Origin of the sequence: Pedobacter sp. KBW06, assembly GCF_003852525.1 — a bacterium.
In the GTDB taxonomy this organism is placed as follows: Bacteria; Bacteroidota; Bacteroidia; order Sphingobacteriales; family Sphingobacteriaceae; genus Pedobacter.
Genome location: NZ_QAJL01000004.1, coordinates 115,343 through 173,013, shown reverse-complemented (window position 1 = coordinate 173,013; position 57,671 = coordinate 115,343). Strand labels below are relative to the sequence as shown.

Annotated in this window: 49 protein-coding genes and 1 tRNA gene (1 of these 50 cut by a window edge); 31 read left to right on the top strand and 19 right to left on the bottom strand. The window is 42.2% G+C overall.

Features of this window, described 5'->3' with window-relative positions; translation table 11 throughout:
- The 3 genes in view from DBR43_RS23070 to DBR43_RS23060 are tightly spaced (at most 30 nt apart) and all read right to left on the bottom strand, a layout consistent with a single transcriptional unit that may run on beyond the window.
- A protein-coding gene (locus tag DBR43_RS23070; protein WP_124586288.1) for a TolC family protein crosses the window boundary here: on the bottom strand, positions 1-839 show its 5' portion. 475 nt of this gene lie to the left of the window's left edge; only the first 839 of its 1,314 coding nucleotides appear in the window; its start codon is at positions 837-839; its stop codon lies beyond the left edge, outside the window.
- A gap of 30 nt (positions 840-869) precedes the next feature.
- Positions 870-3,989, bottom strand: coding sequence for an efflux RND transporter permease subunit (locus tag DBR43_RS23065; RefSeq protein WP_124585275.1), 3,120 nt, complete (start codon positions 3,987-3,989; stop codon positions 870-872).
- A 9-nt stretch (positions 3,990-3,998) separates the two neighbouring features.
- Entirely contained in the window at positions 3,999-5,075 is a 1,077-nt protein-coding gene (locus tag DBR43_RS23060; RefSeq protein WP_124585273.1) for an efflux RND transporter periplasmic adaptor subunit, read from the bottom strand.
- A gap of 308 nt (positions 5,076-5,383) precedes the next feature.
- On the opposite strand from DBR43_RS23060, the gene DBR43_RS23055 reads away from it, so the two are divergent.
- Positions 5,384-7,171: a M61 family metallopeptidase gene (locus DBR43_RS23055; RefSeq protein WP_233603171.1), complete on the top strand. Its 1,788-nt coding sequence runs from the start codon at positions 5,384-5,386 to the stop codon at positions 7,169-7,171.
- A 68-nt stretch (positions 7,172-7,239) separates the two neighbouring features.
- Here DBR43_RS23055 and DBR43_RS23050 read toward each other — a convergent pair whose 3' ends face one another.
- Positions 7,240-7,719 carry a hypothetical protein gene (locus tag DBR43_RS23050; RefSeq protein WP_124585271.1) on the bottom strand — a complete coding sequence of 160 codons (480 nt, stop codon included), beginning with the start codon at positions 7,717-7,719 and terminating at the stop codon, positions 7,240-7,242.
- A 190-nt stretch (positions 7,720-7,909) separates the two neighbouring features.
- On the opposite strand from DBR43_RS23050, the gene DBR43_RS23045 reads away from it, so the two are divergent.
- The 10 genes from DBR43_RS23045 to DBR43_RS23000 all read left to right on the top strand — a co-directional run bounded on the left by DBR43_RS23045 (position 7,910) and on the right by DBR43_RS23000 (position 20,630).
- Positions 7,910-8,128 (top strand): hypothetical protein, encoded by a 219-nt coding sequence (locus DBR43_RS23045; RefSeq protein ID WP_124585269.1) that lies wholly within the window; start codon positions 7,910-7,912, stop codon positions 8,126-8,128.
- A gap of 70 nt (positions 8,129-8,198) precedes the next feature.
- Positions 8,199-9,971 (top strand): AMP-dependent synthetase/ligase, encoded by a 1,773-nt coding sequence (locus DBR43_RS23040; RefSeq protein ID WP_124585267.1) that lies wholly within the window; start codon positions 8,199-8,201, stop codon positions 9,969-9,971.
- Positions 9,949-11,667, top strand: coding sequence for a gamma-glutamyltransferase (ggt, locus tag DBR43_RS23035; protein ID WP_199757119.1), 1,719 nt, complete (start codon positions 9,949-9,951; stop codon positions 11,665-11,667). The genes DBR43_RS23040 and ggt overlap by 23 nt, the downstream gene beginning before the upstream one ends.
- Positions 11,668-11,791: 124 nt before the next feature.
- Positions 11,792-13,120: a DUF6089 family protein gene (locus DBR43_RS23030; RefSeq protein ID WP_124585265.1), complete on the top strand. Its 1,329-nt coding sequence runs from the start codon at positions 11,792-11,794 to the stop codon at positions 13,118-13,120.
- Positions 13,121-13,250: 130 nt separating this feature from the next.
- On the top strand, positions 13,251-13,709 hold the full coding sequence (locus tag DBR43_RS23025; RefSeq protein WP_073238100.1) for a MarR family winged helix-turn-helix transcriptional regulator: 459 nt from the start codon (positions 13,251-13,253) through the stop codon (positions 13,707-13,709).
- Positions 13,690-16,095: a 3-hydroxyacyl-CoA dehydrogenase/enoyl-CoA hydratase family protein gene (locus tag DBR43_RS23020; RefSeq protein ID WP_199757118.1), complete on the top strand. Its 2,406-nt coding sequence runs from the start codon at positions 13,690-13,692 to the stop codon at positions 16,093-16,095. Before DBR43_RS23025 ends, DBR43_RS23020 begins: the two co-directional genes overlap by 20 nt.
- Before the next feature lie 24 nt (positions 16,096-16,119).
- Positions 16,120-17,298 carry an acetyl-CoA C-acyltransferase gene (locus tag DBR43_RS23015; protein ID WP_124585261.1) on the top strand — a complete coding sequence of 393 codons (1,179 nt, stop codon included), beginning with the start codon at positions 16,120-16,122 and terminating at the stop codon, positions 17,296-17,298.
- Between the two features lie 9 nt (positions 17,299-17,307).
- Complete coding sequence (locus tag DBR43_RS23010; RefSeq protein ID WP_124585259.1) at positions 17,308-19,098, top strand: acyl-CoA dehydrogenase family protein; 1,791 nt, start codon at positions 17,308-17,310, stop codon at positions 19,096-19,098.
- A gap of 126 nt (positions 19,099-19,224) precedes the next feature.
- On the top strand, positions 19,225-19,704 hold the full coding sequence (locus tag DBR43_RS23005) for an FKBP-type peptidyl-prolyl cis-trans isomerase (protein WP_124585257.1): 480 nt from the start codon (positions 19,225-19,227) through the stop codon (positions 19,702-19,704).
- An 11-nt stretch (positions 19,705-19,715) separates the two neighbouring features.
- Entirely contained in the window at positions 19,716-20,630 is a 915-nt protein-coding gene (locus DBR43_RS23000; RefSeq protein WP_124585255.1) for an FKBP-type peptidyl-prolyl cis-trans isomerase, read from the top strand.
- A gap of 17 nt (positions 20,631-20,647) precedes the next feature.
- Here DBR43_RS23000 and DBR43_RS22995 read toward each other — a convergent pair whose 3' ends face one another.
- Positions 20,648-21,952: a cryptochrome/photolyase family protein gene (locus DBR43_RS22995; protein WP_124585253.1), complete on the bottom strand. Its 1,305-nt coding sequence runs from the start codon at positions 21,950-21,952 to the stop codon at positions 20,648-20,650.
- 52 nt (positions 21,953-22,004) lie between these two features.
- The gene (locus DBR43_RS22990) at positions 22,005-22,940 is read right to left on the bottom strand and encodes a TIGR01777 family oxidoreductase (protein WP_124585251.1); all 936 of its coding nucleotides are present in this window, start codon (positions 22,938-22,940) and stop codon (positions 22,005-22,007) included.
- 154 nt (positions 22,941-23,094) lie between these two features.
- Between DBR43_RS22990 and DBR43_RS22985 the strand changes: the two genes are divergently transcribed.
- The 4 genes from DBR43_RS22985 to odhB all read left to right on the top strand — a co-directional run bounded on the left by DBR43_RS22985 (position 23,095) and on the right by odhB (position 29,480).
- The gene (locus DBR43_RS22985) at positions 23,095-24,381 is read left to right on the top strand and encodes a DASH family cryptochrome (RefSeq protein WP_124585249.1); all 1,287 of its coding nucleotides are present in this window, start codon (positions 23,095-23,097) and stop codon (positions 24,379-24,381) included.
- A gap of 110 nt (positions 24,382-24,491) precedes the next feature.
- Positions 24,492-25,370: a MerR family transcriptional regulator gene (locus DBR43_RS22980; protein ID WP_233603168.1), complete on the top strand. Its 879-nt coding sequence runs from the start codon at positions 24,492-24,494 to the stop codon at positions 25,368-25,370.
- Positions 25,371-25,435: 65 nt separating this feature from the next.
- A complete protein-coding gene (locus DBR43_RS22975) occupies positions 25,436-28,231 on the top strand; it encodes a 2-oxoglutarate dehydrogenase E1 component (protein ID WP_124585245.1) in 2,796 nt (931 codons plus the stop codon).
- Between the two features lie 19 nt (positions 28,232-28,250).
- Positions 28,251-29,480 carry a 2-oxoglutarate dehydrogenase complex dihydrolipoyllysine-residue succinyltransferase gene (gene odhB / locus DBR43_RS22970; RefSeq protein WP_124585243.1) on the top strand — a complete coding sequence of 410 codons (1,230 nt, stop codon included), beginning with the start codon at positions 28,251-28,253 and terminating at the stop codon, positions 29,478-29,480.
- 83 nt (positions 29,481-29,563) lie between these two features.
- Here odhB and DBR43_RS22965 read toward each other — a convergent pair whose 3' ends face one another.
- Genes DBR43_RS22965 through DBR43_RS22955 form a run of 3 tightly spaced genes read right to left on the bottom strand, consistent with a single transcriptional unit; the run spans position 29,564 to position 33,891 of the window.
- Positions 29,564-30,295 carry a head GIN domain-containing protein gene (locus tag DBR43_RS22965; protein ID WP_124585241.1) on the bottom strand — a complete coding sequence of 244 codons (732 nt, stop codon included), beginning with the start codon at positions 30,293-30,295 and terminating at the stop codon, positions 29,564-29,566.
- A 54-nt stretch (positions 30,296-30,349) separates the two neighbouring features.
- Positions 30,350-32,005: a M1 family metallopeptidase gene (locus DBR43_RS22960; protein ID WP_124585239.1), complete on the bottom strand. Its 1,656-nt coding sequence runs from the start codon at positions 32,003-32,005 to the stop codon at positions 30,350-30,352.
- Between the two features lie 8 nt (positions 32,006-32,013).
- Complete coding sequence (locus DBR43_RS22955; RefSeq protein ID WP_124585237.1) at positions 32,014-33,891, bottom strand: CocE/NonD family hydrolase; 1,878 nt, start codon at positions 33,889-33,891, stop codon at positions 32,014-32,016.
- 150 nt (positions 33,892-34,041) lie between these two features.
- Between DBR43_RS22955 and lpdA the strand changes: the two genes are divergently transcribed.
- Positions 34,042-35,448: a dihydrolipoyl dehydrogenase gene (lpdA, locus tag DBR43_RS22950; protein WP_124585235.1), complete on the top strand. Its 1,407-nt coding sequence runs from the start codon at positions 34,042-34,044 to the stop codon at positions 35,446-35,448.
- 33 nt (positions 35,449-35,481) lie between these two features.
- Here the strand turns inward: lpdA and DBR43_RS22945 are convergent, their stop codons facing one another.
- The 6 genes from DBR43_RS22945 to DBR43_RS22920 form a co-directional block, all read right to left on the bottom strand.
- A complete protein-coding gene (locus DBR43_RS22945; RefSeq protein ID WP_124585233.1) occupies positions 35,482-36,297 on the bottom strand; it encodes a hypothetical protein in 816 nt (271 codons plus the stop codon).
- A gap of 93 nt (positions 36,298-36,390) precedes the next feature.
- Positions 36,391-39,585, bottom strand: coding sequence for an efflux RND transporter permease subunit (locus DBR43_RS22940; RefSeq protein ID WP_124585231.1), 3,195 nt, complete (start codon positions 39,583-39,585; stop codon positions 36,391-36,393).
- Positions 39,586-39,622: 37 nt separating this feature from the next.
- Complete coding sequence (locus DBR43_RS22935) at positions 39,623-40,687, bottom strand: efflux RND transporter periplasmic adaptor subunit (protein ID WP_124585230.1); 1,065 nt, start codon at positions 40,685-40,687, stop codon at positions 39,623-39,625.
- Positions 40,684-42,045, bottom strand: coding sequence for a TolC family protein (locus DBR43_RS22930; RefSeq protein WP_124585229.1), 1,362 nt, complete (start codon positions 42,043-42,045; stop codon positions 40,684-40,686). The genes DBR43_RS22935 and DBR43_RS22930 overlap by 4 nt, the downstream gene beginning before the upstream one ends.
- Before the next feature lie 24 nt (positions 42,046-42,069).
- Complete coding sequence (locus DBR43_RS22925) at positions 42,070-42,675, bottom strand: TetR/AcrR family transcriptional regulator (protein WP_074608652.1); 606 nt, start codon at positions 42,673-42,675, stop codon at positions 42,070-42,072.
- A 115-nt stretch (positions 42,676-42,790) separates the two neighbouring features.
- Positions 42,791-43,399, bottom strand: a complete 609-nt coding sequence (locus tag DBR43_RS22920; protein WP_124585227.1) for a TetR/AcrR family transcriptional regulator — start codon at positions 43,397-43,399, stop codon at positions 42,791-42,793.
- A 160-nt stretch (positions 43,400-43,559) separates the two neighbouring features.
- Between DBR43_RS22920 and murB the strand changes: the two genes are divergently transcribed.
- The 4 genes from murB to DBR43_RS22900 all read left to right on the top strand — a co-directional run bounded on the left by murB (position 43,560) and on the right by DBR43_RS22900 (position 46,300).
- Positions 43,560-44,576 (top strand): UDP-N-acetylmuramate dehydrogenase, encoded by a 1,017-nt coding sequence (gene murB, locus DBR43_RS22915; RefSeq protein ID WP_124585225.1) that lies wholly within the window; start codon positions 43,560-43,562, stop codon positions 44,574-44,576.
- A 165-nt stretch (positions 44,577-44,741) separates the two neighbouring features.
- On the top strand, positions 44,742-45,272 hold the full coding sequence (locus DBR43_RS22910; protein WP_074608659.1) for an RNA polymerase sigma factor: 531 nt from the start codon (positions 44,742-44,744) through the stop codon (positions 45,270-45,272).
- Between the two features lie 120 nt (positions 45,273-45,392).
- Positions 45,393-46,064, top strand: a complete 672-nt coding sequence (locus DBR43_RS22905; RefSeq protein WP_124585223.1) for a lycopene cyclase domain-containing protein — start codon at positions 45,393-45,395, stop codon at positions 46,062-46,064.
- Entirely contained in the window at positions 46,064-46,300 is a 237-nt protein-coding gene (locus DBR43_RS22900; protein ID WP_124585221.1) for a cytochrome b5 domain-containing protein, read from the top strand. The genes DBR43_RS22905 and DBR43_RS22900 overlap by 1 nt, the downstream gene beginning before the upstream one ends.
- Positions 46,301-46,343: 43 nt before the next feature.
- Here the strand turns inward: DBR43_RS22900 and DBR43_RS22895 are convergent, their stop codons facing one another.
- Complete coding sequence (locus tag DBR43_RS22895; protein ID WP_124585219.1) at positions 46,344-47,264, bottom strand: PfkB family carbohydrate kinase; 921 nt, start codon at positions 47,262-47,264, stop codon at positions 46,344-46,346.
- A 144-nt stretch (positions 47,265-47,408) separates the two neighbouring features.
- On the opposite strand from DBR43_RS22895, the gene DBR43_RS22890 reads away from it, so the two are divergent.
- The 3 genes from DBR43_RS22890 to DBR43_RS22880 all read left to right on the top strand — a co-directional run bounded on the left by DBR43_RS22890 (position 47,409) and on the right by DBR43_RS22880 (position 48,617).
- Positions 47,409-47,482: transfer RNA gene (locus DBR43_RS22890), tRNA-Asn, on the top strand.
- A gap of 145 nt (positions 47,483-47,627) precedes the next feature.
- A complete protein-coding gene (locus DBR43_RS22885) occupies positions 47,628-48,173 on the top strand; it encodes a 3'-5' exonuclease (protein WP_124585217.1) in 546 nt (181 codons plus the stop codon).
- Positions 48,174-48,176: 3 nt separating this feature from the next.
- A complete protein-coding gene (locus DBR43_RS22880) occupies positions 48,177-48,617 on the top strand; it encodes a DUF1801 domain-containing protein (protein WP_124585215.1) in 441 nt (146 codons plus the stop codon).
- Here the strand turns inward: DBR43_RS22880 and DBR43_RS22875 are convergent.
- Positions 48,614-49,159 (bottom strand): hypothetical protein, encoded by a 546-nt coding sequence (locus DBR43_RS22875; protein ID WP_124585213.1) that lies wholly within the window; start codon positions 49,157-49,159, stop codon positions 48,614-48,616. The two genes, DBR43_RS22880 and DBR43_RS22875, sit on opposite strands and share 4 nt — an antisense overlap.
- A 267-nt stretch (positions 49,160-49,426) precedes the next feature.
- Here DBR43_RS22875 and DBR43_RS22870 point away from each other — a divergent pair, with 267 nt between their 5' ends.
- The 3 genes from DBR43_RS22870 to DBR43_RS22860 all read left to right on the top strand — a co-directional run bounded on the left by DBR43_RS22870 (position 49,427) and on the right by DBR43_RS22860 (position 51,506).
- A complete protein-coding gene (locus DBR43_RS22870) occupies positions 49,427-50,173 on the top strand; it encodes a LytR/AlgR family response regulator transcription factor (protein WP_124585211.1) in 747 nt (248 codons plus the stop codon).
- Between the two features lie 113 nt (positions 50,174-50,286).
- On the top strand, positions 50,287-51,174 hold the full coding sequence (locus tag DBR43_RS22865; protein ID WP_124585209.1) for a DUF3078 domain-containing protein: 888 nt from the start codon (positions 50,287-50,289) through the stop codon (positions 51,172-51,174).
- A 2-nt stretch (positions 51,175-51,176) separates the two neighbouring features.
- On the top strand, positions 51,177-51,506 hold the full coding sequence (locus tag DBR43_RS22860) for a DMT family transporter (protein WP_124585207.1): 330 nt from the start codon (positions 51,177-51,179) through the stop codon (positions 51,504-51,506).
- Between the two features lie 15 nt (positions 51,507-51,521).
- Here the strand turns inward: DBR43_RS22860 and DBR43_RS22855 are convergent, their stop codons facing one another.
- Complete coding sequence (locus DBR43_RS22855; RefSeq protein ID WP_124585204.1) at positions 51,522-52,418, bottom strand: LysR family transcriptional regulator; 897 nt, start codon at positions 52,416-52,418, stop codon at positions 51,522-51,524.
- A gap of 114 nt (positions 52,419-52,532) precedes the next feature.
- On the opposite strand from DBR43_RS22855, the gene DBR43_RS22850 reads away from it, so the two are divergent.
- From DBR43_RS22850 to DBR43_RS22830, 5 genes are all read left to right on the top strand, one after another.
- Positions 52,533-53,147, top strand: coding sequence for an NAD(P)H-dependent oxidoreductase (locus DBR43_RS22850; RefSeq protein WP_124585201.1), 615 nt, complete (start codon positions 52,533-52,535; stop codon positions 53,145-53,147).
- Positions 53,148-53,164: 17 nt separating this feature from the next.
- Positions 53,165-54,151, top strand: a complete 987-nt coding sequence (locus DBR43_RS22845) for an aldo/keto reductase (RefSeq protein WP_124585199.1) — start codon at positions 53,165-53,167, stop codon at positions 54,149-54,151.
- A 174-nt stretch (positions 54,152-54,325) separates the two neighbouring features.
- Complete coding sequence (locus DBR43_RS22840) at positions 54,326-55,216, top strand: pirin family protein (protein WP_124585197.1); 891 nt, start codon at positions 54,326-54,328, stop codon at positions 55,214-55,216.
- A 9-nt stretch (positions 55,217-55,225) separates the two neighbouring features.
- Positions 55,226-55,507, top strand: a complete 282-nt coding sequence (locus DBR43_RS22835) for a GNAT family N-acetyltransferase (protein ID WP_124585195.1) — start codon at positions 55,226-55,228, stop codon at positions 55,505-55,507.
- A 17-nt stretch (positions 55,508-55,524) separates the two neighbouring features.
- A complete protein-coding gene (locus tag DBR43_RS22830) occupies positions 55,525-56,061 on the top strand; it encodes an NADPH-dependent FMN reductase (RefSeq protein ID WP_124585193.1) in 537 nt (178 codons plus the stop codon).
- Between the two features lie 155 nt (positions 56,062-56,216).
- Here DBR43_RS22830 and DBR43_RS22825 read toward each other — a convergent pair whose 3' ends face one another.
- Positions 56,217-57,497: an acetyl-CoA hydrolase/transferase family protein gene (locus tag DBR43_RS22825; protein WP_124585191.1), complete on the bottom strand. Its 1,281-nt coding sequence runs from the start codon at positions 57,495-57,497 to the stop codon at positions 56,217-56,219.
- Between the last annotated feature and the right edge of the window lie 174 nt (positions 57,498-57,671).

Below are 57,671 nucleotides of genomic sequence, written 5' to 3'. Positions count from 1 at the left end.
TAACGCTGCCCTTTTACCTGTTTCAGGCTAAGTTCTGCAATTTTTTTATTGATGAAGGCCGCCTGTAAAGCCGGACTGAGTTGTTGGGCCAGACCAGACAATTCTGTATAATTTAAGTCCCTTTCTATTTTCATGGTTTGATCCACTTCGAAAACCAGATTCAGGTCCCTTGCCATCACCTGGTTTAAGGTCACCATATTCGTCCTGAGTACATTCTTTTGCTGCAAATAAAGAGAGGTATCTGCATTGTAATCTACGGTAGCAGAAAGCACATCCAGTTTGGACCCCCTTCCAATCTCCAGCTTGTTTTTGGCAATGGTCAAACGCATCCTTGAAATGTCGAGTGCGGTATCTGTAGCCATCACCAGTTGTTGTTGTCTGACTAAAGCATAATAGCCGTTGATCACGTCGGCAACTGTGGCAATGACGGTTCCTTTCGCATTCACCTCTCCCAGCTTTTGTAATTCTTTAAGCCGGTCGTAATTGGCAAACATCTGGAGACCATCGAATATGGTCCATCCTAAGGATGCCCCATAGCTTTGGTTAGTGCTTCTTGCCCCATCTGTTCTCCGTTCCGTTCCCGAGGCCTGGGTTTGTACGGTATTCTGATTGCTCCCCCCTCTGCTGTAATCTGCAGTAAGTTTCGGGAGCATTCCGGCATTTCCCGGATTGATGTTGTTTTTTGCAATCTGTACCTCATTATTTACGAGCCTGATGTCGTAATTGTTCTTTAACGCAGTGCTGATGGCTTCTTCCAGACTCAGCTTTTGCTGTGCAAAACCTGTATGGCCAGCCAATAACAGTAGCACTGTGACAAATAGAAGTTTCCTGGTTTTCATGGTCTTATGGAGTTGAAACTGGATCATGGGTTAATGTGCTTTTTTTTCTAAGCTTTCTTCCGCTAAGGCCGCTTTCAGTGAAAGTTCTAATTCTGTATTTGCTTTGTGCTCTTTAGACCAGTAAGAATAGATGGCGGGGATCACAAACAACGTTAAGATCAGGGCAAACATGGTTCCCCCAACGATGACGATTCCCATTCCCATCCTGCTTTTTGCGGCAGCACCTAAAGCCATGGCAATCGGCAATGCACCAATGGCGATGGCCAGACTGGTCATCAGGATCGGTCTGAGCCTGGAAACCGAAGCTTCCCTGATGGCATCGTGAACGCTCTTTCCGGTTTCTTTCAGCTGATTGGCAAATTCCACAATCAGAATCCCGTTTTTAGTTACCAGTCCGATCAGCATGATCGTTCCGATCTGGCTGAAGATATTCCAGCTCTGACCAAACAGCCAAAGCGATAAAAAGGCTCCGGCAACGGCCATTGGTACCGTCAGGATAATGATTACCGGATCTACAAAACTCTCAAATTGTGCGGAAAGGATTAAATAGACCAGCAATAAAGCAAGGCCAAATGCAAACATGGTGTTGGAGGAGCTTTCCTGGAAATCCCTGGATTCGCCACCAAGATCTGTAGAAAATGATTCGTCCAGTATCTTGGCAGAGATCCGGTCCATGGCTTCGATTCCTTCACCGATGCTTTTACCCGGAGCCAGACCTGCAGAAACTGTTGCAGAGATGAAACGGTTGTTCCGGTACAGCTGCGGCGGACTGCTTTTTTCTCTGGCCGTCACCATATTGTCTACCTGGATGAGTTCATTTTTGTTGTTCCGTACATAAACCGAACTCAGGTCTAAAGGATCTTTACGGTCATTCATTTCGAATTGTCCGATCACCTGGTATTGTTTGCCATTCATAAAGAAATAAGAAAAGCGCTGACCACTTAATCCCAATTGAAGCGCCAGGCCGATATCCGAAACAGACACCCCCAGGTTTTTCGCCTTATCTCTGTCGATCGTTAAATCAATCTCCGGTTTGTTAAATTTAAGGTCCACGTCTGAAGTGGTAAACGTAGGGTCTTTGGCCACCTCATCCATGAACAAGGGTACTTTTTCCCTCAGCTTCTCAAAGTTCTGTGCCTGGATGATATAATTGACTGGTAAGCCTCCTCTGCGGCCCACAGAAATGGTGGGCTGCTGGGTAACTACGACTTTCCCTTCCGTGTATCTTCTGGTGATTCTGGTGAGCTTGGCAGCGATCTCATCCTGAGTCCGGCCACGGTCGCCCGGATCAGATAAGCCCATTCTGATAAAACCACTGTTGGTAGATCCCGATCCGCCAAATCCCGGAGAAGTGATGGTAATGTTGACCTTGGTTTCCGGAATAGAATCACTGATCATCTGCTGAATCTTCAGCATGAAACGATCCGTATAGGCAAAGGAAGAACCCTCTGGTGTGGTTACCCTCAGATTGATCGCACTGCGGTCATCATATGGTGCTGTTTCTTTTGGTAAGATCTTCCAGAACAGGGCAATCATTGCCACGCAGACTACAATGATGGGAATGGACAGCCATTTTTTATTGAGGAACTTATTCAGGTTGTCCGAATAACTATCGTTCAGCTTCACAAAATAAGGCTCAGTAAGGTTATAGAATTTGGATTTTTCGTGCCCGGTCTTTTTCATCAGGTAGGCATTCAGCATCGGCGTTAAGGTCAAAGAGACAAAGGCCGAGATGAGCACGGCCGCACCAATCACAATTCCGAACTCCCGAAAGAGCCGCCCGACAAATCCCTCCAGAAAGATGACCGGTAAAAACACTGCTGCAAGGGTAACGGAAATCGAGATGACCGCAAAAAATATTTCATTGGATCCTTTGATCGCAGCTTCGAAAGGAGAGTAGCCTTCTTCCACCTTTTTGAAGATGTTTTCAGTTACTACAATCCCGTCATCCACCACCAGCCCGGTGGCCAGAACGATAGCGAGCAGGGACAATACATTGATGGAGAATCCAAAAATGTACATGATAAAGAAAGTAAAGATCAGTGAAACCGGAATATCCAGTAAAGGCCTGATGGCAATTGCCCAATCCCTGAAAAACAGGTAAATGATGAGGATCACGAGGATCAGGGAAAGAATGATGGTTTCTGCAACTTCTGTGACCGACATCTTAATGAACTTCGTGGTATCTAAAGAGATGTTCAGCTTGATGTCTTTTGGGATATCTTTCTGTAACTGCTCAAATCTTTTGTCAAACTCCCTGGAGATGTCCAGGTAATTGGCGCCCGGCTGAGGGACAAGGCCTACGGCTACCATGGGTTTTCCTGATTCCCTTAAGATGGTCTCCTCATTTTCTGAGCCAAGTACGGCATAGCCTACATCTTTCAGGCGCACTACATTATCGGTATCGTTCTTCAGGATCAGGTTATTGAATTCGTCCTCATTGGTTAGTTTTCCCAATGTTTTTACAATGAGTTCCGTATTTGCACCGGTGATTTTTCCGGATGGCAACTCTACATTCTCATTGTTAAGGGCGGTAACAATATCCTGTGAAGTCAGCCCGTAGGCAGCCAGTTTATCCGGAGAAATCCGGATGCGCATGGCATATTTCCTTTGGCCCTGAATCTGTACACTACTCACACCGGTGATGGTCTGCAGACGGTCGGCAATCACATTTTCTGCATAGTCACTCAGTTCCATTACATTGCGTTTATCGCTTTGAATGGTCATGGTAATAACTGCGTCAGAGTTGGCATCGGCCTTGCTGACTACCGGATTTCCGTCGATGTCTTTGGGGAGGCTTCTTGCCGCCTGAGATACCTTGTCGCGCACGTCATTTGCCGCATCATCAATGTTCTTGTTCAGGTTAAATTCTATGGTGATGTTACTGCTCCCCTGGTTGCTGGAAGAGGAAATGTTCCTGATCCCGTCAATCCCGTTGATTGACTTCTCCAGAGGCTCTGTAATTTGTGATTCAATGATGTCTGAGTTTGCACCCGGATAGGAGGTCCTTACAGAAACTACCGTAGGATCAATATTTGGATATTCCCGGACACCCAGGAAATTATAACCGATGACACCAAAAAGAAGGATCATCAGGTTCATCACGATGGCCAGGACCGGCCTTTTAATACTGGTGGTTGAAATGCTCATAAAGGAAACTTAATTTTTAACCACAGTTACTTTCACAGGGGCATCCTGTTTTAAAGCCATTGCACCGGTAGTCAATACGGTATCACCTACTTTCAATCCGGAAGTGATGACAATATTTTCGGCCGTCCGTGTTCCTGCTTCTACATCAACCTGCCGGGCCTTACCATTCTTGCTGATAAACACCGTTTTTCCCTTTAATACCGGGATAATGGCTTCATTTGGAATCAGGATCGCATCTTTTGAGGTGGTCAGGGCAAGTTTAATCTTTGCAAAGGATCCCGGAAGGAGCTCCTGATTTGGATTCGGAACCAGTGCCTTTATTTGCAGGGTTCTGGTTTGGGTATTGATCCCGGGTTCAATGGCAAATACTTTTCCTGTAAAGGATTTTGAATAACCATCGGTTGTAAAGAAGACTTCAGAGCCTGCCTTGATCTGCCCCATGTATTTCTCTGGAACAGAGAAACTGATTTTTAACGGGCTGATGCTGGAGAGGTTGGCAATGATCGCTGCGGGAGTTAAATAAACCCCTTCGGAGATAGAACGCAAACCAATCTTTCCGCTAAAAGGGGCGAAAATTGAGGTCTTTGCCAGCTGCGCACGGATCAGTTGGGTCTGTGCTTTCAGTGATTGAAGATTGGCAAGGGAAGTGTCGTATTCTTCCTGACTGATGGCGCCTTTTTCCAGTAATTGTTTGGAGCGGTTCTCATTGGTTGCCGAGAGCTTTTGTTTCGTTAAAGCATCCTGTAACTGTGCCTGGATATCACGATCGTTGATCTTTACCAGGAGGCTGCCCTTGGTTACGTTAGAACCTTCTTTGAAATTGATGCTGGTAACCAAACCGGAAACTTCGCTGTGAAGTTCTACGGATTCATTCGCTTCCAGGGTTCCGGTAACTTCCAGGTCATTGTTGAAATCACCTGTTTTGACAACGATCCCATTCACCTGTAGTCCCTTTCCCGGGCCACCTTTTCCTTTACTCATTCCGGCACCCTCGTCGGCAATTTTTTTATTGGCTGAAATCCGGTAATAGATTAAATAAGCAATGCCCAGACCGATCAGGGTATAGATGATGTATCTTAGTTTCATATGTGGTGAATAGGATATGTTAACGTGCAAAAATATTTAAATATACGGCCTGTAATAGCTTGTATTAAGTATGTTACAGCCTAATATTCTTTTTAAGGACGATGAAAAGAGATAAATTATACATTTGTTTATCGCCCGTAAAAAGTAAATTAGCGCCTTCTTTAACCTATGACTTAAAAGAACGATAAAAGTTTAGCCTGGTTTAATTAGTTTAATATAACAATTATGATACTAAAAAACAGGGCTTGACTGACGAAGGGCTTGATTAGGAGAGAAGGATGGGTAAAATAAAATAATAAGATTAAGGAATGAAAAAATCAATTGCAGGACTAGTAATATTACTATCAGTAGGTATGACAGCCAGATCGCAGGTAAAAGTAGGATTCGAGGTGAGCTTTAAAGAACCTCAGGCACATTATGTGGAAATGGAAATGACGATTTCCGGATTGGCTAAAGATTATGTAGATGTAAAAATGCCGGTATGGGCCCCTGGTTCTTACCTGGTTCGTGAGTTTGCAAAAAGCGTAGAAGACTTTAGCGCCACTGCGGGAGGCAAGCCTGTAAAATTTGAAAAGGTAAAGAAAAATGCATGGAGGGTATATTCTGCTAAATCCAATGCGATAAAAATTAAATATAGGGTCTATGGTTTCGAAGTTTCTGTCCGGACCCCATTCATTGACGAATCTCATGCCTTCCTATCCAGTACGGGGATATTCATGTATCCTGATGGGTTATTGAATTTGCCAAGTACCGTGAAAGTCATTCCTTATAAAGGATGGAATAAAGTATCTACAGGATTGGAGCCTGTGGCAGGACAGCCTTTCACGTATACGGCCTCAGACTTTGATGTGCTGTTTGACAGTCCTATAGAAGTAGGAAATCAGGAAGTATTTGATTTTATGGCTTCAGGAGTAAAACATGAAGTAGCGATGTATGGTGGTGGCAACTACGATAAAGAACGCCTGAAAGTAGACATGGCCAAAGTGATCGAACAGGCAACAGCCATTTATGGCGAGAACCCTAACAAGCATTATACGTTCATCGTTCATAATTTTGAAAGAGGTGGTGGTGGTTTAGAGCATTTAAACTCTACCGTTTTAGGTGCTTCCAGAAATGCATACAATACACCTGAGGGTTATCTTGGATTCCTGAATCTGGTTGCCCATGAGTACTTCCATTTATGGAACGTGAAAAGAATGCGTCCGATTGCTTTAGGTCCGTTCGATTATGACAACGAGAACTATACCACCAATTTATGGGTTGCAGAAGGATTTACTTCATATTATGAAAACAAACTGGTACTGCGTGCCGGCTTTGTAGACCAGAAGGCTTTTGTTGATGGATTGGTGACCGCAGTGGCCAATGTGTCCAATACTCCGGGCGCTAAAGTACAATCGGCAGCAGAATCCAGCTATGATGCCTGGATCAAAGGTTACCGTCCAAATGAAAACTCTAACAACACAGGTGTTTCTTATTATAGCAAAGGTGAAGTGGTAGGGCTTTTAATGGACCTGGAGATTGCTCAGGCGACTAAAGGAACAAAAAGCCTGGATGATGTGATGAAAGCCATGTACCTTCAGGGTAAAACTTTAAAAAGAGGATATACCGATGCCGAATTTAAAGCGATGGTAGAGAAGATCAGTGGCAAAAGCTTTACTGATTTCTGGGCAAAATATGTAAACGGAACCCATCCTGTGGAATATGACAAATATTTTGGATACGCCGGAATCACGATTAAGAACCAAAATGAAGGAAACAGCATTCCTTATATCGGTGTGGCTTCTAAAAAGACAGAAGGCAGAATCATCATCTCTGCAGTGTCGAGAAACTCAGCTGCATGGGTGGATGGCTTAAATGTGAATGACGAAGTGATCAGTGTGGACGGAGTTGGTGTAGAAGCCGCATTAGAGCGCATGCCGGTAATTACCAGTAAAAAACCTGGTGATGTGGTTACGGTAAAAGTGAAAAGGGATGGAATTGAAAAAGACATCAAAGTTACCCTGAAAGCGAGCCCGAACATCAAACTGGTAGCAGAGATTCAGGGAAATGCTCCGGAATCACAGGTATTGGTACGTAAAGGCTGGATGGGAATATAGCCTCCGGTTAAATAAAAAGAAACGGGGTTAGANNTCTAACCCCGTTTCTTTTTAAGTCTTTTGCTAACCTAGAAGGTATAACGTAATGACAGTCCGACGCCTGAAGCATCAAAGTTTGTATCAGGAACAAGTCCGATTGTTGGTTTCCAGTCTAAGGAAATATTGATTGGTGCATCTGCAAATTTATAGTCCAATCCTAAAACACCATCAACACCTAAATAAAGGTCGCTTTGATCTTTTGGTTTGTATTTAACCGATCCTACTGTACCACCCACACCATAATACCAGTTTAATCCGGCGGCATTGTCAATCGGGTTATAAATTTCATATAAACCAGTTACACGGAAATAGTTATAGTTGCTGTTTGATCTAAAGTTGGCAATGATATCTACCATCTTGTTTCCACCAAGCGTTGTTTTGAAAGTAACCCCATTTGCAGCGCCGAAACGACCACCAATAGCATTTTGGTAACTTTGTGCGCTTGATTCTGAATGGAAAGCAAACGTCGCAATCACGGCTAAACAAATAATAGTAAGTAATTTTTTCATAATCTGTGTTTTTATTAATTTTTTATTGATGATTTCTACCTTATCAACTATTGTGCCGTTAAATCTGAAAGAATCGGCTTTTTGCTTTTTTAACAGGCTTCAAGGCCGGTTGTAGATCCTTTGAAAAAGAAACCGGAGTATTTTCTTTGATCCCGGAAAGTGGCTAAAGACAGGTTCGGAACAAACAGCGATGGAAGTCGCATCAAGTACGGATAAAGCAGGGATGAAACACGCATTTTGTCCCTGTTCTATCCGTGTTCTATCCCTGTTTGATCCCTGTTCTATCCGGGATTTATCTGAAGCAGTTTTGACCTTGCCAGGCGCTTTGTCCTTTGCCGTTTTTTGGCTTCCGGTTACAGGGGATCTCTCCCAATTAATTATTACAGAAAGAAAACATACCAATATTTAAATTGGTTTTGATAGAGAATTTAATTTATTAGATTTGGGAAACACCAGGTACAAATTATAAAATAACGGTTATGGCGGTAACGATCACACGAGTATTCGATTTACTTCAATACAATTTAGAGAATTTTCCAAAAGAGGAGTTTATAAGTGGTAAGATAAAGGGGGAATGGAAGAAATACAGCACGAAAGATATCATTGAATCGGCCGATGCATTGAGCCGCGGTTTGGTTGGTCTTGGTGTAGGAAAAGGTTCGAGGATCGCTGTGATGTCTCATAACCGGCCGGAGTGGAATATTTCCGATTTTGCGATTATACAATTGGGTGCCTATCAGGTTCCCTTATATCCGACGCTTGCTGAGCACGACATCAGGTTTATTCTGGAGAATGCAGAGATCACGATGATCTTCGTGGCTGATGAAGAGATTTATAAAAAGGTAAAGCCTGTTTGTGATGAACTGAATTCTTCGATTAAAATTTATTCTTTTAATCCTATTTCGGGAGTGGCTTCCTGGGAAGAACTGCTGAAATCCGGCAGGGAAAATGCTTCCGTTGATCTTGATGCCTATCGCAAGGAAGTGACACCAGATGATATTTTAACCCTGATTTATACTTCAGGAACTACTGGAACCCCGAAAGGCGTGATGCTGACCCATGATAACCTGGTGAAAAATTTTGAACATTCGTCTGTCCTTGTTCCTCCGGGATTAAATAAGGCATTGAGCTTTCTTCCGCTTTCGCACATCTTTGAAAGGATGATCGTTTACCTTCACATGTATAAAGGCGCATCTGTTTATTATGCAGAAAGTACGGAGACGATTGTTGCCGATATTCAGTTTGTAAAGCCCAATGGCTTTTCTACGGTTCCCCGTCTGCTCGAAAAAGTATATGATAAAATCATAGAAAAAGGAAAGGCACTGACCGGGGTAAAAAAAGGAATCTTTTTCTGGGCGCTTTCAGTGGCCGAGAAATACGATTTTAACAACGGAGCCTTTTACAACTTTAAATTAGGCATTGCGCGGAAGCTGGTGTTTTCAAAATGGCAGGCAGCAATGGGTGGTGAGATCGTGGTGATTGTATCGGGCGGAGCGGCCTTAAATCCCCGTTTGGCTAAAATTTTCTACGCTGCAGGAATGCCGGTCATGGAAGGTTATGGTTTAACCGAAACCTCTCCTGTAATTACGGTCAATCGCTTTGGAGAAACGAGGTTTGGAACTGTGGGACCTGTAATTGAAGGTGTCGAAGTTAAAATCGCTCCCGATGGTGAGGTATTGGCCCGTGGACATAACATCATGAAAGGTTATTATAACAGGCCGGACCTGACAGCCGAAGCCATTGATGCCGAGGGCTGGTTCCATACCGGTGATATTGGTGAACTTGTGGAAGGACGGTTTTTGAAAATTACAGACAGGAAAAAAGAGATATTTAAAACTGCCGGCGGAAAGTATGTTGCCCCGCAAATGCTGGAAAATAAACTAAAAGAATCTCCATTGGTAGAGCAGGTGATGGTGCTTGGCGAAAACAGGAAGTTTCCTGCGGCATTGATTGTCCCTACTTTTGAGGCATTGAAGGGTTGGTGTGGAAAAAAAGGGATTCCATATACCACCAATGAGCTGATGATTAAAAATCCGCTGGTCATCAAAAAATACGATGAGATTGTCGCTTACAGCGTTAAAGATTTCGGAAAATGGGAGCAGGTGAAACGTATCGCCTTATTGTCGAAGGAATGGAGCATTGTTGATGGCGAATTAACGCCGAAGCTAAGTTTGAAACGAAAAGTGATCTTAGAAAAGAATGCCGGCACTATAGAAAAAATTTATGCAGATGCAGAAGGCTATAAAGGATAGGATTATTCCGTTGTTAATGGGCTTTGTCCTCTTGTCGGGAGCTTTGGTTTCCGGATGTGCAGGTGGTCAGCTCGGGAAAAGGAATAGTGAGGAGTACCGTAACGGAATGGTTGTCTCGGCCAGTGCAGAGGCTTCAAAAGTAGGCCTGGACATTTTAAAGAAAGGTGGGAATGCCGTGGATGCGGCGGTTGCCGTTCAGTTTGCTTTGGCAGTAGTTTATCCTAATGCAGGCAATATTGGCGGTGGTGGCTTTATGGTGTACCGCTCTGCGGAAGGAGAGACAAATACGCTCGACTTCCGGGAAAAAGCAGGAGCTGCGGCTTCCAGAAATATGTACCTTGATTCGGCTGGACAGCCTATCGTAGATAAAAGTTTGTACGGACAGCTGGCTTCAGGTGTCCCGGGATCTGTTGCCGGAATGGTGGCTGCCCATGCAAAATATGGCAAGCTGAAATGGGCAGACTTAGTTGAGCCTGCAATTTCGCTGGCCAGAAAGGGATTTGTGATTACCGAAAGGCAGGCCGCAGAATTTAATGGTTTGCAGGAGAAATTAATAGAATTTAATCCGTTTGGTGCTGCGCTGATCAAAAAAGGTCAGTGGGTAAAAGGCGATTTATTGCTGCAGAATGAACTGGCAAATACGCTGGAACAGATCCGTGATAAAGGCCGGGCCGGTTTTTATGAAGGTGCAGTGGCAGATAGCCTGTTGCTGGAAATGAAACGCGGTGGCGGAATCATTACTGCTCAGGATTTGAAAGATTACCAGGCGGTATGGCGCAAGGCCATTACAGGAACCTATAAAGGATATCAGATCATTACCATGCCACCGCCTTCAAGCGGAGGGATTGCCCTAGTGCAGCTGCTGAAATCTGTGGCACCTTATCCCTTAAAAAAATGGGGTTACCATGCCGACTCTACTGTACAGGTGATGGTGGAAGCAGAACGCCGTGTTTATGCGGATCGCGCCACACATCTCGGTGATCCGGATTTTTATGCCGTTCCGGGAAAGGAATTGATGGAAGATGCTTATGTTAAAAGCAGAATGAGCACTTTTAACTGGGCAAAAGCAACTGAGAGTGCAGCAGTTAAAGCCGGGATCTTCAAAGGAAAAGAACACGAAGAAACAACACATTTCTCCATCGTGGATAAAGCGGGGAATGCGGTTTCCATTACCACAACGTTAAATGGTTCCTATGGCTCGGCCGTAGTAGTGAAAGGAGCCGGATTTCTTTTGAATAATGAGATGGATGATTTTTCCGTAAAGCCAGGTTCACCGAATATGTATGGTCTGGTAGGGGGAGAGGCAAATGCAATTGCTCCGGGAAAGAGAATGCTGAGTTCTATGACGCCGACAATTATTGAAAAAGATGGCAAATTGTTTATGGTTGTAGGAACTCCTGGTGGTTCTACGATAATAACGTCTGTTTTTCAGACCATATTAAATGTGATCGAATTTGACCAGAATATGCAACAGGCGGTGACTTCAAAACGCTTTCATCACCAGTGGTTGCCAGACGAAGTTTACTTTGAAGAAGGAGCCCTGGATAGTGTAAATATCTCTAAACTGAGGTCCAGGGGCTATATTCTTAGCCCGCGTGGTCCGATTGGAAGAGTAGATGCCATCTTGAAAACCAAATGGGGTTACTATCAGGGAGGTGCTGATCCCCGTGGTGATGATGAGTCAATGGGCTGGTAGCCTGTATAGAATTCTGCACACTTAATCTCAAATAACAGTCGTTTAAAGCAGTTTTAAATATTGGCCTGAGTATTGAAATGAATTATACGATTAAACATTGTAACAATTATTTAATACTTATTTTATGAAACAAAATTTATTTAAAACCCTGCCTGTAGCTCTGGCTGCGCTCCTTATCGGAGGTTCTGTTCAGGCTCAGGATCAAGCAGGTGCAAATTCAAATCAGCTGACTACATGGTCATTTGGTGTTAACGCCGGGGTTTTAACTCCTACATCTCCACTTGGTGGTAAAAACGATTTCTCTAACAATAAATCAAGCTTAGGTTATGGTCTTTACATCAAAAAACAATTTACTCCATATTTCTCTTTACGTTTAGACGGAGTAAGAGGTAAATTAAAAGGTGACAACACTGAAAAATGGAAAAGCGGTGCAACTAACGTAAGCCCTGTAAGTGCTTTCGAAACTGACCTTAGCTATTCCGGAAGTTTAAATGCAGTAGTTAACTTGTTTAACATTGACATGTTCAATAAAAACAGTGCTTTGCAATTGTATGCTTCAGGTGGTGCCGGTTTAGCAGGTTACAAAGTTAAAACTGCAACTGGTGGTGGTGCATTAAAAGAATATGCCGGTGATAAAACAATCAGCGAATTAATCATTCCTGTAGGTTTAGGTGCTAAAATTAAATTGGCTGAGAAAGTTAATTTAGATTTAGGATGGACTGTAAACTTTGTTGATGGTGATAACCTTGATGGTTTCTACCGTGGACAAAACGATAAATATTCATACGCTTATGGAGGTTTAGAGTTTGCTTTAGGAAAAGGAAAACAATTGGCATGGCATAACCCTGTAGCCTTAACTTATGATGAAGCATTACAGGCAAAACAAACTGCTAACGCTTTAAAAGGCGATTTAGATGCTCAGAAAGCTGAAAATGCAAGATTGAGATCTGAAATGAACGACTTATTGAAAGATACTGACGGTGACGGTGTTGCTGATAAATTGGATAAATGTCCAGGTACTCCTTCAGGAACAGTTGTTGATGGTTCAGGTTGTCCTTTAAAAGTTCCAGCTCCGGTAATCCAGGAAAAAGTAATCATCACTGAAGCTGACCGTAAGGTAGTGGATGAGGCGATCAGAAACTTAGAATTTGATTTAGGTAAAGCAACTATCCGCTCTAAATCTTATACTACTTTAAACCGCGTTGCTGCGCTATTGGTAGAGAAAAACTTTAGCTTGAAATTAGCTGGTCACACAGATAATACAGGTTCAATGGCTTTAAACTTACGTTTATCGAAAGAAAGAGCAGAGTCGATCAAAGCTTATTTAGTTTCTCAAGGTGCAAATGCTTCACGTATCGAAGCTACAGGTTACGGTCCAAACCAACCTATTGCTACCAACAAAACTGCTGCTGGTCGTCAGAAAAACAGAAGGGTAGAATTCACACTTTACTAGTCTGAAATCACATTTAATTTAAAAGCCGCCTTACGCAAGTAAGGCGGCTTTTTTTATGACATAAATTTTATTATTACGCTTGCATATAAGGTTTTAATTCTATAGCTTTGTTATGCAAGCATAGTAATTCATGAAACAACAAGAGACAGTAGATTATTTTTTAAAAGTGGTTTGGCAGAATGTTTCCAACACTTATAATCAGATCGCATCCGGATTTGGAATCACACAGGCCATTGGCTATGTGCTGATCAATATTGAGAAGGAAGGTACCGCGGTTTCAAAGCTGGCCGGCCTGCTTGGAGTGAAGGCAACGAGTTTATCAAGAATGCTAAACAATATGGAAGAAATGGGGTTAATATACCGGGAGACTTCCATCGGAGATAAGCGCTCAGTAAAGGTATACCTTACCGACCTGGGCCGTGAGAAAAGACAGCTTGCAAAAGGCGTGGTGATCTCTTTTAACGAGTATCTGAACGTACACCTCAGCGCACAGGAAAAGAACAACCTGATTTCAACGCTGCAGAAATTGAACAAACTTACATTGGCATATAAAATTCCTACAGAAAATTATGAACAAGAAGATAAATAGAGTAGCAGTATTGGGCTCAGGTATTATGGGTTCACGTATTGCTTGTCACTTTGCGAACATTGGAGTTGAGGTACTTTTGCTTGACATTGCGCCGAAAGAACTGAGCGCGGAGGAACAAGCAAAAGGATTGGCCCTGGATCATCCGTCCGTTAAAAACAGAATTGTAAATGCCGCTTTACTGAATACCGTAAAGACCAATCCTTCCCCTGTTTATACCAAAAGTGTTCTCAATAAGATCACTACCGGTAACTTTACTGATGATATGGCTAAGATTGCTACCTACGACTGGATCATTGAGGTTGTTGTAGAAAATCTGGGTATTAAAAAACAGGTGTTCGATCAGGTAGAGCAATACCGTAAACCTGGAACATTGATTACTTCTAATACTTCCGGAATCCCGATCCATATGATGGCAGAAGGAAGATCAGCAGATTTCAAAGCGAATTTCTGTGGAACACACTTCTTCAATCCTCCCCGTTATTTGCGTTTGCTGGAAATTATCCCCACTCCGGATACTGATCCGAAGCTGGTGGATTTCTTAATGCATTACGGAGATAAATTTTTAGGTAAAACTACGGTGCTGTGTAAAGATACTCCTGCATTCATCGCGAACCGCGTGGGTGTGTATTCGATCATGTCTTTATTACATCTGGTAGAAAAGATGGACCTCAGCGTAGAGGAAGTAGACAAATTTACCGGCCCTGCTCTGGGGAGACCAAAATCTGCAACTTTCCGTACCACTGATGTGGTTGGTCTGGATACCATGATTAAAGTTTCCAAAGGCTTATACGATAACTGTCCGCAGGACAAAGCACATGAGCTCTTTAAGCTGCCGGCTTATGTAGCGCAAATGGAAGCCAACAACTGGCTTGGTGATAAAACCAAACAAGGCTTCTATAAAAAAACAAAAACTGCGGATGGCAAGACCGAGATTCTGGCATTAGACCTGAAAACTCTGGAATACCGTCCTCAGCAAAAAGTGAAGTCTTCTACATTGGATCTGACTAAGCCAATTGAGAATGTAAAAGACAGAATGAAAGTTTTTGCCGCAGGAAAAGATAAAGCGGGAGAATTGTTCCGTGCTTCTTTCTTTGGTTTGTTTGAATATGTATCTGACCGGATTCCTGAAATCTCTGATGAATTGTACCGCATTGACGATGCTATGCGTGCAGGTTTTGCATGGGATTTAGGCCCTTTCGAAGTTTGGGATGCAGTAGGCATCGCCGATTCTCTTGAAGGAATGAAAAAATATGGTCATGAGGCTGCAGCATGGGTTCATGAAATGCTGGCTGCCGGACATACTACTTTCTACAAAGTGGAAGATGGCGTAAAAAAATATTATGATATCCCTTCTAAAAGTTATAAAGCAGTACCGGGCACTGAAGCCTTTGTGGTATTGGACAACCTGAGGGGAAATAAAACCATCTGGAAAAATTCCGGGGCTTCTATTATAGACCTGGGTGATGGAATCCTGAACGTAGAGTTCCATTCGAAAATGAATACGATTGGTGGAGATACGCTCCAGGCGATCAATAAAGCAATTGACCTGGCTGAAAAGGAATACAGAGGAGTGGTGATTGGAAACGATGGTGCGAACTTCTCCGCAGGAGCAAACGTTGGAATGATCTTTATGATGGCGGTAGAACAGGAGTGGGATGAGTTGAACCTGGCGATCAGGATGTTTCAGAACACCTCTATGCGCATCAGGTATTCGTCCATTCCGGTAGTCGTTGCGCCACATAACCTAACCCTTGGCGGTGGTTGTGAGTTTAGTTTGCATGCCGACCATGTTCAGCTGAATGCAGAAACCTATATGGGATTGGTGGAGTTTGGTGTGGGCGTGATCCCTGGTGGTGGCGGTACGAAAGAATTCGCCCTGCGTGCTTCTGATGAATATAAAGACGATCAGATTGTTCAAAATGCATTGAAAGACAGGTTCCTGACCATCGGTATGGCTAAGGTTTCCACTTCTGCAGTTGAAGCATTTGAACTGGGATATCTGCAAAAAGATAAGTATTCGATCTCCATGAACAGAAGCAGGCTGATTGCAGATGCGAAAGCGAAAGCAATTGAACTGGCCGATGCAGGATATACCAAACCGGTACAACGCAAGGACATTAAAGTATTGGGTAAACAAGGTCTGGGGATTGTATATGCGGGTGCAAATACCATGTATTCCGGTCATTATATCTCTGAGCATGATAAGAAAATCTCGGAAAAACTGGGTTGGGTAATGTGTGGCGGAGATTTGTCTTCCCCAACAGAAGTGACAGAGCAATACCTGCTCGACCTGGAAAGAGAAGCCTTCTTATCGCTTTGCGGTGAGCGTAAAACGCTGGAACGGATTCAAAGTATTGTGACCAAAGGAAAACCTCTAAGAAATTAATTTAGGCTAATAAAAGATACGGACATGCAAGAAGCATATATTATAGCAGGATATCGTACAGCAGTGGGCAAGGCCCCTCGTGGTGTATTTCGTTTTACAAGGGCCGATGATTTGGCTGCCGAAGTAATTAAACAGCTGGTGGCCTCGGTGCCCAATCTGGATAAAACACAAATTGATGATGTAATTGTAGGAAATGCGACCCCGGAAGCGGAACAAGGCCTGAACATCGGGCGTATGATTTCCCTGATGGGACTGGATACGGATAAAGTACCGGGGGTAACGGTCAACAGGTACTGCGCCTCGGGATTGGAAACCATTGCTACGGCAGTGGCCAAGATCAGAAGCGGAATGGCAGACTGTATCATTGCAGGTGGAGTGGAAGTGATGTCCGGAATGCCTTTCGGCGGATGGAAAGTAGTTCCAAATGCAGAGGTGGCCATGAAGAACCCGGATTGGTATTGGGGAATGGGTTTAACTGCTGAAGCAGTAGCCAATGAATATAAAGTAAGCAGGGAAGATCAGGATGCTTTCGCGTATCAGTCGAACATGAAAGCGGTGGAAGCCATTAAAAACGGACACCTGAAAGATGGTATTGCGCCGATCACGGTAGTAGAAAATTACCTGGATGCCAATATGAAAAAGAAAACCCGCAGTTATGTGGTGGACACAGATGAAGGGCCGAGAGCGGATACCTCATTGGATAAACTGGCTAAACTAAAGCCTGTTTTTGCTGCCGATGGTAGTGTAACTGCAGGAAATTCTTCACAAACTTCCGATGGTGCTGCATTTGTATTGGTGGTATCGGAAAGTAAAATGAAGGAACTGGGCGTAGATCCGATTGCCCGTCTGGTAAGTTATGGCATTGCCGGTGTGCCGCCCAGAATTATGGGAATCGGACCGATCGAGGCGATCCCTAAAGCTTTAAAAATGGCGGGAATGAAGCTGGAAGAACTGGACCTGATCGAATTGAACGAAGCCTTTGCTTCACAGTCGCTGGCAGTAATCAGGACTTTGGGCATCGATGCGGCGAAAGTGAATGTCAACGGAGGAGCAATTGCCCTTGGACACCCGCTGGGCTGTACAGGTGCTAAATTATCAGTGCAATTATTTAACGAATTAAAAAGAAGAGATCAGAAATATGGAATGGTAACCATGTGCGTGGGTAGCGGACAGGGTGCAGCCGGAATTTTTGAAATGCTTTAACAGGATATTATGGAAACTACAGACAAAAAAACAATTAAAGGTGGAGAGTTTTTGATAACAGAAACCAATTACCAGGATGTATTTATTCCTGAAGAATTTGATGAAGAACAACAAATGATTGCACAGACCTGCCGCGATTTTCTGGTGGCAGAGGTATACCCGAACCTGGACCGTATTGATACGCAGGAAGAGGGACTAATGCCTTCATTAATGGATAAAGCCGGAGCTTTGGGCATCCTTGGGGTTTCTATTCCGGAAGAATTTGGTGGTTTTGGAAAGAATTTCAACACCTCTATGCTGGTTGCTGATGTGATCGGAGCAGGGCACTCTTTTGCTGTGGCACTTTCAGCTCATACCGGAATCGGAACATTGCCGATTTTATATTATGGAAATGAAGCACAAAAGGCAAAATACATTCCTAAACTGGGAACAGGGGAATGGAAGGCTGCTTACTGTTTAACGGAGCCGAACTCAGGTTCTGATGCCAACTCCGGAAAAACCAAGGCGAAATTGTCGGAAGATGGGAAACATTACCTGATCACTGGTCAGAAGATGTGGATCACAAATGGTGGTTTTGCAGATATCTTTATTGTGTTTGCTAAAATCGATGATGATGCCAATTTAACAGCTTTCATCGTGGAGCGTGAATTTGGCGGAATTACCATGAATCCTGAGGAGCATAAAATGGGAATCAAAGGTTCTTCTACCAGACAGGTGTTCTTTAACGACTGCCCGGTACCGGTAGAAAACATGCTTTCCGAGCGCCAGAATGGATTTAAGATTGCGGTAAACATCCTGAACATTGGAAGGATCAAACTGGCTGCTGCAGCGATTGGCGCTTCCAAAGCGGTGATCGATACGGCCATCAATTATTCTAATGAAAGGATTCAGTTTGACCGTCCGATTTCAAAATATGGTGCCATCAGGTACAAACTGGCAGAAATGGCGGCTAAAGTGTATGCCGTAGAGTCTGCAAATTACCGTGCCGGTCAGAACATCGACGATGCTTATGAGACCTTGGTTGCCGGAGGCATGGATGCGAGTAAAGCGAAACTGAAATCTACAGAGCAGTTTGCGGTAGAATGTGCCATCCTGAAAGTATGGGGTTCTGAAGTGTTGGATTATGTGGTAGATGAAGGGGTTCAGATCTATGGTGGAATGGGCTTCTCTGCAGAGGCGCCTATGGACCGTGCTTACCGTGATGCCAGGATCAACAGGATCTTTGAAGGAACGAATGAGATCAACAGGTTGTTAACTGTAGACATGATGTTGAAGCGTGCGATGAAAGGTGAATTAGACCTGATGACGCCGGCTACAGCGGTAGCTGCAGAACTGATGTCGATCCCTGATTTCGGGGAAGAAGACGATACCTTGTTTGCTGCAGAAAAGAAAATCATTAAAAATCTGAAGAAAGCAACTTTGATGGTGGCAGGTGCAGCAGTGCAGAAGCTGATGATGAGCCTATCTAAAGAACAGGAAATTCTGATGAACATCGCAGACATGGCGAGCTATGTGTACGTGGCGGAATCGACCTTGCTGAGAACAGAGAAACTAGTGAACCTTCGTGGGGAGGCTGCCTGTGAAGGCCAGCTGGACATGATGCGCATTTATTTTGTGGAAGCCGTTGACGGACTTCAGAAAGCAGGTAAAGAAGCATTGTGGGCTTTCGCGGAAGGTGATGAGCAAAGAATGATGATGGTAGGCTTACGCAGGTTTACCAAAATGGAAGCTTTCAATGTAAAAGAAACACGTCAGAAAGTGGCGCAGCAGTTGATTGCTGCAAATAAATATTGTTATTAAGATAACGATTCATAATTAAACTGGACGCCCTTAATTTATTAAGGGCGTTTTTTATGAGCACTCCGGTAATTGTTAAAATTGGTTAAAAATTGTTCCATCAGTTAGAAAAGACTATTTTTGTGTATTATGTTAAAAAACAAGATCTTTCTGGGCTTATTGCTTCTCTGCGGGTTATTTGCAGCGTGCGAAAAAAAGAAGGATTATGATTCCGATACCCAGTTGGAGATTGACAAAGCAATTATAGAAAAATACGTCGTGGATAGTGCCATTAAAGACCTTACCATCCTCCCCTCCGGCTTGCGTTATCGGATCCTGGCAGCAGGTGAGGGAGCAGCCCCGAAGTCGAGCGATAGTATCCAGGTTTATTATAGCGGAAGAATTCTGGCTGCCAAGACTCAGTTTGACAACGTTCCTGTAGAGCGGCCCGTTACCTTAAAACTTGATGCTTTAATGCAGGGATGGCAAATCGCACTTCCGTTGATTGCCAAAGGAGGACAAATCAGGATGATTATTCCTTCTCCTTTAGCGTACAAGGATTTTCAGGGCTCATCAATCCCCCCGAATTCAATATTAGATTATACCGTTACCCTCGTGAATATCAAATAATAAAAAACCAAATGATTAAAAAGTTATCACTTTATACCTTTGCCTTATTAGGGGCAGTCGTTCTTTTGAGTTCCTGTAAAAAGGAATATGAATCTGTTCAGACGCAGGATGATGCTAAAATAGCCGATTATCTGGCTAAAAATAATATTGTTGCTTTGCCGGATCCGGCAAAATCCGGATATTTTTATGTAGTTACACAGCCTGCTGATGGCGGAACACCTGCCGCTGAATATAAAGATGTAGATTCTGTACGTTATAATATTGTTGGAAAATCAATGATAAATGGTACTGTGTATGGAAGTTCTCCCCTGATCCGTAATCTGGGGATGCCGGTTGGTTATACGGGTATGGCTGCTAAAGGGGGTGGGTTCATGGGGCTTCCGGTTCCGGCAATTTCAGATGTGATCAAAAAATTAAGACCAGGCGGTAGTGCCAGGATTTTTTTGCCTTCCTACCTTGCTTTTGGTAAAAATGGATATCCTGCGGCAAAAATCCCTTCAAACGAAGTGATTGAATTCAATATCAGCACGTATTCGGAGAAACAAGCGGTATTAGATCAGCAGCATATTGTGTCATTTTTAACAGCGAATACACTGACGGCCTTAAAAGACGAGTCTGGTGTTCATTACATCGTGACGACTCAGGGAACAGGAACTGATCCCATCAACATCAATACAGACGTAGAGATTAAATATACTTTAAAGATGCTGGACGGAACAACTGCCGATTCAGGTCAGTTTACTTCAGCACCGAAAAGTTTAGTGGTGGGAATGGAAAAAATGTTGGTGAAATTTACAAAAGGAGCTAAATTCAGGTTGTTTATCCCTTCAGTATTGGGATATGGAAATGCAACCAACTCTACAGGAAGTATTCCTGCGAATTCTGTGTTAGATTTTGACGTGGAGATCATCAACGTTACCAACTAAACAGGGACAATAAAGCATTATTCATTTAATGCTTCTTTAAAGACTTTCAATACCCTTTCTCTTGCAAAAGCATGTTCAACTATAGGTTTTACATGCTTTTGTTGTTTATAAGCAGGAATCCAGCGGTCGATATATTTAAATTCAGGATCGAATTTTTTTGTCTGAAGTTCAGGATTGAAGATCCGGAAGTAGGGTGCTGCATCGTTCCCCGAGCCACAGGCCCATTGCCAACCCCCAATATTGCTGGCCATTTCATAATCCAGTAATTTCTCTGCAAAATAAGCTTCGCCCCACCTCCAGTCGATCAAAAGATGTTTGGTCAGAAAACTCGCAACCACCATTCTGACGCGGTTGTGCATATAGCCGGTCGCATTCAATTGTCTCATTCCTGCATCTACGATCGGGTAACCTGTATTTCCCTGGCACCAGGCTTCAAATTCTGATTCGTCGTTTCTCCATTTTATGAGGTCATAAGCAGGTTTAAACGATTGGCTGACGGTATGTGGAAAGTGCCATAAGATCATCATATAGAAATCTCTCCAGGCCAGTTCAGAGAGCCATTTTTCTGCTTTTTGAGCCAGGGCTTCCCTTGCGGCTTCCCGAATACTGAGGGTGCCAAAACGAAGATGAACACCCAGGTAAGTGGTTGCGTCTTCTGCGGGAAAATCCCTTTTGTCTTCATAAAGATTCAGCTTGCTGCTGAAGTCTTTATCCGGGAAGTTAAGGTCTGAGCTTTCAAATCCCATTTCAGAAAGTGAGGGGATTTCCTGAGGAGCCAATGGAAAGAAATTGGCTGCATATTTTTCTACCGGATAAGCCTTGACGTAAAAGTCATTCAGTTTTTGCTGCCATTGACGGAAGTAAGGCGTGAATACGGTGTATGGTTTGCCATCCGCTTTAGTGATTTCATTCTTCTCAAAAATCACCTGGTCTTTGAAGGTCCGGAAGCCGATCTGTTCCGAACGCAGGTATTCGGCCAGTGCATCATCTCTTTCACGTGCATAGGGCTCGTAGTCATGGTTGGTATAAACTGATTTTACATTGTAATTGCTCAAAACCTCCGGCCATACTTCTTCAGGAAGGCCATATCTGACTAAAATACTGCTTCCTGATTTCTGAAGACTGGTATTTAGCTGATAAAGGGTTTGCCGGATGAAAGTTACCCTTGCATCTTTTTTATCGGCCAGTTTGCCGAGGATATTTTTGTCAAAAATGAATACTAACAGTACCGGGAAAGGACTTCGGAGTGCTTCGTATAATGCGGCATTGTCTTCGAGTCTTAAATCTCTTCGTAACCAGCAAATGTTAATTTCTGACTTCATTATTTTAAAGGGCTTGGGCTAAGTTTGTGAAACGGATCCGGAATCATGTGTCCTATGAATCCGGATTATTTTGAACCAGGTTATTTTGGTAAATATCGGTTAAAGCATTCTCAAGTTGAAGAAATTTAAATTTAAAACCGGTATCCAGGATCTTTTGTGCAGAAGTATTGTTGCTGATCAGGGCGACTTCGCTCATTTCTCCTAAAATAAGCTTTAAAACACCTTCGGGAACATTGATTGGCCATACCGGTCTGTGGAGTTGTTTTGCAATGGCTTTAGTGAGGCTGCGGTTGCCTACAGGAAAAGGTGCACAGACATTATATGGACCGGTCCATTGCTCGTTTTCTGCTGCGCTTACAAATGCTTCCACAACATCATCAATATGTACCCATGGCACCCATTGTTTGCCGCTGCCCAATCCGGCACCAACAAATAACCGGATGGGTTTGTCAAGGGCAGGGAGAGCCCCTTCATTCCTGGCAAGCACAAAACCTATCCTGCATTTTACGATCCTCAGGCCTAAATCAGCGCCTTCATCTACAGCGGCTTCCCATTGCCGGCAGCATTCGGCAAGGAAACCTGTTCCGGCAGGGCTTTTTTCGGTCAGTATTTCATCTCCGGCATCCCCGTAATAGCCAACCGCCGAAGCGGAAATAAAGGTTTGAATCCCGGCCTGTTGTTCTTTTATAAGTTGGTAAAGGAGTTTTGTGGACAAGACCCTGCTGTCGATCACTTTTTTCTTTCGGGCCGGGCTCCATTTTTCGCCGGCAATATTTTCTCCTGCCAGATGGATGATGGTATCTATACCGCTCAGGCAATCAGGATCTATTTCCTGCTGGTAGACATTCCACAAAAAGACCTTAACGTTTTCTATCACAACAGGTTTTCTGGAAAGTACCGCGATTTGATGTCCCCTTTCCTGTAAGTCCCGGATTAGTCTTTTACCAATCAGCCCTGTGGCTCCGGTCATCAGAATGTGCTTCGTCATAATTTGTATAACCGCTTGACGGCATTTTAGTTTGGAATTAAGTCTTTTTCTTGTAAATGTTTGTTGCGCTTATGTAAATATTGCTTTATGCATTCGTACTAAGCTAAAAATTCGTATATTTTTGTGAATTATATACTTTATGTCCCCCTCATTAATGAAGTCTAAAAGAATATTAGTTTGGTTTAGAAATGATCTTCGATTACACGACAATGAAATGTTGGTAGAAGCCGTTGCAAAATCCGACAGTATTTTGCCGGTTTATTTTTTTGATCCTCATTATTTTCAGCCCACTATATTTGAAACGGATAAGACCGGGGCACATCGGGCGAAGTTTCTGCTGGAAAGTGTTGCGGCATTGAGACTGGCTTTTCAGCAACTGGGAGGTGATATTCTACTGATGAAGGGCAGTCCGGAAGAATTGATGGCCAAATTGGTGGAAGACTACGAAATTTCCGAAGTTTACCATCACCGTGAAGTGGCGCCGGAAGAGACCTTGATTTCTACGAAGGTGGAAGACCTGTTGTGGAAGCTTAAAATCAATTTAAAACATTTTATAGGACATACCTTATATAACAAAGAAGACCTTCCTTTTCCCATTAAGGACATCCCTGATGTCTTTGCTCAGTTTAAAAAGAAAACAGAGCGCGATGCCATTGTGAAATCATGCTTTTTATCTCCTGAGGAGATCTCTTTTGTAGAGAATGAAGATTGGGGAACTTTGCCTTCGCTCGAAGACTTAGGCTTTGATTCTGCGGTCTCTGTTCCTGAACCATCATTTTCGGGTGGAGAGGATGCAGGCCTGCAACAGCTGAAAGCATTGCTGGAAGAGGGGGCAGACATTTACCTGAAACCAGTGAAACAGAGTCCTGATAAACCTGGTTTTTCTTCCCGCTTATCGGGCTGGTTGTCTTTAGGTTGTTTATCGCCAAGAAAGGTTTACTGGTTGGTAAAGGAAGCGGAGGCCGCTTTTGGGGGAAACGCAAATTTCAATCAGATTCTTTTGGGTTTATTGTGGCGGGATTATTTCAGGTTTATGTTTAAAAAACATGGAATTGAGTTCTTCCAGGACCCTGATTTCGAAAAGGAATTGTTCTCTGTTGCTGATAATGAAAACCCTGCTTTACAAAAATGGAAGACAGGAACTACCGGGCATATCATGATTGACAAGTACATGCATGAATTGAATGAATCTGGTTTTATTCCTCATTCGGCTCGGTTATTGGTCGCTACTTTCCTGGTTCATGTCTTAAAAGTCCACTGGACGAACGGGGCAGTCTATTTTGAGGATAAGCTCATTGATTATGCACCGGCGAGTAACTGGGGCAACTGGGCGAATGTAGCAGGCGTAGGAAAAGACGCGAAATCAAAAAATACCTTTGACCTGGATAAGCAAATTAAAATACTGGAAACTGCTGTTTCCGATGCGGCACCGATTGCTTAAAATCATTCTTCAAAATACCTTAATTCCTCTTTTAACGTTTATTCTTCATAAAAATTAAACAAAAATTGTTTTTTAAACAAAGTTGTTTAACATTTGTTGTAAACAATAACGTGAGGAAATTTTCAATAAGTGATATAGAGGGACTCATTGGGATTAAAGCACATACGATCAGGGCCTGGGAGATCAGGTACAATTTGGTGCCACCCAAGAGAACACCGACAAACATTCGTTTCTACGATGAGGACGATTTAAAAATGCTGCTTAATATCGTGGCCCTGAACGAGAATGGCTATAAAATAAGCCGGATTGCGAAGATGACACATAGGCAGATCTCCGATCTGGTTACCCAGTTAAAGTCAGACTGGAGTAATGATTCCGTACAGTTGTTAAGTCTTTCCAATGCCACGATCGCTTATGATGAAGTAGAGTTTTCTGAAGTATTGGGGAAATGCATTGAAGAGATGGGCCTGGTGAAAACGATGGATATAGTCCTTTTTCCTTTCATGAAGCGGGTGGGGATGTTGTGGCAAACCGGGACGATTGATCCTTCTCAGGAACACTTTGCTTCCAACCTGATCCGCGACCGCATCATTGTAGAAATCGATAAAGTGGAAAAACCAGTGAAAGCAGAAGTGAAAAGATTTTTGCTTTTTCTTCCTGAGGCCGAAATGCATGAAACTGGCCTGCTTTTTGCCAGATACCTATTGAAAAGGTGTGGCCATGATACCCTGTATCTGGGATCTGAAATACCTTATACAGATCTTAAAAAAGTAGTGGAATCCTATCAGCCGGATTTCGCTTTTATTGTTTTAACTTCTTTAAATCTGGGTAAAGACATCAATAAAATCATAGGTAAAGTTATGGACAATCTGAATGTTCCTTTATTAGTTGCAGGTAGTTTAATCTCTGAATTTGATATCCTTGTGAAGGATCAGCTGACGCCATTGAAGAATGTCTGTGATATGACCGATTTTTTGGAAGATTTATAAAGAAAATTGCCTGATTTAATAGGTAAAATCCTAATTTTGCATCACTTATAGCATATTCACACATAATGGATAATTTATCTTATCTCAACGGCGCAAATGCCGAATACATAGAGTCCCTTTATCAAACTTTTAAAGAAGATCCCAATTCGGTTGAATTTGGTTGGCAGAAATTTTTTGAAGGCTTCGACTTCGGCAGAGGCTCATCTCCGGCATCAGCAGGAGAAGAAACCCCTGAACATTTCCTAAAGGAGGTTAGTGTTTTAAACATGATCAACGGTTACCGTCAGCGTGGCCACCTGTTTACACATACCAACCCGGTTAGAGAAAGACGTCAGCACCTCCCAACACTGGATCTGGAAAACTTCAAATTATCAGCAGCTGATCTGGATACGGTATTTAACTCAGGTGTTGAAATCGGCATCGGAGCAGCGAAACTAAGTGATATCGTTGCCTTCTTAAAACAGACTTACTGCCGTTCAATAGGTGCAGAATATAAGTATGTCCGCACGCCGGAGGTATTGTCCTGGATAGAGCATAAAATGGAAAGTGTGCGTAACACACCGAATTTCTCTATCGAAGAAAAACGAAGAATTTTAAAAAAGCTGAACGAAGCGGTAAGTTTTGAGAATTTCCTTGGAACAAAGTTCCTTGGTCAGAAGCGTTTTTCACTGGAAGGTGCAGAGGCTTTAATTCCTGCGTTGGATTCTGTAATTGAAAAAGGTTCTGAGTTGGGAATCGAAGAATTTGTGATCGGAATGGCGCATCGTGGAAGGCTGAACGTTTTGGCCAACATCATGCAAAAGACCTATAAGGACATCTTTGCTGAGTTTGAAGGTAAAGGGTACAGCGCAGCATCACCTTTTGGTGGTGACGTAAAATACCATTTGGGTTACTCTACCGATGTAACCACCAATAATGGAAATAGTGTTCACCTGAGCTTATGCCCTAACCCATCCCACCTGGAAACAGTGAACGGAGTGGTAGAAGGAATGACCAGGTCTAAAATAGATTTTAAATACGGTGGTGATGATGCACGTATCGCACCAATCCTGATTCATGGTGATGCTTCTGTTGCCGGTCAGGGGATCGTATATGAAGTGATTCAGATGGCTGGCCTGGACGGTTACAAAACCGGAGGAACCATTCACCTGATCATCAATAACCAGATTGGTTTTACCACCAACTTTAAAGATGCACGTTCGAGTACTTATTGTACAGATATCGCCAAAGTAACCTTATCTCCTGTTTTCCATGTAAATGGCGACGACGTGGAAGCTTTGGTTTATGCGATTAACCTGGCAATGGAGTACCGTCAGAAATATAAAAACGATGTGTTCATCGATATTTTATGCTACCGCAGGTTTGGACATAATGAGGCTGATGAACCTAAATTCACACAGCCATTATTGTATAAAGCGATAGAGCAGCATGCCAATCCGCGTGACATCTATGTTCAGCAGTTGATCAAAGAAGGAAAACTGGAAGCAAGTATGGCAAAAGAACTGGAAAAAGAATTCCGTGGTCTCTTGCAGGAACGCCTGAATGAAGCTAAAGAAATTACTTCTACTTATCAGGATGTTAAATTCGGTGGTGCCTGGGCAGATATGCGTCTGGCTACGGTACAGGATTTTGAAGTCTCTCCAAATACGGCGGTTAAGAAAACTACTTTACTGGAAGTGGCCAAAAGAATCAGTACTCTGCCTTCAGATAAAAAGTTCTTCAAGAAAATTGAGAAGCTTTTTGATGAGCGCAGTAAAATGGCAAATACCACACATGTATTTGACTGGGCGATGGGTGAACAACTGGCTTATGGCACTTTGCTGGCAGAAGGTAAACGTGTTCGTTTAAGCGGACAGGATGTAGAAAGAGGTACGTTCTCTCACCGTCATGCAGTTTTAACACTGGAGGATTCTGAAGAGGAGTACATCCCGTTGGCTCATGTTTCTGATCAGCAGGCACCTTTTGATATTTACAATTCGCATTTGTCGGAATATGGTGTACTTGGTTTTGAATATGGTTATGCCATGGCCAACCCGAATGCATTGACGATCTGGGAAGCACAGTTTGGAGATTTCTTCAACGGAGCGCAGATTGTGGTAGATCAGTATATTGCGAGTGCCGAAACGAAATGGCAGCGTGAGAATGGTTTGGTAATGTTATTGCCACATGGTTATGAAGGCCAGGGTCCTGAGCATTCATCGGCACGTATCGAGCGCTTTATGGAGCTTTGTGCAGATTACAACATGCAGGTAACCAACTGTACTACTCCGGCGAATTTCTTCCATGCGATCCGCAGACAGTTTAAACGTGATTTCAGAAAGCCATTGGTGGTATTTACCCCTAAGAGCCTTTTACGTCATCCGTTATGCGTTTCCAAGCTTGAAGAGTTCACAGACAATAAATTCCAGGAAGTGATTGACGATGCAAATGTGAAAGCAGCATCAGTGAACAGGGTATTGTTCTGTAGCGGTAAGATCTATTATGAATTGTTGGAAAAACAACAGAAAGATCAGATCAAAGATGTGGCTATCGTAAGGGTAGAGCAATTGTATCCAACGCCTTTAGCGCAAATGGAAGCCGTATACAAGAGATATAAGAATGCTAAAGAGGCCGTTTGGGTTCAGGAAGAGCCTGAAAACATGGGTGCATGGCCATATTTGCTGCGCAGGTTAAGAAAAACTATCTTTAATGATATTGAAGTGATCTCAAGAAAAGAGAGCAGCAGTACAGCATCAGGTTTTGCTAAGCAACATGCAGATCAGCAAGCGTATATTTTGGCAAAAGCTTTCGAAATGCCGGTAACGGAAACAGAGAAAGAGATTGCTAAAAAGTCTGTGAGTAAAGTTTATAATGTAGATTAGAAAATATAATACATCAGTTATGAGTATAGAAATAAAAGTTCCGCCAGTAGGCGAGTCAATCACCGAAGTTGTTTTATCACGTTGGGTGAAAAATGATGGGGATGCAGTAGAAATGGATGAAGTAATTGCTGAATTGGAATCTGATAAAGCAACTTTTGAATTAACTGCAGAACAGGCCGGAACTTTAAAGACAGTGGCTAGTGAAGGCGATACATTGGCTATAGGTGCAGTAGTTTGTAAAATTGAAGACGGCGGTGCCGCTCTTAAATCTAAAGAAGCACCTGCAGCGCCTGCAGCAGAAAAAGCTGTTGTTGCTGAAGACACAAAATCTGCTCCGGTAGCAGAGAAATCCGGAGACAGCTATGCGACAGGTACTCCATCACCATCGGCAGGAAAGATCCTTGCAGAAAAAGGTGTGGATGCCGGATCTGTAAAAGGAACAGGTGTAGATGGAAGGATTACTAAAGAAGATGCATTAAACGCAGAAAAAGCACAGCCTAAAGCTGCTGCCCCTGCAGCTGCAGCAGTGGTTGCCCCGGTTGCGGGTGCAAGAAACGAGCGCAGACAAAAAATGTCGCCACTACGTAAAACGGTTGCAAAACGTTTGGTAGCAGTGAAAAATGAAACGGCAATGTTGACTACTTTTAACGAGGTAAACATGAAGCCGATCATGGATCTTCGCGGAAAGTATAAAGATCAGTTTAAAGAAAAATATGGTGTTGGTTTAGGCTTCATGAGCTTCTTTACCAAGGCTGTTTGCGAGGCAATGAAAGATTTCCCTGCAGTAAATGCAAGGATTGATGGCGAAGAATTGGTTTACAATGATTTTGTAGACATCTCTATCGCGGTTTCTGCACCTAAAGGATTGGTTGTTCCGATCATCAGAAATGCAGAAAGTTTAACGCTTGCACAAATTGAAAAATCAGTAATCGAACTGGCTACCAAAGCCCGCGATAGCAAATTGACGATCGAAGAGATGACAGGTGGAACATTTACCATCACCAATGGTGGGGTATTTGGTTCAATGATGTCGACTCCAATCATCAACTCACCGCAATCTGCGATCCTGGGAATGCACAATATTATTGAGCGTCCTATCGCCGAAAAAGGTGAAGTAGTGATCCGTCCGATGATGTATTTAGCATTGTCTTATGATCACCGCATCATTGATGGAAGAGAGTCTGTTGGCTTCCTGGTAAGGGTAAAACAATTACTGGAAGATCCTGCAAGATTGCTTTTAGGCGTATAGTCTGAATTAAGCATATAAAAAAAATCCCCGGACTCATTGTCCGGGGTTTTTTTTATGCCTTATTTTTGGCCAGGCTATTTCTTCTAGTCTGCTTTTCTGACTTTTCCCGATCCGCCGATTGCTTTGGTCACGGTTGGATTTCCGGTATAGTTGATGTTTCCGGAACCTCCGATTGCTGCATTGATTGTTTTTTCTGCATTGATGTAAATGTTTCCTGAACCGCTGATGTGCGCGTTCACGTCATTTGATGACAGGCTTTTTCCGGAGAAGCTTCCCGATCCGCTGATCGCTACATCTGCTTTTTTTACTGATCCTGCAAAGGACAGGTTTCCCGACCCGCTGATGGCTGCTTTCAGACTTTGTGCATTGACCGTCGCTTTGATGCTTCCGGAACCACTGATTGCAGCGTTAAAATCATCTGCATTCACTGTGTTTTCTACTTCTATGCTTCCTGATCCCGCCATGGCCAGGGAGGTTAACTTCTTTACTGTGATATAGGCGGTGATTTTGGAATTTGACCTTCCGAACCAATTATTGGAGTTCGATTTTTTTGGTTTGATGTTTAAAGTGCCATTTTTTACTTCTGTAATCAGTTCGTCTATGCCTTCCTGATCACCTTCCAGCCGGAGACTTTCAGTATTCCCGATCTTCACATAAACTTTAAGCGGTCCGGAAATACCGATGCCGGTAAAGTTACTTACTTTTCTTTCTTCATCATGGAGACTTGAAACGCTGATTCTGATTGGTTTTTCAGCTTTGCTGAGGCCAACAAGACCAAAAAATGCAAAGGTTAGTATTAAGCTAAATTTTTTCATGTGGTTAAGGTTTTCTATAAGACGCAAGCCATGTCCTGATTGTTGCAAGATTTACTATAAATTTTTTGTTTTAACGTAAAAATTTGGATCTGCTTTGAAATTATCTTTATTGATCTGGCTGCTCAATCCGGTAGTTTTCCAGGCTGTAGTAGGGTAGATGCTGGAAAAGCCCTGGTCCTTCAAGGTTACTTTTAAAGGCATGTCAAAGTTTTTCACACAGGAAGTCCACCTGTAGGAAAGTTTGTCCCCTTCAATTTTATATTCCAGGACAGGCACCATCGTTGTTCTCAAATACTGATCAAATACCTTTTCCAGTTTTAATCCGCTTTGTTTCATGATGTACTGCTCCACCTGTTGGGTGGTTACTGTTTGATGGTAGAAGGTTTTATTCAGGCCCCTGAGGATGCCTCTGAATTTCTCATCATCATTGATCAGCTGTCTGATCAGGTGAACGAGGTTGGCTCCTTTGTAATACATGTCTCCCGAACCTTCGTGATTGACATCATAGGCACCGATAACCGGAACATCATTGGCGATGCTTTTCCTGACGCCGATGACATAAGCTGAGCCCGCTTCTTTTCCCTGAGTGGATTCTGTAAATAAAGCTTCAGAATAATTGGTAAAGCCTTCGTGGACCCACATGTCGGCAATGTCTTTTGTGGTGATGTTGTTTCCGAACCACTCATGCCCGCTTTCGTGAATGGTAATAAAATCAAACTTCATTCCCCATCCGGTACCGGAAAGGTCTCTGCCAAGATAGCCCATTTTAAAGAGGTTTCCATAGGCTACTGCGCTTTGGTGCTCCATGCCCAGATGAGGGGCCTGGACGAGCTTATATCCATCTTCATAAAAAGGATAAGGACCGAACCAGTGTTCAAAGGATTTGAGCATCGGCTTCACATCCGCGTCCCAGTGCGGGCGGGCCTTTGTGCTGTCTTCTTTCAAAGACCAGTAATCGATAGAAAGATTACCTTTCTCTCCTGCATACTGATCTGTCCAGTGCGCATACTTCCCGATGTAAAAGGTGACGTTATAGTTATTGATCGGATTACTTACAAACCAGTTGTACTGGGTATAGCCGTCCGGGCGTTCTTTGGTGCTCCTTAAACGGCCATTTGAAATTTCCTGAAGCCCTTTAGGTACGCTGATGCTGATCAGTATACTGTCTACCTCATCGCTTTGATGGTCTTTGTTTGGCCACCAGCTGCTGGCACCCAGACCCTGACAGGCCACAGAAACCCATGGATTTCCGGATTTATCCTTGCTGAAAATAAAACCTCCGTCCCATGGCGGGGTTTTGGCAATGATTGGATTTCCGGAGTAAAATACGGTAAAGCTGTCTTTAGTTCCTTTGGTAATGGTCTGCTGGAAATCTACAAATACCGCATTGAACTCTCTTTTGAAAGGAACGTTTTTGTTTTTATACACCACCTTTTCTACCCTGAGGTTTTCGAACAGGTCGAATTGTAATTTGCTGAAATCCTGAGTCGCCTTGAATTGAAATTCGTTGCTTCCGCTGATGAACTTTTGATCGATATCCACCTTCACATCAAGATGGTAGTAATTGATGTCGTAGCAGGCGCGCAAGGGGCTCAGTGTTCCCCGCAGGCTGTCTGCGCGAGTAAATTTGGTTTTCCCGCTGAGCAGCTGTGCATTGCTGAGCTGCGTACAGCCAAGCAATGCCAGTGTTAAATATATAATCTTTTTCATGATTCAGATTAGGGCTTTAATACCGTCACAGATACTGAAGATGCATTTTGCTCATCGTGGTAGATGCGCTGAACTGCTTTTTGGAAATCGCTGTCCGATGCATGATAAATATCGATGAATTTCTGAGGGTTCCGGTCTACCAGCGGGAACCAGGAGTTTTGTACCTGAATCATAATTCTATGTCCTTTTTTGAAGGTATGTGCCACATCAGGAATGCTGTAGTTCACTTTTGTTACTTTTCCTGGAATAAAGGGTTCCGGTTTTTCAAAACTGTTTCTAAACTTTCCACGCATTACCTCTCCGCGCACCAGCATCTGGTATCCGCCCATAATGATGTTTTTTGGATTGGGCTCCATTGGCAGGGCATCTTCCGGGTAAACGTCAATCAGTTTGACTACGTAGTCGGCATCTGTTCCGGAGGTAGACACAACAAGATTGGCATTAATTGGCCCTGTTAAGGTAAAATCCTCTTCCAAAACTTCCGTCTGGAAAACCTGTACATCAGGTCTGCGTGCTGCAAAGCGCTGATCATCGATCATGTATTCCCTGGTTCTTCTGGCCTGTACCCCATCCTGATAAGGAACCGGATTGGCCGGGTCGGTTTCGTATTGGTTATAGCTATTGGAGACAGTAGGCTTTTTGAAGCTGAGCTTACCTTCCGGCTGAAAATAAAGGGTTTTGTTTTCTGTATTTTGTGGCGGCCAGGTCGCAAAACCTTTCCATTCATTGCTTCCGGTAATAAAGATATTCGCTTCAGCAATTTTAGCATCGGTGGCATCTTTCAGGTATTGCATGAAGAAGGGGAATTCCAGGTTTTTCTGGTACCAGGTACTTGTTGCCTGTCCGAAGCTGATGTCTCCGAAACTTTCTCCGGTTCCTCTTGACCATCCTCCATGAAACCATGGACCCATTACGAGGTTGTTTTTTGTCGTAGGATTTTGTTTTTCTATCGCCTGATAGGTGTGCAAAGCGCCGTAAGCATCTTCTGCATCAAAGAACCCACCTACCACAAGGACTGCTGGTTTTACGCCTGTTAAATGTGGTCTGATGTTCATTCCTTTCCAGAAAGCGTCATAGGTGCCGTGTGCCATCAGGTCGTCCCAGAATTTAATGCTGTCGCCAAAGTATTTTTGTTTTACATTTTTTAATGCACCCACACTCAGGTAAAAGCGGTAGTTGTCCGTGATCGGATATTTGAAGGGTTTAGGTCCTTTATCCGGGGTAATCGGTTTTGGTCTTGGCACACCAAATGAAGAATAGAAGCTAAAAGCATCTGCCAGCATAAAGGCACCGTTATGGTGAAAGTCATCCCCCATAAACCAATCGGTAACGGGTGCCTGAGGCGATACTGCCTTCAGGCCTTCATGAGCGCCAGGCAATGAAGCCGTAGAATAAAATCCAGGATAAGAAATCCCATAGATCCCTGCTTTACCATTGTTGTCCGGAATATTTTTGATGAGCCAGTCTATGGTATCATAGGTATCTGAACTCTCATCGATGTCTTTTTTTCCTTTCTTTTGATCGATATGAGGTCTTACATCTACAAATTCGCCTTCGCTCATCCATTTTCCGCGTACATCCTGGTATACAAAAATAAATCCTTCTCTAAGAAATAAAGGAGATGGGCCCAGGGTCGGTTTGTATTTATTTTCACCATAAGGGGAAACGGTATAAGGGGTCCTGTTGATCATAAAAGGATATTTCTTTCCTTTATTCTTGGGGATGTAGATTGCGGTAAACAATTTAATCCCATCGCGCATAGGGATGCTGCGTTCGATTTTTGTGTAATTCTCACGTACATACGCAGAATCTGACTGCTGGGCAAAGCCGGATGTCCCTGCAAAAAACAGGATCATCATTAACCAGGAAAATTTAAAGCGGGTCATGTTGGGTATTGGTTTTTATTGAAGCTTAAATATACAGAAAACGTCTGCTCATTTTAGCGATTGTAACATTAAAGATGAGGAAAGAATTGGAATATGGGCGATTATTAGTGTTAGGTTTATTAACTTTGTGCAACAAAAAAAATCCTTTATATGCAATACGATGTAGTTGTTATTGGCTCGGGCCCGGGCGGTTATGTTGGAGCAATCAGATGTGCCCAACTTGGCTTAAAAACGGCAGTGATAGAAAAATATAAAACTTTTGGTGGAACCTGCTTAAATGTAGGTTGTATCCCTTCAAAAGCATTGTTAGACTCTTCAGAGCATTTTCACAATGCGGCACATACTTTCCAGACTCATGGGATCAACCTGAAAGATCTGAAAGTGGATATGCCACAGATGATTGCACGTAAGGATGATGTGGTGACACAGAATACGGTTGGAATCCAATATCTTTTCAAAAAGAATAAAATTGATTCTTTCCAGGGAATCGGGTCTTTCGTAGACAAGAATACGATCAAAATCACTAAGGAAGATGGAACTACTGAAACGGTAACTGCAAAAAATGTGATCATTGCTTCGGGTTCTAAGCCAACTGCTTTGCCATTTTTACCAATCGATAAAAAGAGAATCATTACTTCTACAGAAGCTTTAAATATTAAAGAGGTTCCTAAAGAAATGGTGGTGATCGGTGGTGGTGTAATTGGTCTGGAACTGGGATCAGTTTACGCACGTCTGGGTACTAAAGTATCGGTGGTTGAATTTATGCCATCTATCATTGGAACCATGGATGCCGGCCTGGGAAAAGAACTTCAACGTGTGTTGAAAAAATCTTTGGGTATGGAGTTTTACATGGGACATAAAGTAACCGGAGCTACTGCTAAAGGTAAAAGAGTAACGGTAACCGCAGATAATGCAAAAGGTGAGCAGGTAAAATTGGAAGCTGATTATTGCATCGTGGCAGTAGGACGTACCGCTTATACTACGGGCTTAGGCTTGGAAAATATTGGCATCACACCAGAAGAGCGCGGTAACAAGATTCCGGTAAATGAGCATTTAGAAACGGCTGTTCCTGGTGTATATGCGATCGGAGATGTCATTAAAGGAGCTATGCTTGCGCATAAAGCGGAAGATGAAGGTGTTTATGTTGCAGAAACAATTGCAGGGCAAAAACCACATATCAATTATAACCTGATTCCGGGCGTAGTGTATACCTGGCCTGAAGTGGCTTCTGTAGGTTATACAGAAGAACAACTGAAAGAAAAAGGTACGGCTTATAAAGCCGGGTCATTCCCTTTCAAAGCAAGCGGACGTGCGAAAGCAAGTATGGATACGGATGGTTTTGTAAAAGTATTGGCTGATGCTAAAACTGATGAGATCCTTGGTGTTCACATGATAGGCCCACGTGCAGCAGATATGATTGCTGAGGCAGTTGTGGCGATGGAATTCCGTGCTTCGGCAGAGGATATCGCAAGAATTTGTCATGCTCACCCAACCTATACAGAAGCAATTAAAGAAGCGGCAATGGCGGCGACTGAAAATAGAGCAATACACATGTAATCAATTGTGATTGATCAAAGAAAAGGCTGCAGATTAATCTGCGGCCTTTTTTATGCGCTCAGGATAACTTTCTCGCAATGCCCTGACTCCCGCTTCTATCAGCATTAAATTGTCTTCCAGATGGCCGTGCTGAACTTCCACGTTCAGGTAAGGAATCTTGTTTTTCATCGCATAGATCGAAAGGGAACCATCGTCTTCAGCTTCCTGATGCTGCAACACCACATTTACATTTTCTTTTTTCAGCTTGCTGAATAACACTTTTTCGGTTACCAGAATCAGGTCGTCAGGGTCCATGGCAGGGTTAACGTGTACGGAATCCGCCACGTTTTCCAGTTCCGCGCCAGGGAGATAGGAGGAAATCCCGAATCCTTCGTCTGCGTTGTTGTGCAGGGTAAAGATATAGCCCAGTTTTGCAGGTTGGTAAAAGTTAAGAATTTCCTTGCCGATCTGTTCCAGCTGATCGGATACGACCTCATCTGTTTTCCCATATTTCTCCAGGCCAAGGGTGATGCCTGGTCTGGAATAGATGCTGTTCGGATCGGTCTGAAAATCCTGTCCGTTATAACTGAAGACATAATTTCTCTGTCCGCCGTACTGACAATCAATGATATCACCTCCGTTTAAACGGAGGTATTCAAAAGCTGCTTTTACGCCGGTATCTTCATCATCGTGAATGGCCAGGAAGCTGATTTTCTGTGCGCCATATTTGTATTTGACCAGTTCAAGAGGCAGGTCATTTAATTCCAGAATGGTAGAGTCCATGGTCATTCCTTCAAATACGGGAGGATGCTGGGCATTTGAACCCAGCCAGCCACAGGTAAGTGCGAGTAATAAGGCATGTTTCATCATACCTGGTGTATAGCAAAACTCTGACCATTAATTTAAAACAAAAAAGAGGAACCCTGGTAAAGGGTTCCTCTTTGATCTGACTTTGGATGGTCGTTAATGATGTCCGCCTTCCAGGTCGTATTCTTTTACGTCTTTATGGTCGTAAGGTTCAGCGATCAGTTCTTCCATCGTTTTGCCTTTTTTATTGAAGCCAAAGCGGTCTAAGATGCCGTCGAATACCTGGTACATTACCGGAACCACGATCAGGGTCAGGAATAGTGAACTGGTTAGTCCACCTACAATTACCCAGGCCAGACCGTTTTTCCATTCCGCACCTGCACCACTTGCCAGGGCAATTGGAAGCATACCGATTACCATGGCAATCGTTGTCATCAGGATTGGACGTAAACGGGCATGGTTGGCCAATACAAGGGCTTCATGCGTTGACTTTCCTTCTGCTTTCATCTGGTTCGTAAAATCGACCAGGATGATCGCATTCTTCGCTACCAGACCAATTAGCATGATCAAACCTAAAATGGTAAAGATACCCAGCGAGTTGTTGGTCAATGCCAGTGCAAGTAAGGCTCCGATTACCGATAAAGGAATCGAGAACATCACCACGAAAGGATAAACAAAACTGTCGTAAAGGGCTACCATGATCAGGTATACCAGGATGATAGAGGCCATTAAGGCGATTCCTAAGGTACCAAAACCTTCGCTTTGGTTCTCCTGGTCACCGGCCCATACGTAACTTACACCTACAGGTTTTTTCAACTGACCATTTTTCTCCATTTCTTCCAGTTTTGTCTGCAGCTCTGCTACGATCGTACCTGTTGGCCTACCGATAGACTGTGCTTTTACAGAAACTGAAGTACTCTTATCTCTACGTTCCAGCTGACTTGGTCCGGCGCCTTCTTTAATGTCTGCGAACTGGGATAGTTTTACCTGTTGCCCGGTAGCATTAATGAAGATCAGGTTTCTTACGTCATCAATATCTTTACGGTTGAAAGTCTGGTAACGAATATTAATGTCGTATTCATACTCTCCTTTACGGTATTTACCATCTGTATTTCCACTAAAGGCAGTTTGCATCGTTGTACCTACCGTTTGCAGTGTTAAGCCCAGGGCGGCCATCTTATCGCGGTCTACCTGAACATTAATCTCCGGACTACCTTTCTCTACGGAAAGCTTGATCTCGGCAGAACCCTGAATCTTGCTCAGTACTTTCATTGCCCCTTCTGCATATTTCATGGCACTGTCCAGGTCTGAACCCATCACTACCATATCGATAGGTGCATTCTCAGCAATACCCAAAATACTGATCGGAACTGTTTTTACTTTCGCTCCAACAAGAATCTTTGCCAGCTCACGACTCACTTTAGTCGCATAGATACTGGATTCATCCTCACGTTCTTTACGCTCAACGAGTTTTACGTTGATCTCTGATTTATAGGCTGTAGCCTGAGTACCACCAAAGTCACCACTGGATTGTCCAACTGTGGTAATCAACTGTGTGATTTCTTTTTTCGTCTGTAAGAATGCTTCTGCCTGCTGGGTCACCTGGTTTGTTTTTTCAATAGAGGCATCTTTAGGAAGCTCTATCTGTACCAGGAACTCTCCTTTATCACTCTTAGGGAAAAACTCTGTTCCGATGAAACCACCGATGGTTAATCCACATGAACTGAGTAGTAAAAGGAATACGCCAATTAAAGTAATGGCTTTATGGCGTAAAGTCCATTCTAAAATACCGGTTACCCAAACTGTGAACTTGTGCAATTGTTTTTCGAACCATAAAATGAAACGTCCGAATGCGTTTTTACCTTCAATTTTTTCCAGTTTACCGAAACGTGAAGACAATAAAGGTACAATGGTAAATGAGGTAACCAAGGATAGGAGGGTAGCGATAATTACCACCACACAGAACTGGCGCAGGATATTGGATACCAATCCGGAACTTACCGCAATTGGAAAGAATACCACCACAATTACCAGGGTAATGGAAACTACGGTAAATCCGATTTCGCTGGTGGCATCATAAGCCGCACGAACTCTGTTTTTACCCATCTCCATGTGTCTGTATATATTCTCCAATACCACGATCGCATCATCGACAAGGATACCTACCACAAGGGAAAGTCCAAGTAATGACATCAGGTTCAGGGTATAGCCAAATAATCCGATCCCGATAAACGTAGCAATCAGGGATGCGGGAATGGAAACCATTACAATGGCCGCATTACGTAAACTGTGGAGGAAGAACAACATTACAAAGGCTACCAGGATAATCGCGAGGATTAAATCGTGGATTACCGCATCGGCAGATTCCAGCGTAAAGATGGAACTGTCGTTTACGATCAGCATTTTTAAATCATTGGCTTTATAGTCTTTTTGAAGGGTTTCCACAATTTTATGCATTCCCTTACTTACTTCTACCGCATTCGCATCAGATTGTTTAATGATCTGAATGGCAATCGCACCTTTTCTGTCGATCCGCGCGATTTTCTCTACTTCTTTCTGTGCATCCTGAACATCGGCAACATCACTTAACCTGATTTGTGCTCCGGCTTTGCTCGTCGCCACTACCAGGTTTCTCAACTCGTCTATCGATTTGTATTTACCCGATAAACGGATCAGTACGTCCTGATTTTCGGTTTTCACACTTCCTGTTGGGAAATCGAGGTTGGAAGTCAGGATTGCTTGTTGAATTTGTGGAACAGACAATCCGTAACCCTGGATCTTATCTGCATCCAGTCCGACAACAATTTCACGTTCCTGTCCACCTACAAGGTTAACCTGGGCTACCCCTGTAACCCTGGAAAGGATTGGGGCAATACGTTTGTCAATTAAGTCGTAAAAGGCTGCATCATCCATTTTCGCGGATGCCGACATGGTAATTACCGGTAAATCATCCAGTGAGAATTTATTCAGGGATGGTGGTTTTACGTCTGTAGGTAAGTCTGCAAGGATTGCGTTTACTTTACGTTGGGCCTCATTCAATGATAAATCCACATTGGCCTTGTCATTTAGGGTAATGGTTACCACGGATAAACTCTCATAAGATACTGCATTCAGTTTCTTAATGTTCTCCATGGAGGAGACCGCATCCTCAATTTTCTTGGTAACGGTATTTTCCACCTCATTTGGTGAAGCTCCCGGATATATCGTGGAAATGGATACTACGTTGTTCGAGAACTTCGGTAACAACTCGTAACTAAGCCCAAAGTAGCTCAATAGCCCCATCAGCGTTAATACGGTAAAAACCACAATAACGAGTGTTGGGCGCTTTATAGAAATTTCTGTTATTTTCATCAGAATGTATTTATATTTTTCATTGTAAGGGCCTATTCTATTTCACAGGAGCAACCGGAGTACCATCAATCAGGTTGATCTGACCGCTGATGATCACTGTTTCGCCTTCTTTAAGACCGTCAAGGATTTCTACATTTTCTCCAAGAATTCTGCCGGCAACAACTTTACGCAATACTGCTTTATTTCCTTCTCCTAAAACAAAGATCTGGTTACTGCTCACACTACCTACGAACGAACCACGTGGAATGGTTAATGAAGGGGCCTGGCCTGGGAACTTGAAGATTGCAGTACCATACATTCCTGCTTTAATGGTGTTTTTCTTATTGTTCTCTACCATGATCTCAATAGGGAAGTTTAAGGAAGCATCCGCTTTAGCGGCAATGAAAGTGATTTTACCTACATAATCATCCGTAGGAAATACGTTTGATTTGATCTGTACCTGATCGCCAACTTTAAGGTTCGCTACCTGAGATTCGTTTACACTTACTTTCAGTTTCAGTTTAGAAACATCTACCAATTCAAACATTTGAGTACCCTGCGCATTTACAAAAGCACCTACTTCAATGTATTTTTTGTTGACAATACCGTTGATAGGAGATTTGATGTTTGCATCACTGACTCTTCTCTGACTGCTTTGTAACCTTAGTTTTGCATTTTGAACAGCAAGTTTTGCCTGATCTAATTGTTGTTGAGTTACTCCGCCTGTTTTGAATGAACTGCTGTATCTGGCTTCGTCTCTGATGGCATTTTGAAGGTTTGCTTCTGCTGTTTCTTTATCAGTATTTAAAATCTCGGCATCAATACGGGCGATCGGTTGTCCTTTAGTTACCCTGTCACCTTCTTCTACATAGATTTTGGTTACACGTCCTGCATTTTCCGACAGGAAGTTTAATTCCTGATTAGGGGCAAATGTTCCGTTTGCACTAAAATCAAGGTTGATGGCCTGTTTCTGTATCACTGATGTACGGACACTGATTGCACCGCTACCTTGAGCTACAATTGCCGTTTTTGCCGCATTTTTCTTTTTATTATTGGTTAATACCAGGACGATGCCTGCGATGGCAAGTATGATTACTAAGGCTGTAATAATTCCTCTTTTCATTGTAGTAGTGATTTTATATTTCCGTTTGATTTGATTAATTGAATTTCGGCAATTTTATAGTTTAATAATGCCTGGTTATAACTGTTCTGAGCTTGTGTAAGTGCATTCTCTGTATCCAAAAGATCGGTTAATGCAGCCAGTCCGTTATTGTAGTTGTTTTGAGTACTTTGGTAAATTTCCTGGGCAAGGATCACGTTTTGACGTTGAGCATTAATGGTGCTCATGTTGTCCTTTAACTTGATTTTTGCATTTTCATACTCTACATTCAATGAGTTTTTCATTTGTCTGATGTCTTCGTCTGCTTTTTTAAGGTTCACATCAGCCTGACGTACCCTTGAACGGGTGGCGAAACCATCAAATATCGGAACCCTTAGGGTGATCCCTATTGCGGCCATATCATACCAGTTCGCAGTTCCTCCTTTACCTTTGAATAAATCAAACTTATTGCTCACTCCGTTATAGTTGTAATTGCTGTTCAATGCAAGGGTAGGATAGTATTCTGAGACTTTTGCTTTTCTGTCCAGTGTATATAATTCTTTTTGAACATTGGCAATTTTTAGTTCCGTCCGGTTGCTCATGTCAATAGATTCCGCAATTTCAGGAAGGCTTTTGATCTCTGCTAATTCTGTTTGTGGCAAGATTACAACCGTTTCAACAGGCATTCCCATCGAGTATTTCAATTGATTTTCCAATTGGGTGATGCCGTTTAAAATCTGAGCCCTTTGAGTTTGCAGGTTTGTCAGGTTCACCTTGATCCTGTCGACATCAATCTTTTTTGCCAATCCGTTTTTATATTGATCGGAAATGATCTTTTCCACCACTTTAACATTTTTGATGTTGGTGTCAATTACGTTCATTTGTTGTCTGTTGACCAATACTGAATAGTAATTGTTGGCCACCTGCTCTATAATTTGTTCTTCAGAGAGCTGTGCATTTAGTTTATAATAGCTCTCGCTGGTTTTAGCCGCTTTGAGGCCGGTAAAAACAGTTTGATTAAACAGTTGTTGGTTAAACTGAAGACCTGCTCCTGCATTGTATTTTGTACCTGCTTTAGCAACAATCACTTCACCTGGTCTGTTCAGGAATTCTCCTGGCAGTACAATACTTTGGACGATAACATTGTCGGTCAGACTTGCACTTCCGGTAAGTTGTGGTAAAGCCTGCGCTCTGATCTCCTGGGTTTTAAATTTGCCTCCTTCTACGTCAAGGTTAGCTTTTCGTACGGACACAGCGTTCTGAACGGCGTAATTTAATGCATCTTTAAGGCTCAGTGTTTGCTGTGCACTTGCTGCATTCGATAATAATAACCCCAGCAGCAGTAGCGGAATTAATCTTACCTGTTTAATTATTGTATTCATGTTTATGATAATTTGGGGTCTGTTTTATTTTAATCCTTTGATAAATATTTTAGATAAGCTGAGTTGTTTCTCTAATATGGCTTTCATGTCTTTTTTGCTTGGGAAGAGTTCTTTGTTTCCATGGAGCAGACATAGTGAGGTGATTCCTGACAGGCTGTCCAGATAGAGTTCGGCCATTTTGTTTACCTCACAAGGGGCAATCTCTTTATTGTCAACTGCTCTTTGCAAAATTTCGGCATGCAGGTTTTCATTTTTTGCTTTCATTTTCATGAAGGATTCCCTAAGCTCATCGGAGCTGAGAGAGGCATCCGGGCTGCCACCTGAGAGGTGAAGCATATAATATTTCTGAAAAAAGCGGTGTTTAACCTCAACAAATGCTGCGAAACGTTCTTCAAGGGTGTCTTTCGCAAATTGATCTCTTTCTAAAATCTCGAAGTAATCGGAGAAAATCTTATCAATTACTCCCAGTACCAGGCTGCTTTTATCTGGAAAATAATAATATAAGGAAGGTTTGGATACCGATAAATCGTCCGCAATCTCATTCATTGTGGTTTTGTTAATTCCATAATGAATGAAGCGCTTTATCGCACCCTCAATAATCAGTTCTCTTTTTTTATCTGTCTCTACCATTCTACTTTTCTACTTTCTGACTTTTTTCTTTGAACGGTCAAAAATACTGCCATATTCCGGCAACAGAAACTTTAATATGAAAATCATATAAAAGTTACATAAAAATGACGAAATTTTATTGTTTTATTTTCAATCCGTTTAGGAAGATGTCGGCAAACATCTTTTCTTTTAGAAAAATCTGCTTGAATTGTTCTTTTCCGGGGAACATGCTCTTGTCTTTTGAGAGGATGTTGAAATGAATGCCAGATAAGGCATCGATGAATATTTCTGTTGCTAGTTTGGTATCTGAGATCGCAAATTCTTTACTGGTTACGCCCCGGCTAAACAAGGAGCCGATAATGATGAATTCAAAAGTCCTGGCTTTATGGAACTTTTCTGCCAGGTTGTCGGGAAGTTCATTGCCGATAATCTGACTGGACTCCAGGATATTATAGTACTTCTGGATAAAGGCCTGTCTTTTTTGTAGCAGTTTAAGTACACCCTCCGTTGCCGTTTTTGTTTTATCAACAGATTTGACCAGGTCCCTGCTGATGATTTGCATCAGGTGTTCAATGGCACTTACATACAGGCTCAGTTTGTCAGGGAAATAATAATAAAGTAATGCTTTTGAAAAAGAGATATCTTTCGCGATTTCTGTCATGGTCGTTTTTGACAGGCCATAATGGGCAAAACGCTTTAAAGCAGCTTCAATAATTAAAATTCTCTTTTTATCCTGATTTTCCATACAAATTCTAGTATTCTCCCTCTCTATAGCACCTCGTTGCTGTTGATTTGAGCAATTGAGACGAAAAATAGACAAATTTTTTAAATATTTATTTAAACATGTTTATTACACTCCTTAACAATTACATTTGTACCCTATAGCAAATCAGTTCATTTTATCTATGACCATCTTCCAGGAAAATATCTCATTAAAACCTTATAACACCTTTAGTATACCTGTCAGCAGCCATTATTTTGCAGAAGTATTTAGTTCATCTGCATTGGAAGAACTGTTGAAATCCGAATTGATCAAGGAGCAGCAGTTGTTGATTTTGGGAGGTGGAAGTAATCTTTTATTTACAAAAGACTTTGATGGCCTGGTGATAAAAATGAGTATCCCCGGGATTTCTGAGGAGATTCATGGGGATGAGGTGATCGTTACTGCCGGAGCGGGCGTGGTCTGGAACGATTTTGTAAATTATTGTGTACAAAAAGGTTTTGCAGGAGTAGAGAATCTGAGCCTGATCCCCGGAACGGTAGGGGCTTCTCCGATCCAGAATATCGGTGCATACGGCGTTGAGCTTAAAGATGTTTTTGAATCCTGCTCGGCTTATGAAATTGCTACGGGAAAACGCAGGTCCTTTAATCATCAGGATTGCCGCTTTGGGTACCGGGATAGTATTTTTAAAAATGAGCTGAAGGGGCAATACATCATCACAGAGGTCAGTTTCAGATTAAGCAGGGTAGCCAGTATCAATACGCAATATGGCGCGATTCAGGAAGAGCTGGTTAAAAGAGGGATTGCACATCCGACAATCGCCGATGTTTCTGCCGTAGTTTCCCATATCAGGGTAAGTAAGCTCCCGGATCCTTCAACCATAGGCAATGCCGGAAGCTTTTTTAAGAACCCTGTAATTGAGGAAGATGCCTTCCAAAAGATCTTTGAAAAATTTCCTGAACTGGTACATTATCCCGCTGGAAATGGTAAGGTTAAACTTGCAGCTGGCTGGTTAATAGAGCAATGTGGATTTAAAGGTAAAGTGGTTGGGCAAACAGGAACCTGGAAAAACCAGGCCCTGGTACTTGTCAACCATGGACAGGCAAGCGGACAGGAAGTGTATAGTTTTTCAGAAAATATAATAGATACGGTAGCGGCCAGATTTGGCGTCAGACTGGAAAGAGAAGTAAATATTCTGTGACATAGCCCTCTTGGTCATTGTCAACCCTAAAAAACAATTTGTTAACATTCGGATTGATTTTTTGGTACATATGTTGTATAGCATTTGGTGTGTAAGATTAAACAAACGTTGAGCGCCACTCCTAAAAACGTTGTTTGCTTTTTTAACCTTAAAACTTAAAACATTATGACAAAAAATGAATTCAACCTCCAGTTAAATGACCATTCGGTTTCTTTGCAGTCATTCGCTTTAAATTTTACGAAAGACATTGAGGATGCAAACGACCTGGTTCAAGATACCATGCTAAAAGCGGTAACTTACTACAGTAAGTTTAAAGAAGGTACAAATCTTAAAGGATGGTTATTTACCATCATGAAAAATACCTTCATTAACAACTACAGACGTTTGGTGAAAACCAATGCATTAATTACCAAATCAGACGACATTTCTTCTGCCAATCTGCACTATAGTGCTGCAAAAAATACGAGCGACAGTAAGTTTATTATAGGTGATATCAATAAAGCGCTTTCTACACTTCAGCCGGAATATTACATTCCTTTCATCAAATATTTTGAAGGATATAAATACCATGAAATTGCCGAAATGTTAGAGATTCCAATCGGTACAGTAAAGACGAGGATACACGTTGCCCGTCAGATTCTTAAAAAATATCTGAAAACCTATTCTAAAGAAATTTTGGGTGCAGAGGTTGTTTAACCCTCCCGAAGGTATTTAAAAGCGCTTTAACCCAGATGTTAAAGCGCTTTTTTTATGCCATAAAAAATTCATTGGTAAACGCCGTCAAAATCATATTTTTGGGCTTAACTAATTAAATAAATGAATTTTACTTATCTGTTGCTGGCACTTGGCATCCTGGTTATCCCGATGGTTTTGCTATTTGTTAAAAAAACAAGTTTTAACCGGACCATAAAGTTTGCCATTCCTGCGGTACTGATTACCGGGCTTGCCTTTTCGATATTTGCAACAGTACTGGTGATGGTGGGGGGCTGGAGTTTTCACCCTGCTTACCTGACAGGGGTATCCTTATGGAAAATTCCGGTAGAAGAATTTCTGTTTACTGCGGCCATTAGTCTGGCAGGTATTGGTGTTTATGTTACATTAAATGCGTTCTTCCCCAATAATGCTTTAGATAAATTTAGTCTTTCTTTTAGCAATCTGCTGATGGGGCTTTGTATTGCCATGTTGATTTTTACCTATACCAAATGGTACAGTGCAATTTCATTTGGTGCCTTATTTGTCCTGATTTTTTATATCGAATACCTCAATAAACTTCGCTTCACCTATAAATTTTACCGGGGATTTCTGGCAGTATTGCTGCTCTTCTATATTGCTTATGGTGTTATTTCGACGCTGCCTGTGATTTCTTATACAGAAGTCATCAATTTAAAGCTGGGGGCCATTCCTTTTGAGAGCCATTTTTACTTTATGGGAATGCTTTTGATGAGTGTTTACTTATTTGAGCTGTTTAAAAGCAGGGCTAAAGCATAATGGATCTGCCAATTTATACCAAACAACAGCTGGCACTCCGGAATGGCCAGGATAAGCCGCAGATCTGGGTTGCCTATCGCGGGATAATTTATGATGTTACTGAAAGTCGTTTATGGCGGAATGGTAAACATTATGAACACTGGGCAGGACAGGACCTCACTGAGGAGCTGCCGGATGCACCACATACGGAAAATGTTTTTGAGAAATTTATAGCGATTGGAAAGCTATTTAGTTAGACAAGGAAATGCTTTTGCAAGCAATCCTTGTCTAATGTATAATTTATGCTTCGATGGTAAAAGCACTCAGTTTTACGAATTCCTGAATGCGGTTTGCTACCTCTTCGTCTGTCAGGTTAAGGATCTTTTCTGTTCCAAACTTCTCTACGCAGAAAGAAGCCAGCGCAGAGCCATAGATAATGGCATTTTTCATGTTGTTGAAATTGACTGTTCCTACTTTCGCAAGGTAGCCGATAAATCCACCTGCAAAGGTATCACCTGCTCCTGTCGGATCAAATACTTCTGCCAGTGGTAAAGCCGGTGCAGAGAATATTTTGTCTTCGTGGAATAGTAAAGCACCGTGTTCTCCTTTTTTAATGATCAGGTATTTAGGTCCCATTGTCAGGATCTTTTTAGCCGCTTTAACCAAAGAATATTCTCCTGAAAGCTGACGGGCTTCTTCATCATTAATGGTCAGTACGTCTACCAGTTTAAGGGTTTCCAAAAGGTCATCCATCATGATGTCCATCCAGAAATTCATGGTATCCAAAACGATCAGCTTTGGTCTGTTTTTTAAACGCTCAATTACGGTACGTTGTACAATAGGGGTAAGGTTTCCTAACATCAGGTACTCGCAGTCCTGATAATTTTCCGGAATGATGGGATCGAAATCGGCTAAAACATTTAATTCAGTAGCTAAAGTATCCCTGCTGTTCATGTCATTGTGGTACTTTCCAGACCAAAAGAACGATTTCTCTCCTTCTTTTATCTGTAATCCTTCGGTATCAATTCCATGTTCATTGAATGTGTCAATGTCTGCTTTATGAAAATCATCACCAACAACAGCAACGATTTTTACTTTATTATAAAAGTAGGATGCAGCTAAACTTGCATAAGTAGCGGCTCCTCCGACTATCTTATCCGTTTTTCCGAAGGGAGTTTCAATAGCATCAAATGCCACAGTCCCTATGATTATCAAGCTCATAGATATCTTTTTAAAATTATTTTCAAATATTTTGCTACAAATATTGCATAAATAAATTAAAACCCCTAATATTGCATTCCCAAAACGAACGAAACTTAATGTTGTTTAAGACTTCAAAAAGCCGTTTTTTTGGATAGCCAGTACTCCCGAGTAGCTCAGCTGGTTAGAGCATCTGACTGTTAATCAGAGGGTCACTGGTTCGAGCCCAGTCTCGGGAGCCCAATTAAAAGCCTTTCAGTGAAAACTGAGAGGTTTTTTTTGTTTCCGAAAAGATTTTTTATAATCATATATTTGATGTAATTATATAAAATTAATGTCCTCAAAATTCAAAGAACGCTCAAATCTTAAACAGACTTCAATAACGTGGCAAATAAATTAGATAAAATAGTAATCGTAGACATAGAAGCAACCTGCTGGAATACCGGACAACCAAAAGGAATGGAAAGTGACATTATTGAGGTTGGCGTATGTCTCCTGGATATTCGCACTGGCGAGATTTCCGAAAACAGGGGGATACTGGTAAAGCCCGAGCGGTCTGAGATCAGTCTTTTCTGCACTGAATTGACCACAATTACACCGCAGATGATCGAAGAAGAAGGGATCGCGTTCAAAGAAGCCTGTCGGATTTTACAAGATCAATACTTATCGCAAGGCAGGCCCTGGGCAAGTTTTGGGGCATATGATCAGAAACAATTTCAGAAACAATGTACCGCTATGAACATTGGGTATCCTTTTGGTCCTTCCCATATCAATGTAAAGACGTTATTCGCTTTAAAAAAGAAGCTGAGTCATGAAAAGGGCATGTCCGCTGCATTAAATCTGCTCAAGATTCCTCTGGAAGGAACCCATCACCGTGGTGTTGATGATGCAAATAATATTGCCAAAATATTGAACTGGATTTTAAATTAAGGTATGGAAAAAGTTAAGCCCATCCATCCGGATTTCTTTAGCTTATTGGTCTTGAAGGAGCAAAGTCTAGTAGAACTCTTCTGTGATTTAAGGGCTTTTCTACTCGAAATACATCCGGAAAGCAATGAATTGCTGTATCATACGCATGCCCTGACAACTGCCTTCTCCCTCTCGGAAAAGCTGGGGGATGCTTATTGTATGATTCCGATATATACCAATCATTTAAATTTAGGTTTTACGAAAGGGACACGTCTGGATGACCCGCAGCATTTGCTGGTTGGTACAGGAAACCTCATCCGGCATATTCCGGTAAGAACGCCCTCAGACTATAGAAATGAGGAGGTGGTACAACTCATCAAAGCATCGATAGCGTTTGCGCTGAAACACATGGAGAAGCCTACAAAAACCACCGGAAAGAGCATTTCCAAAATCAAGAAGGCTTAATGCTTTTGAATGGGCTGAAAACCTAGAGCTACATGGGTATCGGGTGTTGAAGCCAGGAAAAATATAGCCATACCACAGCGGGCGCTTACATTTTCCAATTGAAGGTTCCCTTTTGCAGATTTGCCTATTCTTGTTTTTTCTGAAAATAAAGTCCAGAAGAGTGGAGGGATTCCGTTTAGCTTCGTTTTGTCCCTTAGCTTGAAATATCCTTTTCTTAATTTCCCTTTAATGAGTTTTTGAGATAGCCGGGCCTCTCCATCATAAAGTGTGATCTGTAATCTTCTTTTGCTGATCATTTTTAAGTCAACGGACAGGTCTTTCATTAATAAGGTTTCTTCCATCGGTTCTCTGGTAAGGTATGGCCATAGATTGAAATTTTTAGATTGCCTGGAAGTGTCTGTACGCGTAGTATATCTGCCGTTTAGCGACTCGTAATTGTCGGTTTCTACATGGACGAGGGGCTGGGCTGAGTTTTTCCTGAAAGACCCGCAACCTGTTGATAAGGTAAATAGTATCGCGGCAAAGAAAATATTTCCTTTCATGTGATTTTGAATAAGACAGATTTCTTAGCAAGGATATAAAAAATAAGTACTCCATATTCCTGGGTTTGGTAAACGCCGGGTACCGGTTAACATACGCCGGAGGTTTGGTCCTAATCATTTTTTGTATCCCCCCGCTCAGCCGCTGCTTACTTTAGAATGTGAAAAATATTGTTAAATTCGTTAAGTGACAAAATCATTCACCCTTTTTAATTAACCATATGACGAAAAGAGGGTTTTATTAGTTAAAAGCAAAAACATAAATTAGAATTGAAACGAATATTAGTGGTAGAAGATGAGCCGGTGATCCGCAATTCTATCGTCAGGATTTTTGATGGAAGGACTGATGTTGTTGTGGTAGGTTCCTGTGGAACCGTAGAAGCTGCCCTGGTGATGGTTTCGGGCACTGCTCCGGACATCATTTTATTGGACATCGATTTGCCGGATGGAACTGGTTTTGATATTCTTGATCAGGTGAAGCCAGGTCGCTTTCATGTGATTTTTATTACTGCTTATAATCATTTCGCCATTAAGGCGATTAAATATGGTGCCCTGGATTACCTGCTTAAGCCTTTAAATGAAGAAGAACTTGAACAGGCAATAAGGAAAATTATAGAAGAAAAAACGCCTGCAGTTCAGGAAAATCAATTGTTGGTCAGCAGACAGCATTATAGAGAACCGGATAAGGACAACCGGATCGTACTTCGTTTCCAGCAATACTTTGATATTGTATCATTTGAAGATATTGCCTTCTGCAAAAGCGATGGAGGGTATACCACTTTCTTTATGACGGACGGACGTGAGATCATGATTTCTAAAACGCTTAAAGAGTATGAAGAGTTATTACCGGAGAAGTTCTTTATCCGTACCCATCGTTCCTATCTCGTTAATAAGCGATTTATTGACCGTTACCACAAAGAGGGATATCTGGTGTTAAGAAACGGAAAGGAAATCCCTATTTCCACACGTCGCAGAGATTATGTGATGAACTTTCTGGATTCCTTTTTGACGGTTTGAAGGAGCTTCTGATGGATATAGAAAGATTGGGGGCTTTTCCTGTTGAGATAATAAATTTGTAATTTCACAGCATTACCTATCTATTCTATACTTCATCTAACAATCATTTATCTATGAAAAAGACAACGCTACTTTTAATCATCTCCTGTTTCAGCCTGATCGGCTATGCCCAGGAGCCCGCGGCAGTGGACACCACAAAAAGATGGACCATCCATGGAGAAAATACCTTTTTAATCAACCAGAGTTCCTTTTCGAACTGGTCTGCAGGGGGCGTAAACGCTTTTGCCGGAAACCTGCTTTTTAATTATGACTTCAATTATAAAAAAGACAAATGGAGCTGGGACAATAAAGCGATTGTGGGTTTCGGGTTGAGCAAGCAGGAAGATGTGGGCGTTCGTAAGAATGATGATAAAATCATTCTGAACAGCTTAGTGGGATATAAAGCGGCAAAATACTGGCTGTATACCTTCTATGCCAACTTTCAGACGCAGTTTGCGAATGGTTATTCTTACGGTTCGAATGGATCAAAAAAGTTAATTTCGAAAGCTTTTGCACCTGCGTACCTTACTTTTGGGCCTGGTTTTGCTTACAAACGTTCGGATAATTTCAGGATTAATATTTCTCCTGCGGCGTCCAGAATCGTAATTGTTGCTAACGATTCGCTTTCCAGACAAGGCGCTTTTGGGGTTAAATCAGGAAAGAAAACTGACTTCCAGTTTGGTGCCTCCCTGGATGCTTATTATAAAGTAAACCTAATGGAGAACATCAGCTTTGAGAACATTTTGAAACTATATTCCAACTATCTTGATAAACCACAGAATGTGGTTACTGATTATACCGGCAATCTGTTTATGAAAGTAAATAAGTTTGTAACGGTAAATGCCGGCGTACAATTGATCTATGATGATAAAACTAAAATCCTTAGAAAAGATGGCGTAAATGAAGGCCCGGCTTTACAGGTGAAACAGATCTTTGGTGCCGGACTGACTTATAAATTCTAAATATGAAATTTATCTATTTATTTGTAGCGATTACTGCCGAAGTAATCGCTACAAGTGCTTTAAAAGCTTCGGAGCAGTTTTCTAAATTGATTCCTTCGCTTATTGTAATTGCGGGCTATATGATTGCCTTTTATTTTCTCAGCCTAACATTAAGAACCATGCAGGTTGGTATTGCTTATGCATTATGGTCGGGTGTTGGTATTGTACTGGTTTCTGCTGCCGGATATTTTTTATATCAGCAAAAGCTGGATTTGCCAGCAATTCTGGGGATCTCACTGATCATTCTCGGGGTGATCGTGATCAATGTGTTTTCTAAATCAGCTTCACATTAGGTGTCGGAAAAGAGCCTAAACCATTTCTTTGATAAAGATTTCTTCAATCATACTGATCTCAGCTGCATAAATCGTTTTCTTGCGGGTCGAGAAATAAAGCGTGTTCTCAATTACATCGTTCCCTTCCCAGATCACTTTAATGTTACCACTTTCGATCTCTTTCTTGCATAAAAAATCGGGAATGATGGCCACCCCGTTTTGTTCGCTGATACAACGCACAATAGAGCTCAGGTTAGGCACAATGTAGTTTGGCTTAAAATCCGGGCGCTTATTGAAGTTGAGGTGCCAGAAGCGCCTTAAATGCTCCATGTCGGCTGTAGTACCGTACCAGGTCTGTTTTTTAAGCCAGGCATGGACTTCCTCCATATTTCCTTTTTTGAGGAGTTCGTCGAAACCGGCAGTTGGTGTTGCTGATCCGCCTACCAATACGATTTTTTCTTTGGAGAAAGGAAGGTAATTGATGTTGCTGGAATCTCCTTTTTGAGGGGTAATGATCAAATCAAGGATACCGTTATCCAGGTCACTCAGCATTTCCGGATATTCTCCAAATTTGATGATGACATTAAATGGGAGCGTTGGCAGATAGGATTCTAAAGTGAATTGAAAGGTCTCAAAGCACATTCCGATACTGATGGTGGGGGTATCTTTTTCTGTGCTCTTATGAAAATGGTGTTCTGCTGCTTCCAGTTTGGTTACGGCATCCAGTACATAATTATAAAGTACTTTGCCGCGTTCAGTGGAGACCATTTTTCTGGAAGTCCGGTCAAACAGCTTATAACCTACATAAGCCTCCAGAGAATTCAGATGCAGACTGACCCCGGGTTGAGATATATATAATATTTCAGCTGCTCCGGTTAGGGTTCCGGTTTCATAAATCGCTTTAAATGTTCTAAACCATTCTAGATTAACCATGATCTTGTGTATTATAATTATGATACAAAGGTATGATTTAAGTTATTTTAATTATACATCTTCTTGCCATAATTTTGTGGTCACAATACAAAAATAAAAGAGGAAATAAAGAAAATGAAAATATTCATCATCAACGGCGGACAGGTTTTTGGTCATTCAGGTGGTCGTTTCAATGCAACAATAACCGCAGAAACCATTGCTTTCTTTGAAAGCCAGCCAGGGTTTGAAGTTAAAACAACCAGTGTAAATGACGATTATAACCCAATAGAAGAAGTAGAGAAATATACCTGGGCAGATGTCGTGATTTATCATACACCGATCTGGTGGTTCCAGGTACCACACGGCCTTAAAAAATACATCGATGTGGTGTTTACCGCCGGACATAACAAAGGGATTTATAAAAGTGATGGACGTTCTTCGGAGAATCCGGCCATCAATTATGGCACAGGAGGAATGCTTCAGGGAAAAAAATACATGTTGACCACTTCCTGGAATGCGCCTAAAGAAGCGTTTACCCTGCCGGGTGAGTTTTTTAATGAAAAGAGCGTAGATGAAGGACCTTTATTCGGGTTTCACCGTATGAATGCATTTACAGGGATGGAACCCTTGTCAGGAATTCATTTCCATGATGTGGAAAAGAACGCAGATCTCGAAACCGATTTAACACGTTACAGAGCACATTTGGAGCAAACCTTTGTGGCTCAGTTACAAGAAGAAAATAGCTTATAAATATTGAAAATAAAGAAATGGAATATAGAAAATTAGGTAAATCAGAACTGGAATTGTCGGCGATCACTTACGGCGCATTTGCGATTGGTGGTACCATGTGGGGAGGAAATGAGAAACAAAATTCAATAGCTGCGATTCATGCCTCTTTAGATCATGGGGTAAGTACCATTGATACTGCACCCTTTTATGGTTTTGGTTTAAGTGAAGAGCTGATTGGTGAAGCAATTAAGGGGAAAGACAGAAGTAAAATTCAGATCCTGAATAAATTTGGCCTGGTATGGGACCAGAGCAATCAGGGGAAAGGAGAACATTTTTTTGATGCAGAAGACAATGGAAAGATCTTGCCAATTTACAAGTATGCGGCAAAAGCCAATGTGATCAAAGAACTGGAGGAAAGTTTAAAACGACTGGGTACCGATTATATTGATTTATTGCAATTGCACTGGCCCGATGCCAGCACGCCGATTGATGAAACCATGGAGGCTTTGGAACTGCTCATTCAGCAAGGTAAGATCAGGGCAGCAGGGGTGAGCAATTATAATCTTGATCAAATGAAAACTGCAAATGAAACGATCTCGCTTTCTTCCAATCAGCTTGCTTACAGCATGCTCAACAGGGGTATTGCAGACGATGTCATTCCTTATGCAATGGAGCATAACATCTCTGTCATTGCTTACAGTCCACTGGAAAGGGGGCTGCTGACCGGAAAGTATTTTAAAGATGCGATGCTGAAATCGAATGATCACCGAAATGGCTATTTTGGTCAGTTTGATGCAGAAAAGGTGAAAAGCTTTTTAACGGCCATTCAGCCCATCGCCGATGCGAAAAATGCTTCCTTATCCCAGTTGGTTTTGCGCTGGACTACCCTTCAGCCGGGAATCACTATCGTATTGGCCGGAGCCAGAGATGCAGATCAGGCCATTGACAATGCCAAAGCAATGGACATCACTTTTAAAAGAGATGAAATTGATTATATCAACGAACAATTGAATAAGATCAGCTGATAGGCAGATCAGGTTACAGCAGGCGTCCGGCTTCCCTTTTTTGGAGGCCGGACGTTTTGTTTTTAGGGCAAAGTCTGCTTTCTGCTTCATAAGGCGAACATTTAATCTTAACTTAGGGTTTAAAATCAGGCTTTGCCAAAAGAAGCAATGGTGGGATACAAAATCTAAATCAGCATGTCAAATATTAAATTGATTATTGAGGAAAGGCCAAGTAATATTGGCAATTTTATGGTAGGCAGACTTTTACCATTCCGGGAGAAGAGAATGGTAGGACCTTTTTCATTTATTGATCATATGGGTCCAATTTGCCTGAGTGACCACGAGAATTTAGATGTGCCACCTCATCCACACATTGGTCTTTCTACGCTTACCTATCTTTTTGAAGGGAGCATTATGCATAAAGACAGCCTTGGAACTGAGGTAGAAATAAAACCGGGGCAAGTGAACTGGATGACTGCAGGAAGTGGAATTGTTCATTCTGAGCGGACACCTTCCTATCTTAGGGATTCGGACAAAATGCTTCATGGACTTCAGATCTGGGTGGCACTACCTACCGCACTGGAAAAAATGGCACCCGAATTCTACCATGCCGGAGAGGAAGATATTCCCTCATGGGAGGAAAACGGTATCGCTTTTAAACTGATAGCCGGCGAAGCTTTCGGAAGAAAATCCCCGGTTCCCGTGTATAGTCCGCTTTATTTCCTGGAATTGAAAACAATCAGCCGGAAGACGGTGACCATCGGTGCCGATTTGTTCGGGGAAAGTGCTTTGTACATCCTGGAAGGAGCAATTGAAAGTGAAGGTTATACTTACGGGCCGAAACAGATTCTGGTGGCTAAAGACAGTAAACTTTGTGAATTTGTGATGCAGGAAAATACGAGTGTTTACATCTTTGGAGGAGAGCCTTTTCCTGAAGAAAGGATCATTTACTGGAATTTTGTAGCCTCCACAAGAGAACGGATTGAAGAAGCAAAAACCATGTGGCTGGAACAATCTTTTGCGAGAGTGCCGGGAGAGACTGATTTTGTTCCCCTTCCGGAACAAGGAAAGAATATCAAAAATTAAATTATATCTATGAATATCGAACAGGTTAATGATGAAAAAAAGGGCTGGTTTAAGGCTGTAGAAGATGGTAAGGAAGCAGGGCTGATGACCTATGTCTGGGCAGGTCCCGGGAAGATCATTATCGACCATACGGAAGTGAGTCCTGAGTTTTCTGGTAAAGGAGTAGGGAAGGCATTGGTATTGGAAGCAGTTCAGTATGCCAGGGAAAGTAAAGTGAAGATCCTTCCTTTATGCCCTTTCGCCAAAAGTGTATTTGATAAGAATGCAGATTTGCAGGATGTCCTTTTCTAATTAAAATAAGTATACAGATGAAAATTTTGGCCTTTGCAGGAAGTAACAGCAGCAGATCGATCAATAGAAAATTAGTTATTCATACGCTTTCCTATTTTGACGAGGAAAAGATCACTCTTTTGGATTTGAATGATTTTGAAATGCCGCTTTTTTCTGTGGATAGAGAACGTAATGATGGCTATCCTCATAAAGCCCATCAGTTGCTGGAACTTATTTCGGCATGCGACCTGATGATCGTATCACTGGCAGAACATAACAACAGCTATACCACCGCCTTTAAGAATGTCATGGACTGGTGTTCCCGCATTAATGGAAAGTTTTTTCAGAATAAGCCAATGTTGCTGATGAGTACTTCTCCGGGAGGCTTTGGTGGGGGGAATGTGATGAATTCCGCGAAAGCCTATTTTCCGAAATGTAGTGCGAATATTCTCGATACTTTTTCTCTTCCTTCTTTTAATCAGAATTTTGAAGAAAAAGAAGGGATCATTCATCCGGAGCTGAGAGCAGATTTTATCACTAAGATAAAGGGACTCAGGGAAGGACTAAAAAAATAAACCGGAAGAATCCCCCTCCGGCTTATCCTTATTAATCTCCCCTAAATAACTATATTTATGTATAGCTTATGTCAAATGTATTTCTTTATATGAAGCAAAAAAATACCTAATATTAGGTATTTTTTTGCTTCATATCGAAGGGGAACTGCTTGATTCTAAGCATTAAAACGGTCGTGAAACGCCCGTTCCAGTGTTTCACGATGCATTGGGTGGGCAAGACTGATTAATGCCGTTGCTCTTTGCTTTAAACTTTTGCCAAACAGGTTCACCTTACCGTACTCGGTAACCACCCAGTGAACATGCCCCCTTGTTGTCACCACTCCGGCACCTTCTTTCAAAAAAGGTACGATCCTGGAAATCCCCTTTGAAGTAATGGATGGAAGGGCAATGATGGGTTTTCCACCCTCAGAGAGAGAGGCGCCATGAATGAAGTCCATTTGTCCGCCAATTCCTGAATATTGATAGGTACCCATAGAGTCTGCACAGATCTGTCCGGTTAAATCCAGCTCAATAGCAGAATTGATGGCTGTAACCTTAGGGTTTTGGCGGATGATACTGGTGTCGTTGGCATAGGAAATATCCATGACCCTGATGCTGGGATTATCATCAACAAAATCGTATAGTTTTTTTGTTCCGATCATAAAGGAGGTAATGGACTTACCCCGGTTTATTTTTTTAAGGCTGTTGTTGATCACACCATTTTGTATCAATGGGATCACACCATCGGAAAGCATCTCTGTATGTAGTCCAAGGTTCTTATGATTGCTCAGGTTTTTCAATACCTGATCAGGTATTCCGCCAATTCCCAACTGTAAGGTCGCGCCATCTTCTACAAGGGAGGCGATATTCGCTCCTATGGTTACCATAGCTTCACTTGTTTTGGCACCATAATCTACTTCCGGCAGTTCTTCTTCATGCCAGACCAATGACTGGAACTTACTGATGTGTACAAAGCCATCACCATGTGTTCTGGGTACTTTGGGGTTCACCTGGGCAATAATGTGTTTTGAGGTGTCTACGGCTGCCCTGGCGATGTCAACAGAGGTGCCCAGTGAACAATAGCCATGAACATCTGGTTCCGATACCTGAATTAACGCGACATCGATGGGAAGAAAGCCTTCCTTAAATAATTTGGGAATCTGACTCAGGAAGACAGGAACATAATCCCCATAGGGACTGTTAACCACTGACCGGGTATTGGCAGAAACAAACAAGGAGTTAAAGAAAAAGCTTTCCCGGTAAAGGGCTGCGTTGAAATCAATATCACCAAGGGTGGTAATACTGGTAATTTCTACTTTTTTTAAATCTGCATGTCTTTCCTGCAGGGCTTTCACTAAATGAACGGGAGTGGCGGCACTGCCATGAATGAAAACGCGATCGCCGGATTTTATAGCTTGTACTGCTTGCGCTGCAGTAATGTAGGTAGGAGAATTCATTTGTTTAAAGGGCTTTATTGGAAATTAATCAAATGTTTATTTGGCTTAAGATAGTTATATTTTGAGTTGAACCAGTTAGAATGGGTATTTATATCTGAGCGTAAATTTCCGGATAATTGCCAGGCAGAGAGGTGATAATGATCACTTTTACCCTTGATTGTCATCAGGGAAAAG

Excerpts from the sequence above, each read along its gene's own strand:
- ggt (WP_199757119.1), top strand. The coding sequence starts at position 9,949 with ATGCAGAAGGCTATAAAGGATAGGATTATTCCGTTGTTAATGGGCTTT.
- DBR43_RS22920 (WP_124585227.1), bottom strand. The coding sequence starts at position 43,399 with ATGGAAAATCAGGATAAAAAGAGAATTTTAATTATTGAAGCTGCTTTA.
- DBR43_RS23050 (WP_124585271.1), bottom strand. The coding sequence starts at position 7,719 with ATGAAAAAATTACTTACTATTATTTGTTTAGCCGTGATTGCGACGTTT.
- DBR43_RS22860 (WP_124585207.1), top strand. The coding sequence starts at position 51,177 with ATGAAATTTATCTATTTATTTGTAGCGATTACTGCCGAAGTAATCGCT.
- DBR43_RS23030 (WP_124585265.1), top strand. The coding sequence starts at position 11,792 with ATGAAACAAAATTTATTTAAAACCCTGCCTGTAGCTCTGGCTGCGCTC.
- DBR43_RS22935 (WP_124585230.1), bottom strand. The coding sequence starts at position 40,687 with ATGAAAAGAGGAATTATTACAGCCTTAGTAATCATACTTGCCATCGCA.
- DBR43_RS22990 (WP_124585251.1), bottom strand. The coding sequence starts at position 22,940 with ATGACGAAGCACATTCTGATGACCGGAGCCACAGGGCTGATTGGTAAA.
- DBR43_RS22905 (WP_124585223.1), top strand. The coding sequence starts at position 45,393 with ATGAATTTTACTTATCTGTTGCTGGCACTTGGCATCCTGGTTATCCCG.
- DBR43_RS23045 (WP_124585269.1), top strand. The coding sequence starts at position 7,910 with ATGGAAGTCGCATCAAGTACGGATAAAGCAGGGATGAAACACGCATTT.
- DBR43_RS23055 (WP_233603171.1), top strand. The coding sequence starts at position 5,384 with ATGAAAAAATCAATTGCAGGACTAGTAATATTACTATCAGTAGGTATG.
- DBR43_RS22865 (WP_124585209.1), top strand. The coding sequence starts at position 50,287 with ATGAAAAAGACAACGCTACTTTTAATCATCTCCTGTTTCAGCCTGATC.
- murB (WP_124585225.1), top strand. The coding sequence starts at position 43,560 with ATGACCATCTTCCAGGAAAATATCTCATTAAAACCTTATAACACCTTT.
- DBR43_RS22955 (WP_124585237.1), bottom strand. The coding sequence starts at position 33,891 with ATGACCCGCTTTAAATTTTCCTGGTTAATGATGATCCTGTTTTTTGCA.
- DBR43_RS22850 (WP_124585201.1), top strand. The coding sequence starts at position 52,533 with ATGAAAATATTCATCATCAACGGCGGACAGGTTTTTGGTCATTCAGGT.
- DBR43_RS22840 (WP_124585197.1), top strand. The coding sequence starts at position 54,326 with ATGTCAAATATTAAATTGATTATTGAGGAAAGGCCAAGTAATATTGGC.
- DBR43_RS23015 (WP_124585261.1), top strand. The coding sequence starts at position 16,120 with ATGCAAGAAGCATATATTATAGCAGGATATCGTACAGCAGTGGGCAAG.
- DBR43_RS22900 (WP_124585221.1), top strand. The coding sequence starts at position 46,064 with ATGGATCTGCCAATTTATACCAAACAACAGCTGGCACTCCGGAATGGC.
- DBR43_RS22965 (WP_124585241.1), bottom strand. The coding sequence starts at position 30,295 with ATGAAAAAATTTAGCTTAATACTAACCTTTGCATTTTTTGGTCTTGTT.
- DBR43_RS22960 (WP_124585239.1), bottom strand. The coding sequence starts at position 32,005 with ATGAAAAAGATTATATATTTAACACTGGCATTGCTTGGCTGTACGCAG.
- DBR43_RS22845 (WP_124585199.1), top strand. The coding sequence starts at position 53,165 with ATGGAATATAGAAAATTAGGTAAATCAGAACTGGAATTGTCGGCGATC.
- DBR43_RS22985 (WP_124585249.1), top strand. The coding sequence starts at position 23,095 with ATGAAGTCTAAAAGAATATTAGTTTGGTTTAGAAATGATCTTCGATTA.
- DBR43_RS22880 (WP_124585215.1), top strand. The coding sequence starts at position 48,177 with ATGGAAAAAGTTAAGCCCATCCATCCGGATTTCTTTAGCTTATTGGTC.
- DBR43_RS22825 (WP_124585191.1), bottom strand. The coding sequence starts at position 57,497 with ATGAATTCTCCTACCTACATTACTGCAGCGCAAGCAGTACAAGCTATA.
- DBR43_RS23025 (WP_073238100.1), top strand. The coding sequence starts at position 13,251 with ATGAAACAACAAGAGACAGTAGATTATTTTTTAAAAGTGGTTTGGCAG.
- DBR43_RS22910 (WP_074608659.1), top strand. The coding sequence starts at position 44,742 with ATGACAAAAAATGAATTCAACCTCCAGTTAAATGACCATTCGGTTTCT.
- DBR43_RS23005 (WP_124585257.1), top strand. The coding sequence starts at position 19,225 with ATGTTAAAAAACAAGATCTTTCTGGGCTTATTGCTTCTCTGCGGGTTA.
- DBR43_RS22925 (WP_074608652.1), bottom strand. The coding sequence starts at position 42,675 with ATGGTAGAGACAGATAAAAAAAGAGAACTGATTATTGAGGGTGCGATA.
- DBR43_RS22975 (WP_124585245.1), top strand. The coding sequence starts at position 25,436 with ATGGATAATTTATCTTATCTCAACGGCGCAAATGCCGAATACATAGAG.
- DBR43_RS22930 (WP_124585229.1), bottom strand. The coding sequence starts at position 42,045 with ATGAATACAATAATTAAACAGGTAAGATTAATTCCGCTACTGCTGCTG.
- DBR43_RS22995 (WP_124585253.1), bottom strand. The coding sequence starts at position 21,952 with ATGAAGTCAGAAATTAACATTTGCTGGTTACGAAGAGATTTAAGACTC.
- DBR43_RS22895 (WP_124585219.1), bottom strand. The coding sequence starts at position 47,264 with ATGAGCTTGATAATCATAGGGACTGTGGCATTTGATGCTATTGAAACT.
- DBR43_RS22830 (WP_124585193.1), top strand. The coding sequence starts at position 55,525 with ATGAAAATTTTGGCCTTTGCAGGAAGTAACAGCAGCAGATCGATCAAT.
- DBR43_RS23040 (WP_124585267.1), top strand. The coding sequence starts at position 8,199 with ATGGCGGTAACGATCACACGAGTATTCGATTTACTTCAATACAATTTA.
- DBR43_RS23000 (WP_124585255.1), top strand. The coding sequence starts at position 19,716 with ATGATTAAAAAGTTATCACTTTATACCTTTGCCTTATTAGGGGCAGTC.
- DBR43_RS23065 (WP_124585275.1), bottom strand. The coding sequence starts at position 3,989 with ATGAGCATTTCAACCACCAGTATTAAAAGGCCGGTCCTGGCCATCGTG.
- DBR43_RS23060 (WP_124585273.1), bottom strand. The coding sequence starts at position 5,075 with ATGAAACTAAGATACATCATCTATACCCTGATCGGTCTGGGCATTGCT.
- DBR43_RS23010 (WP_124585259.1), top strand. The coding sequence starts at position 17,308 with ATGGAAACTACAGACAAAAAAACAATTAAAGGTGGAGAGTTTTTGATA.
- lpdA (WP_124585235.1), top strand. The coding sequence starts at position 34,042 with ATGCAATACGATGTAGTTGTTATTGGCTCGGGCCCGGGCGGTTATGTT.
- DBR43_RS23020 (WP_199757118.1), top strand. The coding sequence starts at position 13,690 with ATGAACAAGAAGATAAATAGAGTAGCAGTATTGGGCTCAGGTATTATG.
- odhB (WP_124585243.1), top strand. The coding sequence starts at position 28,251 with ATGAGTATAGAAATAAAAGTTCCGCCAGTAGGCGAGTCAATCACCGAA.
- DBR43_RS22875 (WP_124585213.1), bottom strand. The coding sequence starts at position 49,159 with ATGAAAGGAAATATTTTCTTTGCCGCGATACTATTTACCTTATCAACA.
- DBR43_RS22945 (WP_124585233.1), bottom strand. The coding sequence starts at position 36,297 with ATGATGAAACATGCCTTATTACTCGCACTTACCTGTGGCTGGCTGGGT.
- DBR43_RS22940 (WP_124585231.1), bottom strand. The coding sequence starts at position 39,585 with ATGAAAATAACAGAAATTTCTATAAAGCGCCCAACACTCGTTATTGTG.
- DBR43_RS22835 (WP_124585195.1), top strand. The coding sequence starts at position 55,226 with ATGAATATCGAACAGGTTAATGATGAAAAAAAGGGCTGGTTTAAGGCT.
- DBR43_RS22855 (WP_124585204.1), bottom strand. The coding sequence starts at position 52,418 with ATGGTTAATCTAGAATGGTTTAGAACATTTAAAGCGATTTATGAAACC.